Annotated in this window: 48 protein-coding genes and 2 pseudogenes; 24 read left to right on the top strand and 26 right to left on the bottom strand. The window is 51.5% G+C overall.

Annotated elements, in window-relative coordinates:
- Nucleotides 1–706: 706 nt before the first annotated feature.
- A complete protein-coding gene (locus tag UC14_RS10505) occupies nt 707–1,165 on the top strand; it encodes an acyltransferase (protein ID WP_112197658.1) in 459 nt (152 codons plus the stop codon).
- 55 nt (nt 1,166–1,220) lie between these two features.
- On the opposite strand, the gene UC14_RS10500 is transcribed toward UC14_RS10505, so the two are convergent.
- Nucleotides 1,221–3,620, bottom strand: coding sequence for a glucose/quinate/shikimate family membrane-bound PQQ-dependent dehydrogenase (locus tag UC14_RS10500; RefSeq protein WP_112197657.1), 2,400 nt, complete (start codon nt 3,618–3,620; stop codon nt 1,221–1,223).
- 178 nt (nt 3,621–3,798) lie between these two features.
- Nucleotides 3,799–5,952, bottom strand: a complete 2,154-nt coding sequence (gene pqqU, locus UC14_RS10495; protein ID WP_112197656.1) for a TonB-dependent receptor PqqU — start codon at nt 5,950–5,952, stop codon at nt 3,799–3,801.
- A 787-nt stretch (nt 5,953–6,739) separates the two neighbouring features.
- Here pqqU and UC14_RS10490 point away from each other — a divergent pair.
- Nucleotides 6,740–7,498 (top strand): alpha/beta hydrolase, encoded by a 759-nt coding sequence (locus UC14_RS10490; RefSeq protein WP_112151465.1) that lies wholly within the window; start codon nt 6,740–6,742, stop codon nt 7,496–7,498.
- A gap of 20 nt (nt 7,499–7,518) precedes the next feature.
- On the opposite strand, the gene UC14_RS10485 is transcribed toward UC14_RS10490, so the two are convergent.
- From UC14_RS10485 to rhaS (UC14_RS10470), 4 genes are all read right to left on the bottom strand, one after another.
- Nucleotides 7,519–8,595 (bottom strand): hypothetical protein, encoded by a 1,077-nt coding sequence (locus tag UC14_RS10485; protein WP_112197655.1) that lies wholly within the window; start codon nt 8,593–8,595, stop codon nt 7,519–7,521.
- 141 nt (nt 8,596–8,736) lie between these two features.
- Nucleotides 8,737–9,318 carry an LUD domain-containing protein gene (locus tag UC14_RS10480; protein ID WP_013578032.1) on the bottom strand — a complete coding sequence of 194 codons (582 nt, stop codon included), beginning with the start codon at nt 9,316–9,318 and terminating at the stop codon, nt 8,737–8,739.
- Between the two features lie 71 nt (nt 9,319–9,389).
- Complete coding sequence (gene aldA / locus UC14_RS10475; RefSeq protein ID WP_037032738.1) at nt 9,390–10,829, bottom strand: aldehyde dehydrogenase; 1,440 nt, start codon at nt 10,827–10,829, stop codon at nt 9,390–9,392.
- 195 nt (nt 10,830–11,024) lie between these two features.
- Nucleotides 11,025–11,849, bottom strand: a complete 825-nt coding sequence (gene rhaS / locus UC14_RS10470; protein WP_013578030.1) for an HTH-type transcriptional activator RhaS — start codon at nt 11,847–11,849, stop codon at nt 11,025–11,027.
- A gap of 401 nt (nt 11,850–12,250) precedes the next feature.
- On the opposite strand from rhaS (UC14_RS10470), the gene rhaS (UC14_RS10465) reads away from it, so the two are divergent.
- The 4 genes from rhaS (UC14_RS10465) to UC14_RS10450 all read left to right on the top strand — a co-directional run bounded on the left by rhaS (UC14_RS10465) (nt 12,251) and on the right by UC14_RS10450 (nt 16,855).
- Complete coding sequence (gene rhaS, locus UC14_RS10465; RefSeq protein WP_112197654.1) at nt 12,251–13,243, top strand: rhamnose ABC transporter substrate-binding protein; 993 nt, start codon at nt 12,251–12,253, stop codon at nt 13,241–13,243.
- Nucleotides 13,244–13,311: 68 nt separating this feature from the next.
- Nucleotides 13,312–14,826 carry a sugar ABC transporter ATP-binding protein gene (locus tag UC14_RS10460; RefSeq protein WP_037032735.1) on the top strand — a complete coding sequence of 505 codons (1,515 nt, stop codon included), beginning with the start codon at nt 13,312–13,314 and terminating at the stop codon, nt 14,824–14,826.
- Nucleotides 14,823–15,836: an ABC transporter permease gene (locus tag UC14_RS10455; RefSeq protein WP_013578027.1), complete on the top strand. Its 1,014-nt coding sequence runs from the start codon at nt 14,823–14,825 to the stop codon at nt 15,834–15,836. Before UC14_RS10460 ends, UC14_RS10455 begins: the two co-directional genes overlap by 4 nt.
- A 56-nt stretch (nt 15,837–15,892) precedes the next feature.
- Nucleotides 15,893–16,855 (top strand): ABC transporter permease, encoded by a 963-nt coding sequence (locus UC14_RS10450; protein WP_099049221.1) that lies wholly within the window; start codon nt 15,893–15,895, stop codon nt 16,853–16,855.
- A gap of 55 nt (nt 16,856–16,910) precedes the next feature.
- On the opposite strand, the pseudogene UC14_RS10445 reads toward UC14_RS10450, so the two are convergent.
- Nucleotides 16,911–17,681, bottom strand: a pseudogene (locus UC14_RS10445) (Fic family protein); the annotation flags it as partial.
- Between the two features lie 156 nt (nt 17,682–17,837).
- Between UC14_RS10445 and UC14_RS10440 the strand changes: the two are divergent.
- Complete coding sequence (locus tag UC14_RS10440; RefSeq protein WP_112197652.1) at nt 17,838–18,761, top strand: ketopantoate reductase family protein; 924 nt, start codon at nt 17,838–17,840, stop codon at nt 18,759–18,761.
- Nucleotides 18,762–18,942: 181 nt separating this feature from the next.
- Nucleotides 18,943–19,426 (top strand): annotated as a pseudogene (locus UC14_RS10435) (Hcp family type VI secretion system effector).
- A gap of 22 nt (nt 19,427–19,448) precedes the next feature.
- Here UC14_RS10435 and UC14_RS10430 read toward each other — a convergent pair.
- The 5 genes from UC14_RS10430 to UC14_RS10410 all read right to left on the bottom strand — a co-directional run bounded on the left by UC14_RS10430 (nt 19,449) and on the right by UC14_RS10410 (nt 22,988).
- On the bottom strand, nt 19,449–19,793 hold the full coding sequence (locus tag UC14_RS10430) for a DUF1493 family protein (protein ID WP_037032727.1): 345 nt from the start codon (nt 19,791–19,793) through the stop codon (nt 19,449–19,451).
- A complete protein-coding gene (locus UC14_RS10425) occupies nt 19,778–20,242 on the bottom strand; it encodes an STM2901 family protein (protein WP_013578021.1) in 465 nt (154 codons plus the stop codon). Before UC14_RS10425 ends, UC14_RS10430 begins: the two co-directional genes overlap by 16 nt.
- A 162-nt stretch (nt 20,243–20,404) precedes the next feature.
- Complete coding sequence (locus tag UC14_RS10420; RefSeq protein WP_037032725.1) at nt 20,405–20,938, bottom strand: cytochrome b; 534 nt, start codon at nt 20,936–20,938, stop codon at nt 20,405–20,407.
- Nucleotides 20,939–21,150: 212 nt separating this feature from the next.
- Nucleotides 21,151–21,558, bottom strand: coding sequence for an H-NS family nucleoid-associated regulatory protein (locus UC14_RS10415; RefSeq protein WP_013578019.1), 408 nt, complete (start codon nt 21,556–21,558; stop codon nt 21,151–21,153).
- A 545-nt stretch (nt 21,559–22,103) separates the two neighbouring features.
- Nucleotides 22,104–22,988, bottom strand: a complete 885-nt coding sequence (locus tag UC14_RS10410; RefSeq protein ID WP_112197651.1) for a LysR family transcriptional regulator — start codon at nt 22,986–22,988, stop codon at nt 22,104–22,106.
- Between the two features lie 100 nt (nt 22,989–23,088).
- On the opposite strand from UC14_RS10410, the gene UC14_RS10405 reads away from it, so the two are divergent.
- The gene (locus UC14_RS10405; protein WP_112197650.1) at nt 23,089–24,474 is read left to right on the top strand and encodes an aldehyde dehydrogenase family protein; all 1,386 of its coding nucleotides are present in this window, start codon (nt 23,089–23,091) and stop codon (nt 24,472–24,474) included.
- 128 nt (nt 24,475–24,602) lie between these two features.
- Here UC14_RS10405 and UC14_RS10400 read toward each other — a convergent pair whose 3' ends face one another.
- On the bottom strand, nt 24,603–25,880 hold the full coding sequence (locus tag UC14_RS10400; protein WP_013578016.1) for a PTS ascorbate transporter subunit IIC: 1,278 nt from the start codon (nt 25,878–25,880) through the stop codon (nt 24,603–24,605).
- 278 nt (nt 25,881–26,158) lie between these two features.
- On the opposite strand from UC14_RS10400, the gene UC14_RS10395 reads away from it, so the two are divergent.
- The 3 genes from UC14_RS10395 to UC14_RS10385 all read left to right on the top strand — a co-directional run bounded on the left by UC14_RS10395 (nt 26,159) and on the right by UC14_RS10385 (nt 27,345).
- Nucleotides 26,159–26,380, top strand: coding sequence for a helix-turn-helix domain-containing protein (locus tag UC14_RS10395; RefSeq protein ID WP_071823648.1), 222 nt, complete (start codon nt 26,159–26,161; stop codon nt 26,378–26,380).
- Between the two features lie 143 nt (nt 26,381–26,523).
- Complete coding sequence (locus UC14_RS10390) at nt 26,524–26,829, top strand: DUF1471 domain-containing protein (protein ID WP_013578014.1); 306 nt, start codon at nt 26,524–26,526, stop codon at nt 26,827–26,829.
- Between the two features lie 213 nt (nt 26,830–27,042).
- Nucleotides 27,043–27,345, top strand: a complete 303-nt coding sequence (locus tag UC14_RS10385) for a TM2 domain-containing protein (RefSeq protein WP_013578013.1) — start codon at nt 27,043–27,045, stop codon at nt 27,343–27,345.
- A 124-nt stretch (nt 27,346–27,469) separates the two neighbouring features.
- Here UC14_RS10385 and fabV read toward each other — a convergent pair whose 3' ends face one another.
- From fabV to UC14_RS10355, 5 genes are all read right to left on the bottom strand, one after another.
- Nucleotides 27,470–28,666 (bottom strand): enoyl-ACP reductase FabV, encoded by a 1,197-nt coding sequence (gene fabV / locus UC14_RS10380; RefSeq protein ID WP_013578012.1) that lies wholly within the window; start codon nt 28,664–28,666, stop codon nt 27,470–27,472.
- 197 nt (nt 28,667–28,863) lie between these two features.
- Nucleotides 28,864–29,745, bottom strand: a complete 882-nt coding sequence (locus UC14_RS10370) for a 4Fe-4S binding protein (protein WP_013578010.1) — start codon at nt 29,743–29,745, stop codon at nt 28,864–28,866.
- Nucleotides 29,745–30,590, bottom strand: a complete 846-nt coding sequence (locus tag UC14_RS10365) for a DmsC/YnfH family molybdoenzyme membrane anchor subunit (RefSeq protein ID WP_014416627.1) — start codon at nt 30,588–30,590, stop codon at nt 29,745–29,747. The genes UC14_RS10370 and UC14_RS10365 overlap by 1 nt, the downstream gene beginning before the upstream one ends.
- Before the next feature lie 2 nt (nt 30,591–30,592).
- The gene (locus tag UC14_RS10360; protein WP_014416626.1) at nt 30,593–31,213 is read right to left on the bottom strand and encodes a DMSO/selenate family reductase complex B subunit; all 621 of its coding nucleotides are present in this window, start codon (nt 31,211–31,213) and stop codon (nt 30,593–30,595) included.
- Nucleotides 31,210–33,585: a DMSO/selenate family reductase complex A subunit gene (locus tag UC14_RS10355; RefSeq protein ID WP_112197649.1), complete on the bottom strand. Its 2,376-nt coding sequence runs from the start codon at nt 33,583–33,585 to the stop codon at nt 31,210–31,212. Before UC14_RS10355 ends, UC14_RS10360 begins: the two co-directional genes overlap by 4 nt.
- 348 nt (nt 33,586–33,933) lie before the next feature.
- On the opposite strand from UC14_RS10355, the gene UC14_RS10350 reads away from it, so the two are divergent.
- Entirely contained in the window at nt 33,934–35,391 is a 1,458-nt protein-coding gene (locus tag UC14_RS10350) for a sugar porter family MFS transporter (RefSeq protein ID WP_112197648.1), read from the top strand.
- 175 nt (nt 35,392–35,566) lie between these two features.
- Nucleotides 35,567–36,241: a GntR family transcriptional regulator gene (locus UC14_RS10345; RefSeq protein WP_041689163.1), complete on the top strand. Its 675-nt coding sequence runs from the start codon at nt 35,567–35,569 to the stop codon at nt 36,239–36,241.
- Nucleotides 36,242–36,396: 155 nt separating this feature from the next.
- Here UC14_RS10345 and UC14_RS10340 read toward each other — a convergent pair whose 3' ends face one another.
- The 8 genes from UC14_RS10340 to UC14_RS10305 all read right to left on the bottom strand — a co-directional run bounded on the left by UC14_RS10340 (nt 36,397) and on the right by UC14_RS10305 (nt 45,800).
- The gene (locus UC14_RS10340; RefSeq protein WP_112197647.1) at nt 36,397–37,521 is read right to left on the bottom strand and encodes a GGDEF domain-containing protein; all 1,125 of its coding nucleotides are present in this window, start codon (nt 37,519–37,521) and stop codon (nt 36,397–36,399) included.
- A 272-nt stretch (nt 37,522–37,793) separates the two neighbouring features.
- Nucleotides 37,794–39,053, bottom strand: coding sequence for an aspartate aminotransferase family protein (locus tag UC14_RS10335; protein WP_112197646.1), 1,260 nt, complete (start codon nt 39,051–39,053; stop codon nt 37,794–37,796).
- 11 nt (nt 39,054–39,064) lie between these two features.
- On the bottom strand, nt 39,065–40,114 hold the full coding sequence (locus UC14_RS10330) for a phosphotransferase (RefSeq protein ID WP_014416621.1): 1,050 nt from the start codon (nt 40,112–40,114) through the stop codon (nt 39,065–39,067).
- Nucleotides 40,107–40,850, bottom strand: coding sequence for an SDR family NAD(P)-dependent oxidoreductase (locus tag UC14_RS10325; protein ID WP_014416620.1), 744 nt, complete (start codon nt 40,848–40,850; stop codon nt 40,107–40,109). The genes UC14_RS10330 and UC14_RS10325 overlap by 8 nt, the downstream gene beginning before the upstream one ends.
- 88 nt (nt 40,851–40,938) lie before the next feature.
- Nucleotides 40,939–41,766 carry an ABC transporter permease gene (locus UC14_RS10320; RefSeq protein WP_014416619.1) on the bottom strand — a complete coding sequence of 276 codons (828 nt, stop codon included), beginning with the start codon at nt 41,764–41,766 and terminating at the stop codon, nt 40,939–40,941.
- Between the two features lie 23 nt (nt 41,767–41,789).
- On the bottom strand, nt 41,790–43,055 hold the full coding sequence (locus tag UC14_RS10315) for an ABC transporter permease (RefSeq protein ID WP_037032715.1): 1,266 nt from the start codon (nt 43,053–43,055) through the stop codon (nt 41,790–41,792).
- Nucleotides 43,056–43,225: 170 nt separating this feature from the next.
- Nucleotides 43,226–44,254, bottom strand: a complete 1,029-nt coding sequence (locus tag UC14_RS10310) for an ABC transporter substrate-binding protein (protein WP_037032714.1) — start codon at nt 44,252–44,254, stop codon at nt 43,226–43,228.
- Nucleotides 44,255–44,531: 277 nt separating this feature from the next.
- Nucleotides 44,532–45,800 carry a 4-aminobutyrate--2-oxoglutarate transaminase gene (locus UC14_RS10305; RefSeq protein ID WP_112197645.1) on the bottom strand — a complete coding sequence of 423 codons (1,269 nt, stop codon included), beginning with the start codon at nt 45,798–45,800 and terminating at the stop codon, nt 44,532–44,534.
- 146 nt (nt 45,801–45,946) lie between these two features.
- Between UC14_RS10305 and UC14_RS10300 the strand changes: the two genes are divergently transcribed.
- The 10 genes from UC14_RS10300 to UC14_RS10260 all read left to right on the top strand — a co-directional run.
- A complete protein-coding gene (locus UC14_RS10300) occupies nt 45,947–47,503 on the top strand; it encodes a PLP-dependent aminotransferase family protein (RefSeq protein WP_112197644.1) in 1,557 nt (518 codons plus the stop codon).
- Nucleotides 47,504–47,753: 250 nt separating this feature from the next.
- Nucleotides 47,754–48,839 carry an ABC transporter ATP-binding protein gene (locus tag UC14_RS10295; RefSeq protein ID WP_013577995.1) on the top strand — a complete coding sequence of 362 codons (1,086 nt, stop codon included), beginning with the start codon at nt 47,754–47,756 and terminating at the stop codon, nt 48,837–48,839.
- A gap of 1,418 nt (nt 48,840–50,257) precedes the next feature.
- The gene (gene parA / locus UC14_RS10290) at nt 50,258–50,884 is read left to right on the top strand and encodes a ParA family partition ATPase (protein ID WP_013577994.1); all 627 of its coding nucleotides are present in this window, start codon (nt 50,258–50,260) and stop codon (nt 50,882–50,884) included.
- On the top strand, nt 50,881–51,090 hold the full coding sequence (locus UC14_RS10285) for a plasmid partition protein ParG (protein ID WP_013577993.1): 210 nt from the start codon (nt 50,881–50,883) through the stop codon (nt 51,088–51,090). Before parA ends, UC14_RS10285 begins: the two co-directional genes overlap by 4 nt.
- A 600-nt stretch (nt 51,091–51,690) precedes the next feature.
- Nucleotides 51,691–51,900 (top strand): hypothetical protein, encoded by a 210-nt coding sequence (locus UC14_RS26705; RefSeq protein ID WP_157962090.1) that lies wholly within the window; start codon nt 51,691–51,693, stop codon nt 51,898–51,900.
- Between the two features lie 565 nt (nt 51,901–52,465).
- On the top strand, nt 52,466–53,452 hold the full coding sequence (locus UC14_RS10280; protein WP_013577992.1) for a replication initiation protein: 987 nt from the start codon (nt 52,466–52,468) through the stop codon (nt 53,450–53,452).
- Between the two features lie 391 nt (nt 53,453–53,843).
- The gene (locus tag UC14_RS10275) at nt 53,844–55,463 is read left to right on the top strand and encodes an ABC transporter substrate-binding protein (protein WP_223510035.1); all 1,620 of its coding nucleotides are present in this window, start codon (nt 53,844–53,846) and stop codon (nt 55,461–55,463) included.
- Nucleotides 55,464–55,514: 51 nt separating this feature from the next.
- On the top strand, nt 55,515–56,474 hold the full coding sequence (locus tag UC14_RS10270) for an ABC transporter permease (RefSeq protein WP_014416615.1): 960 nt from the start codon (nt 55,515–55,517) through the stop codon (nt 56,472–56,474).
- The gene (gene opp4C, locus UC14_RS10265; protein WP_013577989.1) at nt 56,474–57,421 is read left to right on the top strand and encodes an oligopeptide ABC transporter permease; all 948 of its coding nucleotides are present in this window, start codon (nt 56,474–56,476) and stop codon (nt 57,419–57,421) included. Before UC14_RS10270 ends, opp4C begins: the two co-directional genes overlap by 1 nt.
- The coding region (locus UC14_RS10260) for an ATP-binding cassette domain-containing protein (protein ID WP_157962088.1) at nt 57,418–57,671 on the top strand (254 nt) is incomplete at its 3' end. The genes opp4C and UC14_RS10260, both read left to right, overlap by 4 nt.

Genomic DNA, 57,671 nt, shown 5'->3' with positions numbered 1-57,671 from the left:
CAGGTGGATGGAAAATTTTTTTGGAGTCTGAAAAATGGAGTGAGTACGGGAATTTTGGCGAAGCCAGCATAGCGACAACGAATTACATTACGGGGTATTACGGCCAGACAGCGCCCACTGAAAGCCTGCAGGCACTGTTTTCCATAACTTCGCAGATGGCATTTTTATTGTTTGAGTTCCCTTCACGGTGAGCGATTTCTCAGCCCACGCAATCCCTTTTATTGTACGAATACGTTTTTTCAGTCATCCCCTGCGTATAGTCATATTCCACCCGCAAACCATATTTCTGCACCATCGCGGTGGTACAAAAGAACCGGATGAAACGTGCTCTGCTCTGCGTTTCAAGCTGATATCTGTCAGCCGGATATTTTCTATTGCGTAGGTGTAGTTAAGTGTCTGACCATCTATTCTCGCATCTTGCACAACGGTATAAAAATCCAGTCTGAACGGGTACACGCCTTTCGCATGTTCTCTGTCGATTTGCTGACTGAAATTATGCCAGGCTTCCTCAGGCGAATCGGTCATGAGGTTTTTAACCCCGAGGCCAAGACCGGATGTGATTACCGCACACAGAAAGGGCAGTATCATGACTTTTCGTCCGCTCATATCCTGCAATTGCATTCCCGAGTGATACCAGAAAGTACCGATTACTCCGCCAGAAAAATTCAGCGATATTGTTCGTTTAACCTCGGACAGGAGAATTAAAATGCCTCATACCCCACGCGACGTGCAAATCCGCAATGTTAACACCGGGAAAAATGTCGTGATTTACGAACCCGCTAATGTGTATGACTGTATTCTCGGTGATGACGTTTTTGTCGGGCCCTTTGTGGAAATTCAGGCCAACACCAGCATCGGACAGGGGACAAAAATCCAGTCGCATACCTTTATTTGTGAATATGTCACTGTCGGGGAAAACTGCTTTATCGGCCACGGAGTGATGTTTGCGAACGATATGTTTGAGGCAGGAAAACCCGATCCCGACCGGGATTCATGGGCCAGGATCCGCGTGGGTAACGATGTGGCTGTTGGCAGCGGTGCGACCATTCTGGGCGTCACAATCTGCGATGGCGCAGTGATTGGTGCGGGAAGCGTAGTGACGAAAGACATCACTGTGAAAGGTGTTTACGCCGGAAATCCGGCGCGATGGCTACGGGCGTTGTAGCCATAAAAAAGGCCGCTTTCGCGGCCTTTCAGATTTCAGAGCTTATGACAGCTAATTATTTAGCGTCAGCGTCTGGCAGTGCGTAAGCGATGATGTAATCGCCCAGTTTGGTGCCGAACGAACCGTGACCGCCTGCTGCGATAACAACGTACTGTTTGCCATTCACAGAGTAAGTCATTGGGGTCGCCTGGCCACCTGCTGGCAGACGAGCTTCCCACAGTTTGTCACCGTTGCTCATATCAAATGCACGCAGGTAGTTATCTGCGGTCGCTGCGATGAAGAACACATTACCGGCGGTAGAAATCGGTGCGCCCAACATTGGCATACCCATTTTGAACGGCAGCGGTAATGGTGAGCTGTCACGCACGGTACCGATACGTTTTTTCCACACGATATCGTTGGTTTTCAGGTCAACGCCGGAGATGTAACCCCATGAAGGCTGTTTACAAGGGAAGCCCAGCGGAGACAGGAACGGGTTCAGCGTCACGCCAAATGGCACGCCGTACTGTGGCTGAATGCCTGTCTCAGTACCGGAACCGCCTTTATCGTTCTCATCTGGCTCTATAGGGTTGCCAGGACCACGTGGGATCAGTTTAGACACGAACGGCAGTGCGATCGGGTTAGCGATAGCCACCTGACGGTCGGTATCCACAGAAATACCGCCCCACTCGAACATACCGAGGTTACCCGGGAACACCAGCGTGCCCTGCTCGGATGGCGGTGTGAAGGTGCCTTCATAACGCAGTTTGTGGAAGATCACACGACACATCAGCTGGTCATAGATCGTTGCGCCCCACATGTCTTTACCGGTCAGTTTGGCTTCCGGACGGAAAGTCAGTTCGGAGAACGGCTGAGTCGGAGAAACGTGGTCGCCTTTCGCTGCGCCTTGCGGAACAGGTTTTTCAGGTGCGTCAACAATCAGCTTACCGTCACGGCGATCCAGCACGAAGATGTTACCGGTTTTGGTCGGTACATAAATCGCAGGAACTTTGTTGCCGCTCTTGTCAGTGATATCAGCCAGCGTTGGCTGCGCCGGAACGTCCATATCCCACAGGTCGTGATGAACGGTCTGATAGAACCAGGCCAGTTTACCGGTGGTCGCATTCAGCGCCAGCAGGCCGCTCGCATAACGTTCCATTTCCGGAGTACGGTTGCCGCCCCAGATATCTGGTGTCGCTACGCCGATTGGCAGGTAGACCAGATCCAGTTTGTCATCATAAGCCGCAGGCGCCCATGAGTTCGGGGAGTTTGGCGTGAAGTGCTGACCATCTTCAGGGATTTTGTTTGGCTCAGCCGCACCCGGATCGAAGGCCCACAGCAGTTTGCCGGTTTCCACATCAAAGCCACGGATCACGCCGGAAGGCTCGCGGTTTGAGTAGTTATCGGTAACCGCACCCGCCACGATGATCACAGATTTAGTGATGATTGGCGGTGACGTTGGCTCGTAGTGGCCTGGCGTTGCGTAAGGCATGTTGCCTTGCAGGTTCAGCTCACCGTTGTTACCGAATGCCGGGCAACGTGCGCCGGTTTCAGCGTCCAGCGCAAACAGACGGCCATCGTTGACCGGCAGAATGATACGACGTGAACAGACAGCAGGCGCTGCGCCATTAGCCGCATCACCTTGTGCAGCAGGTGTGGTCTCATGATAAGACACACCGCGACAGGTCACGTGCTGGAAGGTCGGGTTAGAATTGAGCTGCGGATCGAACTTCCACTTCTCTTTACCGGTCGCGGCATCCAGAGCAAACAGCTTCTGGTGCGGCGTACACAGGTAAAGCATGTCGCCGATTTTGATTGGCGTCACTTCGTCAGTGATTTCGCCCGGATCGTTCGGGGTCTTCAGGTCACCGGTACGGAAAGTCCAGGCCACGTCGAGCTTGCTGACGTTTTTATCGTTGATCTGGTTCAGTGGCGAGTAACGGGTACCGCCCTGAGTACGGCCATAGGCCGGCCAGTCACTGGCAGGAACGCCGGAATCGGTTGCTGCCGGTGCAGCATCGGCAGCTTTAAGGGTGCCGTTGATTTCCTGCGGATCGTTGAAGACGGAGTACGCCAGCACAATCACGGTGAACAGCAGGGAAACGGCCAGAGCGCCGCGTGCGAAAGCATTTTTCGCCAGCATCTGGTTATACACAACCGGCAGCAGGATCCACAGGCCCAGGAAGAAGGTGACGTCTAAACGCGGCGTCAGTGCCCAGAAGTCTGTGCCTACTTCCCACACCGCCCACACCGTGGTGCCGAACAGGAAGATTGCGTACAGCAGTAATGCAGAAGAGCGACGGCGATACAGCAACCACGCGGTAACCAGCGAGATAACACCGGCAATAATGTAATAAAGAGAACCACCTAATTTTGCCAGCCAGATACCGCCGACAAGAAGATAAATCCCGCTTAACGCGGCGAACAAAGCGGTAATTATGACGACGATGCGTGATAACGAGGCTTTCGTTTCCATAGTTGATGACCTTACTGATTTTTTATAATCGTCGATTCAGGCATGAGCCGAATCTTCAAGAACATCCGGTTCTCACCGGGTGTCATTCCTTGCATGTGCTGCCCCGCTTCAAAAAGTGCAGGTAACGGGCAGCACCGCGTGGTTCATTGTTCTGCTGACTGAACGTACTGACTAAAAGTTATTCGAAACTATAAGAAAGCGTAGCGCCGCCACCGTAGTTTCTGCCAGGTGCCGGTTCGAAATAACGGCCATTGCCTTCATTAACAATCACAGAACCGACATAATTTCTGTCGAACAGGTTGTCGACGCGGGTAAACAAATCGAGCGTCACTTTGTTCCAGTTGAAGCGGTAACCCGCATTCACGCTGGCCACGGTATAAGCGGGGGCCTGTTCACTGTTTTCGTCGTTTACTTCAATGTCGCTCATGTATCGCACATCGGCGCCCGCGTGCCAGCCGTCAACCGGCGCCCACTCAAGAGAAGCGTAGCCCATGTTGCGCGCAATACCCGGCAGTCGGTTGCCTGCTGGTGTGCAATCACCCGCGCCACAGGTCTCGTTGCGGAAAGTAGCATCGAGCAGCGTCCAGGCCATTTTCACGCGCCAGTTTTCTTCAATCTGCTGATCTAACGACAGTTCCAGACCGCGACGGCGTGTCTTACCGGCGTTGGTGTAGCTTGACCGCCCGCCGACACTTTGTGCCACAATCAGCTCGTCATCGGTATCGGTCTGGAAGACGGCAGCGGTCACTAAACCGTTGCCCACGCGCCATTTGCTGCCCAGTTCCACGGTGTTACTGGTGGAAGGTTCCAGTCCCAGATTCAGGCCAGATTTACCGTCGGTGCGGTAAGAAAGCTCGTTAATGGTCGGCGTTTCGAAACCGCGCCCGGCCGAAATATAAGTGTTCAGTGCAGGCGTCACGGCATAGTTCAGGGACGCCATCGGCAGCAGTTTGTGATAACGGCGCGAACCGCTGTCATCAGGGTTGCTGCCGGTAATGTAATAATCCTGCGAGTCGAAACTCACGGTGCTGTAACGCGCACCGGCATCCAGCGTCCAGCGCGATGTCAGGTTCCACGTGGTTTGCAGATAGGGATCGAGGTTCCACATCACGTTCTTTTCGTTACGGCGTTCGTCGCCTTTCACGCCCAGATCGCCTTCATCATTGAAGTTTTCATAACCGAAACGACGCTCGGTCATGGTTTCATAATCCAGCCCGCCGGTGACGGAAAACGGCACGGAACCTATCTGATCGTCATGTTTCCAGCGGGTATCCACACCGGAATACTTACGTTCCAGAACAATCACCCCGCCCGCGTTCAGCGGATTTTTCTGCGATGCCGCCGGAATGGTCTGGTATTGCGTCGTGTGGCGTTCGCCGTGATAAGTCATCAGGCTGAACTCGTCGTTTTCGCCCATCTGACGCTGATAGCGTAACCCGACTTGTGTCTGATCCAGACTCTTACGGGCGTTGTACTGATCGGCGCGTTTGGCCTGCTTCGGGTCATCATGCCATTCAGATTCTGTCAGGCCACCCGGATCGTTGGCATCCACGGACACGCTGTTAAACATCAGCGTCAGGGTACTGTCATCATCAATACGCACGCCCAGTTTGCCGTTGCCGAGATTTTTCTGCGTACCGCTATGGTCACGGTAGCCGTCAGTGGTGAAACGGGAACCGGAAATCAGGTAATTCACATCACCGGCATGGGTGCCGTCGCCGGTTGCGCCGCTGGCTTTGACGCTGTTACGAAACGAACCGTAGCTGCCGAAATAAGTGCCCGCTTCCAGTCTGGCAGGCTGTGAACCGGTTTGGGTATCGACGTTCACCACGCCGCCGGAGGCGTTGCCGTACAGCGCTGAGAACGGCCCGCGGAGCACTTCAACACGCTCTACCGAGTTCAGATCGATATTGGAGGTCTGTCCCTGCCCGTCCGGCATGGTGGCAGGAATACCATCAACGTAAATACGCACACCGCGCACGCCATACATGGAACGGCTGCCGAATCCGCGAACGGAAAGTTGCAGATCCTGCGCATAGTTCTGGCGGTTCTGAACCTGTAAACCGGGGACGCTGCCAAGGCTTTCAGACAGATTGACCTGCGCTTTGCTGTTTCTGAAATCCCCGCCATCAATCACGCTGACTGCCGCCGGGGTATCGAGTTCGGATAATTTACCGGTGCTTTCACGCTTGATGACCATCATTGTTGATGAGCCGGCGGTGTCACCCGCATCATCTTTCGGCGACGCTGTCGAAGACTGGGCGTAACTGACTGATACCGGGTTAAAAAATGACAAAAACGTGATGATAAAAGCAGAGGTTTTGGCGTTCACTTTATGAGTTCTTTTGTTTTACGTTAAAAGGTTGAGTCAAAAAATACGACGCATCTCTCAATTCTGGACATAAGAAGTAGACATAAATTGACCAATCTGATTGAGAGCCGTGAAGGGGCTCACTATAGATTTTTTCTTCCTGTTAGTACATACGCAACTTTACAAATATAACTTTTTAACAAAATACCGCACGCAGTGTACATCTGACGCCATTTTCAAATTCTATCTCCGCGCAAAATACAGGGTTTTATTCGTCTGATACCGTTTATATTCCGACACAAAATAAACATCCGCTTTCATTCGAAAAATCATCCAACGATCTCCCGGTATTTATCCGCGCCTCAGTGGTAACGATTACACAATATACAACCAACTGATAATTAGGTGATTTACCGGAAAACAAAAATGCACCTGATGCGTATTTATCAGAGAATATTCTCAGCTGGCTAATTCCTTTTTGTCTTTCGAAATCCAGACGAAGGCGCAGACCTCAGAATAAATATAGACCACTATTTCAAGACAGCGGCATATTCATCGCTGTTTTTTCAGACGATAAGTTCCGTGTAATGAAACCGTGGCGTCTTTACAAAAGATATAAAATGGAGAATTCTCACGGCGCTTAAAATACCCGCAAATAAACCCGGGGAAACGTTTTCACCGCATCCTGCGGGTCAGCGGCTTTATGACTTTTTTGTCATCCGCAGGTCACTCCTCTGTCAGAGCGCCACACGCAAAGTGGCATCACACACTGAGTTTCATTTCTGATCACAGTAAAAGAGGTCGTGCCATGCGTTTACGTGTAGTTTCAACATTGTTGTTTGCCGCCACTGCGGCGTTCGGTTCCCAGGCAGCCACCGCTGCGCCAGTGAAAAATATCGTGCTGGTTCACGGCGCATTTGTTGGCGGCTCTGGCTGGCGTCCGGTGTATGACATTCTGACCCGCGATGGCTATAAAGTGACACTGGTACAGGAACCACTGACGTCGTTTGCCGAAGACGTTGCAGCCACTAAACGTATTCTGGACAGGCAAAACGGCCCTGCCATTTTGGTCGGCCACAGTTATGGCGGCGCGATTATTACTGAAGCAGGCAACGATCCGCACGTAGCGGGGCTGGTGTATATCGCGGCGCATGCGCTGGACAACGGGGAAACCGAAGCGATTAACGGTAAGAAATTCCCGAACTCAGCGCATCCGTTTGTGAAAACGCCGGACGGTTTCCTGTACATCAATCCGGCCAATTTCCCGTCTGATTTCGCCGCAGACCTGCCACGTAAACAGGCTGAATTTGAAGCGCAGGCCCAGATGCTGACATCCGCCAGCGTATTTACTGCGAACATTCCTGATCCGGCCTGGAAAGTGAAACCGAGCTGGTACATGGTGGCGAAGGCCGACAAGATCATTAACCCTGATTTAGAACGCATGTACGCCAAACGCGCACACAGCCACACCGTGGAAATCGCAGGCGCCAGCCATTCCGTTTATGAATCACATCCAAAAGAAGTGGCCGCACTGATTGAGCAGGCGGCAATGGGGGCAGTGAAGTAAAGGCAGGCAACGCCCCCCGGTTACGCCCTGCGGGTAAACGCAATCATCAGGGAAAGGGCATAGACGACGCTGCCCAGAAATACAGCGGGGGCGAGACTGTCAAACAGATGTCCGGGTTGGGCATCTGAGTACAATACCAGCGCGACGACGGAAATCCCCATCATGGCGCCGGGTATGTGGATCCAGCGGGTCAGGCGTTCTTTTTGCTTTTTGTAGGCAGCAAATTCCTGATTTGTTCTTTCCAGCGCATTACTGAGCCGTTCGCAGTCTTCTTCGTTATCACACAAGCGTTCGGCCAGGCGGCTGTTTTCATCTTCCAGCTCGGCCATCTGCTTCTTCAGTTTTGCCTTTTCGTTCTTCGCGTTCTGCCCTTCATACTCTTCGAGTTTCAGGCTGGCCCGTAGCTGCGTGATTTTACGGTTCGCCTCGGCCGTCAGTTCTTTCTGCTGTCCGAGCAGGGCGTAATTCCCGTCAGCACGGCGGTTGGCGGCATGGCGTTTATCTTCTTCCTCACGCACCCGGCGTTCCGACTCGGTTTCCAGCCGGGTTAAACGCTGTTGCAGCGCATCACGCGCCGCCGCCATCGCGGTCATCTGACTGCCGGTATACGCAATCAGGCTGTTGGCGGCATCGAGTTCTGCGGAGTTTGAATGGCCGTCTGCACGCTGGCGCGAACGCAACAATGCCAGTTCATCGGCGTGCTGCTTTTTCTGTATGTCAGATTGTCGAAGCAGTTCGCTGATGCGGGTGTTAAGACGCAACAACTCCCCTTTCATCCGCTCAGCGTCTTCTGTATTGCCTTTGCCTGTTTGGTTACGCGCAACGGCCAGTTCATTCTTCAGGCTGCACACCTGTTTTTCCAGTGAGGCGAGCTTTTCGAGCGTGACGGCGGTGTCTTTATAAACAGTTTTTACTTTTGCCTTATCTGTCTCGGCGCGGCTGAAACTGATGCCTCTGAGCGCGCTTTCCACTTCGCGGGCGATGGTTGTTTTATCCATGGCTTTCATCCGGTTGCACGCACTGGCCAGGAAAGTGGCTGCTTCGTTGCTGTTACCGGTTCCAAATGCTTGTTTGATAAGGCTCTGTATCACGCTCATGGTTGCCGCACTCACTTGCCGTAAAAAGTCAGGGCACGCCCGTTGTGCACCCGTTTACTGATTGTATCAGATAGGATTTATTTTATTTACAGGAGTTATTTTAAGCGGGGTGAGTACAGCAGGATCCGTGGGTTTTCGGACTTAAAGCGCGATCACCCGCAGGCTTTGGACGCCTTTGGCACCCAGCATCAGCGCACTTTCGCTGTCAGCGATCGCCGCCGGGCCGGTGACCATAATCGCGTAACGGGCATTAAAAGGCTGCGGCTGACGGTGGGCGAGATGCAGATGTTCGATGATGTGGTTAACGTCGAGCAGCACGACCAGGTTTTTAGCCATCGCGCTGAGGGTGTTCACACAAAGTTGCGGATCACTGAGAAAGACTGCGCCGGTTTCTGCGACACCAAAACAGGCACGGACCACGCCGACATCAACATCTTTCAGCGATGCCGCCTGAGTACGGGCGTCGAGACTCCTCTCTGCGATAATCTCCGGCGTGGCGGAGCAAAACAGCGAGTCTGCCGGATATAACCCGCGCAGATAGGCATTCAGCGTGGTGTAGCCATTTTGCGGTGCCCGCAGGAACCGGTCATCCCAGATACCGCCCATCAGGGTCAGCGCACGGCCAAATTCTTGCTGCGGATGGGATTTTTCAGCCGGTGGCGGGAACAGCGTTTGCATGAATTTATGCTGACGAATGCCGGTCAGGAAATCGTTGCGGCTCATGGGGTTTCCTTGTCAGGTGAAAGTCAGCAAAACCGGAGTCAGGTTCCCCTGCTCCGGCCACAGTGTGTTAATTAATGGAACTGCAGGTACGCGACATGCGTTTGCAGATATTCCTGCAAGCCATGTTTACCGTCGGCACCACCGACGCCCGACTTACGCCAGCCCGCATGGAAGCCCTGCATGGCTTCGAAGTTTTCACGGTTGATGTAAGTCTCGCCGAATTTCAGCTGTTTCAGCGCTTTCATCGCCGTATTTATATTGCTGGTGTAAATCGATGACGTCAGGCCATATTCGCTGTCGTTTGCCATGGCAATCGCCTCATCCAGCGTTTTGAACGTGGCGACCGGCAGCACCGGACCAAACACTTCTTCATGCATGATCGGCATGTCCTGCTTCACATCCACCAGCACCGTCGGCTGATAGAAGAAACCTTTGTCGCCATGACGTTTGCCGCCCAGCAGCACTTTTGCGCCCTGTGACACGGCTTTCGCCACTTTATCTTCCACACGCTGCAATGCCGCCGCGCTGATCAGCGGTCCCATATCCAGCTCTTTTTGCTCGGCGGTATTGCCGAACGTCACTTTTTTCATCGCTTCGCTGATGCGCGAAATGAATTCGTCGTATACGCCTTCCTGCACGTAAACACGCTCCGCGCAGTTACACACCTGCCCGGTATTGATGACGCGCGAGCTCACGATGGCTTTCACCGCCAGATCCAAATCGGCGTCATTCATCACGATGGCTGGTGCTTTACCGCCCAGTTCCAGTGAGACTTTAGTGACGTTCTGTGCCGCCGCAGTCATGGTGGCGATACCTGCAGCCACGCTCCCGGTCAGACTGACCATGCCGACTTTAGGATTCGCCGCCAGTTCCTGCCCGACGGTCGGGCCGTAGCCGGTGACAATATTCAGCACACCTTTTGGCAGGCCGATTTTGTGAATAATTTCCGCGAAAATCACCGCATTGTTTGGCGTGATTTCACTCGGTTTGATGACGATGGTATTGCCGGTGATCAGCGCCGGGGCGGCTTTACGGGCGATCAGGAAGAACGGGAAGTTCCACGGCAGAATACCGGTGGTCACGCCGATGGCTTTGCGGAACACAAAGATGTTTTCATTTGGCCGGTCACTCTGAATGATTTCGCCTTCGTAACGGCGTGCCCATTCCGCCATGTAATCAAGGTAGTCGGCGGTGAACAGTACTTCGGTTTGCGCCAGGCCGTAAGTTTTGCCGCCTTCCGCGATAATGGTTTCCGTCAGTTCAGCCTCGCGCTCACGAATACCGTCGGCGATTTTATGCAGCCACACGCCGCGCTCTACCGCAGGTAACGCTTCCCAGCCCGGCTGCGCCGCTTCTGCTGCATCAATGGCTTTTCTGGCGTCTTCTGCTGAGCCTTCAGGGATCTGCGAAATCACCTGTTCTGTCGCCGGGTTCACAACGTCGATCCACTTACCGCCGGTGTTTTCAACGAACTCGCCGTTGATGTACATACGTTTCTGAACTGTGCTCATGTAAGGGTCTCCAAAATACGGATAGAGTTGATGAACGAGTTGTTAATAAAAAAGTTCTTTTTTGTGAAGTTTTAACAGCCTGTTCTATCCGTCTGGTTTTTACCTTTCCGTGATTGCCACTTAATTTTAAGAAATGGCAAAAATGTCATGGTCGGACGGCCCGACATAACAATTTTGCAAAATACAGGGTTCCGCTTACTGATACTGACGAACACTTCTGGGTGCATAGCCAAATTCACGTTTAAACAATGTGGAGAAGTAATTGCTGTCGCAGAAACCACAGTTGTGGGCAATCTCGGTGATCGGGCTGTCGCTGAAACGCAGCATGTTGCGCGCATTGAGCAGACGCAGGCGGTTGAGGTAATTGAGCGGCGTGCAGCCGGTTTGTTGTTTCATCTGACGATGCAAGGTACGCAGCGACATCGAGAACTGCGCGGCCAGTGCCGGCCAGTCGATTTCCTCATCATAATGCTCATTCATCCAGTCCAGAACATTGTTCAGATCACCGCCCTGCCCGCGATATCCGACATCACGGCTGCCTTTGCGCAGCAATAATAAGAGCTGCATAAAATATAATTCCTGCTGAGCCTGAGATTCCGGCGATTGCGTGGCGGGTTGTCGCGCCAGCAAATTAATCAGCGTTTTGGCCTGCACAATCTGAGTCGGGCTGATGCGCCAGTGCGCCGGATACACCCCGTCCACTTCCTGCGGCAATAAATCACCGACGCCATTAAGGAAACGAAACGCGTTCGGGCTGCGATACAGCACGTTGGTCAGATGCAGGTTTTCGGTATCTTCATAAAGATGATGGTCGCTGTGACGCACAAAACAGACGCTCCCCGCGCTGAGGATCAGCGGCTGGTCATTAAAAACGTGCGTGCCGGTACCTTGCTCGACCAGGACAATTTCATTGAAATCCTGATGATGATGTTCAGGAAAAGTTTCCTGCGGATAACGGGGTTCAATGGCGACCGGGAAATCTCCTGAGGGGAAATACTCACTACTGCGTAACACGGTCATTTCCGACTCCTTATTAACACTATCGTAATATCTTAGTCGTCGCCGGGGCAGCCATCGGGCTGAAACTGTGATCCGCCAGCCGCTTTTGAACAAAACATTTCCCGCCTGATGAAATCCGGTGCAATCCGGCGTACTGCGTAGCTTTATGCCTTATTTCAGTGCGGTCTTCTGAAACCGGTAATGTGTGTTTTTCTGACCGTTTAGCCTGCCTGAAATAAGATTGTTATCAAATTGTGAGGTTGTTCGCTCAAACCTTTGCGTCTTTGCCATAGTTCGCACTGAACTGGCACTCGCGGAAAGGTGAGGCTGTCAGCAACCTCCTAGAGTCGTGATCATGCGCCTGGCGCGTCGGCAACTTTTTGGTCGTTAAACTTTATGCGGACTTATGCGGAGTACAAAAAATGAAATTAAAACACGTACTGAGCCTTACCCTGATGGCGAGCAGCATCCTGCTGGCAGGCGCGGCATCGGCAGAAGTGAAGATCGCCCTGGTAGCAAAATCGTTGGGTAATGGTTTTTTTGAAGCAGCAAACGTTGGCGCACAGCAGGCAGCTAAAGAACTGGGCGATGTGAAAGTGATTTATACCGGCCCGACCACCACTACCGCCGAGGCGCAAATAGAAGTGCTCAATGGCCTGATCGCCCAGGGCGTCGATGCCATTGCTGTCTCCGCCAATGACCCGGATGCGCTGGTGCCGGTGCTGAAAAAAGCCATGCAACGTGGCATTAAAGTCGTGTCGTGGGATTCCGGTGTCGCCAAAGAGGGCCGCCAGATCCACCTTAATCCGTCTAACAACGCGCTGATTGGCGAAACCAACGTCAAACTGGCCGCCGATGCGCTGAAAGCCCTGAACGTAGAAAAAGGCGATGTAGCCATCCTGAGCGCCACGCCAACCTCCACCAACCAGAATCTGTGGATTGCGGAAATGAAAAAAGTGCTGCCGAAATACCCTTCGGTGAATCTGGTGACGGTCGCTTATGGCGATGATCTGTCAGATAAAAGCTACCGCGAAACCATTGGCCTGCTGAAATCCTATCCGGACCTGAAAGTGATTATTTCCCCTTCTTCCGTGGGTATCGTGGCGGCCGCACAGGCAGTGAAAGATCAGGGCAAAATCGGCAAGGTGTATGTAACGGGACTGGGGCTGCCGTCTGAAATGGCGGGCGCAATAAAATCGGGCGCAACCAAAAGTTTTGCTATCTGGAACCCGATTGATCTGGGTTACGCCGCCACTTATCTGGCTGATGATTTGGTGAAAGGCACCGCCACTAAAACCGAAGCCAGCATGGGCCGTTTAGGCAAAGTGAAACTCGATGCAGACGGCAGCGGCGCAATGGCTGAACCGTTTGTCTACGACGCCAGCAACATCGATAAATTCTCTAAAATCTTCTGATCCTGAATGCGGCTGACCGGGTTACCGTTCAGCCGTTTTGTTGTACTTAGCCAGACAGGGGAAACTCCATGAGTGATTCAGCGACACCGTTGTTGTCATTGAAGGGCATCAGCAAAGTCTTTCCGGGTGTCAGGGCGTTAAATAACGTTCATGTGGATTTGTATCCGGGAAAAGTAACCGCCCTGATTGGCGAAAACGGCGCGGGGAAATCGACGCTGGTGAAAGTCATGACCGGCATTTATCAGCCGGAAGAAGGCGAGTTGCACTATAAAGCCATTCCGATAAAACTGCCGAATCCGGAATCCGCACACAAAATCGGCATCACCGCCATTCATCAGGAAACCGTGCTGTTTGACGAGCTTTCCGTGACCGAGAATATCTTCGTCGGTCACTATCTTTACCGCGGCATTTTTAAACGTCTGAACTGGCCGGCGATGCATCAGCAGGCACGCGATATTCTGACGCGTCTGGAAGTAAACATTGATCCGCATGCCATTCTGAAAGAGTTAAGCATTGCGCAGCGCCATATGGTGGCCATCGCCCGTGCGCTGTCGTTTGATGCGCAGGTGGTCATTCTCGACGAACCCACCGCCGCCCTGTCTCAGCATGAAATCGTTGAGTTTTATCAGATTGTCGAACGCCTGAAACAGGAGGGTAAAGCGATTCTGTTTATCTCGCACAAATTCGACGAGATCTTCTCCATTTCCGATTATTACACCGTTTTGCGCGACGGCAGCTATGTCGGATCCGGCAAAATCAGCGACATCAGTGAACAGCAGATGGTGACCATGATGGTAGGACGTGAAGTCAGTCAGGCTTACCCGAAAGTGAACTGCGAACCGGGCGACACGGTACTGGAAGTGCAAAACCTCAGCCATCCGACCGAATTCGCAGGCATTAACTTCTCACTGCGCAAAGGCGAAATCCTCGGTTTTTACGGGCTGGTCGGTGCGGGAAGAACCGAACTGATGCAGGCGTTATTTGGCGTCACGCAACCGAACGGCGGCAAAATTCTGATCAACGGCAAAGAACACCATTTTTCCCGCCCTTCTCAGGCCATCCGCGCGGGGATTGTGTATGTGCCGGAAGAGCGCCAGAAACAAGGCGCGATTATTGATTTGCCCATCAGCCAGAACATCAGCCTGCCGCAGCTCAGCCAGCTTAATCCGCGCGGCGTGCTCAACGACAAAAAAGAGTGGGCGCTGGCCGATGATTACGCCAGACGGTTGCAGGTGAAAGCGTCAAGCTGGAAACAGGCCGTCGGCACGCTGTCGGGCGGAAATCAGCAGAAAGTGGTGATCGCCAAATGGCTGGCGACCAAACCGGACATCATCATTCTCGATGAACCGACCAAAGGCATTGATATCGGCTCGAAAGCGGCAGTGCATCAGTTTATGTCTGAACTGGTCGGGCGCGGGCTGGCAGTGATTATGGTGTCTTCCGAATTACCGGAAGTCATGGGCATGGCCGATCGCATCATTGTGATGCATGAAGGACTGATGGTCGCCGAATTCAACGCCGGTGAAGCCAGCGCAGAAATGATTGTCAGTGCCGCCAGCGGCGCGGGCGAGGAGGCAGCATGATCAGAAACCTGCTGAAATATCGCGAGCTGCTGCTGGCGGTGGTGATAGTGCTGATGGTGCTGGGCGTCGGCGTGCGCTCGCCGGAGTTTATCGGTGCCGGAAACCTGCTGGAGATGTTTAACGATACCTCGATTCTGATCATCCTGGCGCTCGGCCAGATGATGGTGTTGCTGACCAAAGGTATCGATTTGTCGATGGCCGCCAATCTGGCGCTGACCGGCATGATCGTCGCGCTGATTAACTTCCATCACCCCGATATTCCGGTGTGGTCACTGGTATTACTGGCCACTGTACTCGGGCTGGTGATGGGCGCGATTAATGGCCTCCTGGTATGGAAAGTCGGTATTCCGCCGATTGTGGTGACGCTCGGCACCATGAGCATTTATCGCGGCATTATCTTCCTGCTCTCAAACGGCGGCTGGATCAATGCCCATCAGATGAGCCCGGAATTCCTCAGTCTGCCACGCGCCACCTTTATTGGTCTGCCGCTGCTTGGCTGGTGTGCGATTGCCGCACTCATTCTGGTGGCGTATTTCCTGCGTTACAGCCGGACCGGACGCGCACTTTACACGGCTGGCGGCAACGCCACGGCGGCGTATTACACCGGCATCAACGCAGGCAAAATGCAGTTCGTCAGCTTCTGCCTTTCCGGCGCGCTGGCGGGTTTCTGCGGCTATCTGTGGATCTCACGCTTCGCCGTGGCTTACGTGGACGTCGCCAACGGCTTTGAATTACAAATTGTTGCAGCCTGCGTCATTGGCGGGATCAGCACCATGGGCGGCATCGGCTCGGTGGTCGGTTGCCTGCTGGGCGCGCTGTTCCTCGGCGTCATCAACAATGCCCTGCCGGTGATTGAAGTGTCGCCGTTCTGGCAGATGGCGATTTCTGGCGGCGTGATTGTGATTGCCGTCATCCTCAACGAACGCGCCAACAAACGTAAAGGACGGCTGATTCTGCGCCACTCTCCCGCCGTCCAGCCTGTGCGAACTGAAACCGGGGTAAGATCATGAACAAGACCTTAACGTCGCGCAACACGCCGCACTCCGCTGCCGGAGAAAACACCACCATGGCTGTCACGCCGTTTTTCCGCCGCCTGATGTGCTGGGAAGGATTTTTACTGCTGGTGACGCTGCTGGTATTTGTGGTGAATGCGTTCGCCTCGCCGTATTTCCTCAATATATGGAACCTGTCGGACGCAACGTTTAACTTCACCGAAAAAGCCATCATTGTGCTGCCGATGGCGATGCTGATTATCGCCCGGGAAATCGATTTGTCGGTCGCTTCAACCATGGCGCTGAGTTCCACCATTATGGGATTCTGCGCGCAGGCCGGTTTGCCAACACCGGCGCTGGTCGGTGTCGGATTGAGCGTCGGCCTGTTGTGCGGGCTGATTAACGGCCTGCTGGTCACCCGGCTGAATCTGTCGTCTATCGTGATTACCATCGGCACCATGAGTTTGTTCCGTGGCATCACCTACGTGCTGCTCGGCGATCAGTCGCTGAATAAATATCCCGCCAGTTTCGCGTGGTTTGGTCAGGGCTATGTCTGGGGGCCCTTGTCGTTTGAATTCGCGCTGTTCCTGGTGCTGGGCGCGGTGTTTTATTTCCTGCTGCACAAAACTAACTTTGGACGCCGCACCTATGCCATCGGCAACAATCCGGTCGCCGCGTGGTACTCCGGGATTAACGTGAAACGCCATAATCTGACGCTGTTCGTGCTGGTCGGCGTAATGTCCGGACTGGCGGCGGTACTGCTGACGTCACGGCTTGGCAGCACGCGGCCAACACTGGCTCTCGGCTGGGAACTGAGCGTGATTACCATGGCCGTGCTCGGCGGTGTCAGCGTGCTCGGTGGTTCCGGCAGCATGACCGGCGTAATTATTGCCGCGTTTCTGATGGGGCTGCTGACTTTCGGCCTCAGTCTGCTGAATGTGCCGGGCATCGTGATGTCGGTGATTGTCGGTGCGATGTTGATCGTGGTGATTTCACTGCCGGTGCTGTACCGCAAGGTTCTGGCGCGGGGGAAATAGCGGTGTAACTCCCCCGTCTTCGGGCGGGGGGTGTCGAATGAGTCATTGACGTTCAGTGTGAGGATTGCGTTTCAATGCCTTCACGTAATGCTTCCGCCAGTTTATCGAGCATAAAACTGATAAATGCCGTGCAGTCACTGGCACGATCGCATTCGCCAAGAATGCGGTAGTAATCCTGCTGCTGATTATGGATCAGCGTTTCTACCGGCAGCCAGGCGAGCTCTGAACGCCACTGGCTGAGGATCAGCGTCTGCCATAAGCGCCCCATCCTGCCGTTACCGTCAGCAAACGGGTGAATAAATTCAAACTCATAATGGAAAATCGAACTGGCGATGAGCGGGTGGATATCCGTTTCCTTCAGCCAGTTCAGCAAATCTGATATCAGACGCGGGAGTTGCCCGGCCGGTGGTGCCATATGAATCAGCCGATTGTCACGATACACACCCACATTGCCGCTGCGCAGGTGGCCGGGCGCATCCACCAGTCCGAGCATCAGCGTCTGGTGAGCTTTCAGAACATCCTCAAGACGATGACTTTTCAATGCCGGTAACTGTTCGTACGTCAGAATGGCGTTACGCACTTCCTGAATATCTTTTTGCGGCGCCAGCACGCGTTTGCCTTCCATAATGGCGGTCACCTGCGGTGTCGACAGGCTGTTGTGTTCGATAGCGAGTGAAGCCTGAATCGTGCGGATACGGTTTTCTTTTCGCAGCAGCACAGATGACTGTTCAGCATGCGCAGCCCAACGCCCCAGCAATTCCCCGACGTCCACAACCCGGTTGAGGATCTGCGGTGTGATACTGTACGGAGGCTGATAACCTGCCATTCAGTGCTCCTTGTTGAAATAGTGATGGGGCATAGTATCACGCGGCAAAATCTTCAAAAATCCCTCATTCATCATGGCTCTTGATCCCTGCCGCCCTCCTCCCGTAGTTTAAACAAACACAGGGTTTCTGAATGTCTTGATAAAAAAGGATAACGCATGAGAATTTTAGTGGTGGGAGCTGGCGCGACCGGCGGATATTTTGGTGCGCGGCTGGCGCAGGCCGGGCAGGATGTGACGTTTCTTTTACGTGAAAAACGCGCGCTTGTGGTTGAGCAAAACGGGCTGACGATTCACAGTCCGCACGGTGATTTCCATTTCCAGCCCAATGTCTTACAGGCATCGCAGCTGACCGGGCCTTATGACCTGATTTTGCTGACTGTAAAAAGTTTCGGGCTGGAAGCGGCAATGAAAGATATCGCACCGGTTGTCGGTGAAAACACCATGGTGATGCCGGTACTTAACGGGATGAAACATATGGAGACGCTGAGCCTGCGTTTTGGTGAGCATGCGTTAATCGGTGGTTTGTGCAAAATCAACGCGACGCTGGATACTGACGGACATATTCACCAGATGACGCCAATGCATCAGATTATTTACGGTGAACTCTCCGGCGAAAAAACTGAACGCATCCTGAAAGTCGATCAGGCATTCCAGAGTGCGGATATCGAGGCGGTGCTTTCTGAAACCATTATCAGTGATTTGTGGGAGAAATGGCTGCTGCTTTCAAGCTTCGGCGCCATCACCTGCACCATGCGCGGCAATATCGGCCAAGTGGCTTCTGCGCCGGGCGGGACGGAGTTTGCGAATGCCATTGTCACCGAGGCGCTGACCACCATGAAAGCCTTTGGCTACGCGGAACGCGCCGCTTCCGTGGCAAAAGTCAGGGACGCTGTCACTGATAAAAACTCGCCGCAAACCTCTTCCATGTACCGCGATATGATGCAGGGTTACCCCATCGAAGCTGAGCAGATTATTGGCGATCTGGTAGAACGTGCTACGCGTGTGGGGATTACTATTCCGCTGTTACAGGCGGCGTATACGCATTTGTGTGTTTATCAGAAGAACGGCGTAAAACAGTAAAGTTTTTGCGCCTGTTTATGCAAGTTAAAATGCTGAACGGGCGCATTCAACATTCATCCCAATGATAACCCGCCATGAATAATAAACATCTGAAAATCAGTCTATTACAACAGTCGCTAATTGTGCCTGGCTGAACAAAGGAATAATTTGAAGCCTCACTTTTAAAAAGGAATTTTCGGAAATGGCAATCCCGGCATATTTATGGCTTAAAGACGACGGCGGTGCACTGATTAAAGGCGGTGTGGATGTCAAACATCGGGAATACAGTATCGAGGTTCGAGGTTTTCACCACAACTTAATGATTCCCACTGATAACGCTACGGGCAAAGTGACGGGTACACGTTATGCACTCACCATTGCTTGTGGTTAAAGAGTTCGATTCGTCCAGCCCATACATCTACAAGGCAGTGGCAACGGGTCAATGCCTTGCTTCAGCTGAAATCAAATGGTATCGGATAAATGATGCTGGTCAGGAAGTGGAGTATTTCAACATGCTGTTGGAAAAGGTGCGTATCGTTTCGATTACACCAGCAATGGCCGCAGCCAGCAATCCGAATGAAAATCATATGGAAACTGTTGAGTTGCGTTACGAGAAAATCACCTGGAAGCATAATGATGGGAACATTATCTTTGCTGACTCGTGGAATGATCGCCAAACCGCATGATTAAAAAAGGGGCTAAAGCCCCTTAATCATAAAGCCATTTACCCGCCTTAGCCGATTCTGCGAACATTCTTACAGTTAAGGGCTTTCTGGTCTTTTCTATGTCCTTACGCTTAACCTTAAACCAGCGAGTGAAAAACGGAAGGTTTTCCCAGGGAAAGTAGAAGGACCAATTTACGACTGACAGGTCCACTTTAAAGGTTTTTTCATAAGCTTCGAGGGCATATACGAAATCATCACCTGGAGCAAAATCTTGTAGCTCGGTATCAAACTCAAGCGGAACCTCTCTTTTCAAATCGAAATCGTAGTAGCCAGGTATTTCCTCGCGGAACATTGATAAGACTTTTTCTTCCATTAAAAGTATGTCCATGCAATACGATCTTCTGGACGGGCTATTAAATTATATTTTGATCTGGTTTCGGCGGCCACCTGCTGGATTAATATGACCGCCATTGCATATCCAACAAAGGGGACATATCTATCTATCAGTGCAGCCCATTTTGTGGTTTTTCGCATAGTCAAGGTATTGAACGACTTACCAACCGGCGTCCACGCTTTAAGGCCAAAGGGCAGTTTCGCTTGCTTTAAAAGGGCCCTCGATAGCTTTGACGCCACGCTTGTTCCCGGTATTGCAGTTACCATCTTGCCCGGAACCGGAATGTAAGGCTGCCCTGTAATAATGAGAACTGTAGCCGTAGTATCTAACCCGAGGTGATTTGATAAGCTTTCAATAAAAATTAGACCAAATAACTCTTGATTACTCAGATTGGCGTGGCCGTGATAAAAGTACGTTCCGTTTAGCTCTTCAATAGTATCCATTTCAATATCCTTTTGATTAGAAGGGCTTTAGGATACTGCCGCATTTATTAGCAGGCAATATGCCCCCTCGCACTGGATATCATCATTGTTCCTTCCGTCACGTTAATCGCTCCGTTGATACCAGAAACTGGCAACGGTTTCTCAGACCCACGCACCCGCGGGCTATTTTCGCGAAGGTAACATCCGGATTAGCGTGTTATCGCGCCGGCGATAGTGATGCCAGAGGGCAGCCAGAGCATGTAATCCGATAAGATAATACCCGGCGTTCGCGAGCCATTCATGCAGCGTTTTAAACTGTTTCTGTAAAGGGAGATCCGGAAAAACACTTTTAGGCATAAGGATGTTAAACATCGTCCAGTCATGGCCGCCATAATAACGTGACAAGATGCCCAGCACCGGCAAGCTTAAAAACATCAGATATATAAGTACATGAGCCGAACCTGACAAATAATGCTGCCAGCGCGACAACACGGGTTTAACCGGCGGCGTGACATACATTGCGCGAACAAACAGACGCATACACATCAGGAATAATACGCAAAATCCCAGGCTGTAATGCGTAAGGGCTAATAACTCCCTCGCTGGCGTGCCTTTTGCAAACCACCCTTTTATATCCATCGTGGCATAGGTCAGTACGACTAACACAAACACCAGCCAGTGGAGCATAATTTGAACGAAAGAATATCGGGTACGCATAGAAGTTCCGGTAAACGAAGAGACGTTAACCTTACTTATGCAGACTTAAGCTTACCTTAAGAACAATGACGGAGAGTAATGAAAAGGAAAAAATCCCCAGAAACGCGAGAATTTTTAAAAGGGGGAACAGCAGAATAAAAACTGGCGGTGAAGTACGTTTTTCTGCCCGGCTAAAAAGCGGGGCAGAAAAGCGCAGCACATCAGCCGTGAGGTCAGCGCGCGATCAGGAAGCTTTCAAGTGTCGCGCCGCCATCCAGCGCTGCTTTAATGGCAGAAGGTGTGCGACCCTGACCCGTCCAGGTTTTTTTAGAACCGTCAGTGTCTGTGTACTCATAAATGGCCGGACGTGGCTTACGTTTGGCTTTAGTGGTTTCTTTCGCGCTCTGGTGGCCCAACAGGTCATCAATCGCGATGCCATCGTTTGCCAACATTTCGCGGTATTTCAGTAATTTTTCGTCGCGCTCTTGTTGCTGCGCACTGCGCGCTTTGGCATTTTCGCGAGTTTCTTCAACAATGGCAGTCAGTTTCTCAAGAATTTCTTCCAGAGTACTCAAAGGCATTTCGCGAGCCTGAGCCCGAAGTGTACGGATATTATTCAAAACGTTTAATGCGTTGTCCATGATGTGCTCACTTTAGATATGTGCCATTAAATTAGTGACTCTGATTCTACACAAACCAATATTGATATCAATTGCGTCAGGATAATATTACAACCTATTACACAATTCCTGCGTGAGCCTCTTTGGTTTATTGCGTTTTAATGCGTTAGTTTTATAAGTAATTATTGACTCTGGGTTAATAAATTTTCAGCGCACAAATCACCTGCAGAACTTCAAAATAAGCAGGAAAACATTATTAAGCTAAATTTACCTCTCTTTATAAGAGTATCAGTGCGTGAATAACATATGTTGCTATTATGTACAAATCGGGCCAGTTCTTTTCTTTTGATGCGGATCTCACGCTTACTCTTATTCATTTCGCTAAAAATTTTCCTGCCGGAAATCGACGAAAAGCATCTTCTGCACAAAAAATTTAAAGCGGTTTACGCAGCATCGCTTTAAAATGTGACTCACGTCACACATGATGTTTATTTACCCTATGTTTAAGACCATTTTTATTGTTTGCGCCGCGTGTGTGGCGCTGAAGCTCGCACTGGACTGGCAGATTATTTTGCAGGTGGCGGAAGGTTAACCGTTAACTGAGAGGCCAGAGCCGCAAATTCTGTCAGATTGCGGGTTAATGCGCCGCGCCGCCATATCAGCCACGTTGTCAAAAAACGATAATTGTCGGCCAGCGGCCAGATGCTCACCGTGCTGCTGCCCGGCATACTTTCCAGCATACTGCGCGGCATCAGCGCCAGCCCGCCGCCGGCTATCACACAAGCCAGCATGCCGTGATAAGACTCCATTTCGTAGATTTTCCCCGGCGCAGCGCCATCATCCGCATACCAGCTTTCGAAATGGCGACGATAAGAGCAGTTCGACCGGAACGCATACAGAATCTCCCCGTTAACCTCCTGCCCACGAGTCACAGGCGCGTGATGTAAGGGGGCGACAATCACCATTTCTTCTTTATACACTGGCACGCCATCCAGAACCGGATGCAGCACAGGGCCGTCGACAAACGTCGCTTCCAGCGCCCCTTCCAGCAATTTATCCAGCAATTCCCCTGAAGGGCCAGTGCTCAGCGCCAGTTCAACCTTGCTGAATTGCTGGTGATAGCGCGCCAGTAAAGTGGGGATCCGCACCGCTGCAGTGCTTTCCAGCGCGCCCAACGCAAATATCCCCTGCGGTTCTGTGCCCGCCACGGACACCCGCGCTTCTTCGACTAAATCGAGAATACGGTTGTTGTAACTGAGAAAGTTTCGCCCTGCTGGCGAAAGGCGCAGACGCTGATTCTCGCGGATGAATAATTCGACGCCCAGTTCCGCCTCAAGCTGTTTAATGCGTGTTGTCAGATTCGACGGGACACGATGCACCCGCTGGGCGGCGGCGCTGATACTTCCGGTTTCAGCAACGGCGCGAAACATCTCGAGCTGTGACAGATTCATAGTCTTTCTCAAAAAGTGAACGGTTTACTTATTTTTATTCATTTTTATTCATCTTCGCAAGTCTCTATGCTGAACGGACTGGATAAATGAGGAGCACATAATGACAACGCCCGACACACACGCAATTTCGCTCAACCCGTTCAACGGCCAGCGTATCGCAGAGTATCCTTTCGACACCGCACTGACTCTTGAGATGGCAGTCACACAAGGCAGCGCGGCCTATAAGCAGTGGCGCAAAACGGATATCGCTCAGCGCGCATCCCATCTGCATAATCTGGCGACAGAACTTCGCGAAGCCAGTGAAGATATCTCCCGCATGATCAGCCGCGAAATGGGTAAACCCATTAAACAGGCGCGCGCTGAAGTGGAGAAATCCGCAAGCCTGTGCGAATGGTATGCCCTGCAGGGCCCGGCGATGCTCGCACCTGAACCCACCATGGTCGATAACGGCGAAGCGCATATTCATTACCGCCCTTCCGGTATGATCCTGGCGGTTATGCCGTGGAATTTCCCGGTCTGGCAGATCCTGCGCGGCGCGGTACCTGCGTTACTGGCGGGAAATACGTTCCTGCTTAAACCTGCCCCTAACGTGATGGGCACGACCCGTCTGGTGAAACAGGCTGCGCTGAAAGCCGGTTTTCCGGCAGGGGCCTTTGGCGTAATTAATGTCGGGAATGCAGATGTTGCCGGGCTGATTGCTGATCCGCGCATTGTTGCCGTCACGGTAACCGGCAGCGTGCGTGCCGGTGGTGCTATTGCGGAGCTGGCAGGTAAATCACTGAAGAAATGTGTGCTGGAGCTGGGCGGCTCTGATCCATTTATCGTGCTCAATGACGCCAACCTCGATGAAGCGGTGAAGGCGGCTGTCACGGGCCGCTATCAGAATACCGGACAGGTTTGCGCCGCCGCGAAACGTATGATTGTTGAAGAAGGTGTGCTGGAAGCCTTTACCGAGAAATTTGTGGCCGCCACGCGGGCACTGGTCATCGGCGACCCGCAGGACGACGACACCTACATCGGCCCGATGGCACGCTACGACCTGCGCGATGAGCTGGACAGGCAGGTTCAGGAAACGCTGTCAGAAGGCGCAACGCTGTTGCTCGGTGGTGAGAAAATTGCTGGCGAAGGTAACTTCTATGCCCCCACTATTCTGAGCAACGTGACGCCACAAATGACCGCATTCCGTCAGGAGTTATTTGGCCCGGTCGCAGCGATTACGGTTGCACGCGATGCTGAGCATGCGGTCGAACTGGCGAATGACAGTGATTTTGGTCTGAGCGCGACGATTTATACCGCCGACCTGGCACGGGCAGAACAGATGACTGGCGAGCTGGAAACCGGCGGCGTATTTATTAACGGCTACAGTGCGTCAGACCCGCGCGTAGCGTTCGGTGGCGTGAAAAAAAGCGGCTATGGTCGTGAGCTTTCACACTTCGGTTTACGCGAGTTCTGTAACGTGCAGACCGTGTGGAGCAACCGTAAATAACCGTTAACCGGTGGAGGTTTAAACTAATCACAGGATTTTATAATCCTGTGATTATTGTTTTTTTGCCAGCCTGTGAGGCCGGGCATCAATCGCCGTGACGGCCTGCTGATAACGAGACGCCTTTGTGGTTACTTAAACAGCCCCATCAGATGGTCCAGAATCAGCGAAGAGAGGGTGAAATCAGGGTCAGCAAATGTGACACCCTGCGCACCAAGATGTGAGAATAATGGCAACGTCAGTGCAGGTAACACACATAACAGCAGTCCGTTGATACCACTGGCAATAATCGCGCCACGGAAACCGCCGGTGGCGTTACCGAAGATGGCCGCCGCGCCTCCCGTAATAAAGCTCGCCATAATGCCCGGAACAATAATGGGCAATCCGACAAACGGGAAAATGAGAATACAGGCCAGTTCCACAGAGAAGCTCACCAGAAAACCAATCAACGTGGCATTTGGCGCTTTAGTGAAAAGCACCATGACATCCACCGCCGGGACCGCGCCAGGTGCGAAAACTCGTGAGAATCCTTTAAACGCCGGTACGATTTCCGCCGTAAATAAATTGACGCCTGCTTTGGCGAGATACAGACCGCAAGCAAACACAGCCGACTGCTCAAGAATAAAAATAATCGTATTCTTATCTGCCGCACCGGCGCCATACACAAGCGTCATCGCCGTTTTGATCTGCGGTTGCGTAGCGAATACACAGGATATCAGCAGAAGAACCAGCATCGTTAAAAGCGTGGCGATATTGGGTTCACGCAGGAAATCAAACTTGTTACTGATTTTGAGATGTTCTGTATCGGTCTTTTTATTACCGAACCATTTTCCCATATATGAACCGATGATATATGAAGATATGGCTGCGTGAGAAATGGCATATTCGTCAGAACCGATGATTTCACGGCTAAATCTGTTCAGGAAAAACGGAGAAGCGGCCATATAAAGACCGATGAAAATCGACGAGATGATAATAATGGGATAATAGCTATAACCCAGTTGCATCAGCACTGCTGTTAATGCAAAGGACATAAACAGGACAAGATGCAGCGAGAGATAGATAAATTTCAGACGCGTAAAGCGGGCCAGAAGGATATTAATCACCATAGAGAACAATAGAATTATCGCTGCCGTTGAACCAATCTGATCGATGGTTGCTGCCATAATGGCTTCATTACTCGGCACCACACCAACAATGTTAAAGGCGTTAGAAAACAAAGTGCTAAAAGCCGTTAACACTTTCATTAAGATTGAGCCACCGACCTTTATCATGGTAAATCCGATAAAAGAAAGTGCCGTTCCGGTGATGATTCTTGATACCGATGCTTTTTGAAAAACCAATCCCAGAAATGCGATAATCGCAATGATAACAGCCGGTGTTTTAACCAAACTCAGAAATATTTCCATCTTCCCCTCTTTCATTGAATTTATATTGATTGAAAGTTGCGGCCTTTTTATAAGAAACTTTATCGTTACATTTTTTCAACATTCCTCATTCATCCTTGCTCAGACGTCATTCGAAATTTGTTTTTATGAAACAATGTTTCTTTTTATTTGGCACGGTGTTTTATATAGAGTTCGTGAAAGGGATGATGTGAAGTGACTCGCAATTAGTGGAGCAGAAGGCATTTTTTAATGTGTTTTGGAATAGACATAACAAGAGGACACCGGTCTGGCGAAGCGCAATGCTGGCCGCCGCTTCCCGCGCCGTGGGTCTGAATCCTTCGACGCTATCCAGCGCACTCTCCGGACCGTGGACGAAAGGTGAAATGCGCATACTGCAGACAGGGCGTGAAATGTGCCCCTTCTTGCACTCATTTCAAAAATACATGACCTGTAACCAGGTGAAAATATCCTCTGTTACTTTCGTGTTAATTGTGGCGGGAGGTTGCTTAACAAAGAATTAGCAATTAAAGCTAAAGGTCATTACATGAAAAGGTATTTATTAACCTCACGCCCGTTAAATATCTCAGATGCGTCATCACAACGATCGATTAACGGTGCGGCTTAATATCCGATTTAGAAAAATGACCTGATGAGGAGTAAATCCATGAAAGGCTTAGTGAATGATGTCTTATCCATATTCTCACCCAAAGCGGTTAAGCCTGTTTTGGTCCGCTCAGGGTTATCACATCGCGAGATCGCCTCGCTGCAAGCTGTCGGCGTGAGCACGGTGTCCTGGGCTACCTCCATGGAAGAACTCAACAATGCATTTGTTAAAAAAGCACTGGATGCAGGCGCTGTCGGCTACCACATTACCCATGTGGAATCGCACAAACCGGGTAAAGAGCAGCAACACGTTATGGCTGCCACCGCGACCTTTTACCATATCAATCACAAAGTGGCCTATGGCTGATGTGCCGAGCAGAGTGTCATGAAATAAGAACGCCGCAGGCTTTAGGGTTTGCGGCGTTATTTATTGATGAGAAAGCATATTGAAGACCATTCACTGGCCGCGCGGTACACGGGTGGAGCGCCGCCCCATCAGCCTGGAGCATCATCATTCTCTTTTTCTTAATGATAATTACGGGTAAGATTAGTCCGAATAATAACATGTAAGGAAATAGAAATGGGATCTATGGTTTTTTGTAGAGGATGCGGAAAGGAGATCCACGAGTCGGCTAAATCATGCCCTCATTGTGGCGCCACTCAAAGTATTAATCCTCAGGGGACTAAAAGCAGGGTTGCTGCAGCGTTGTTAGCTTTCTTCCTGGGTGGTTTTGGTGTTCATAAGTTCTATCTGGGTAAAATCGGGCAAGGGTTCTTATACCTCATCTTCTGCTGGACGTTTATTCCTTCAATAATTGCATTCATTGAATTCATTATTTATCTGTGCGATTCAGATGAAAACTTCGCCAAAAAATACGGTTGAGTTTAGCTATCTGATTATAAAAGCCGCTTTCAAAGTGGCTTTTTGAAATCTACTAAACATTAAAAAACCCACACCCACCTTTCGGCAGATGCGGGTTCGCATAATCTCTTTACGCTAAATCAGATTACATCTGGATCAGATGTTTGATTTTCACGTCAGGATTGGTGTCGGCAGCATAATCAACACCGTTCAGGCCAAAGCCGAACAGACGCATAAATTCGCTTTTGTAGCCTGCAAAATCAGTCAGTTCCGCGATGTTATCGTTGGTAACTTCATTCCACAGTTTACCCACTTCAGCCTGCACTTCTGGCGCGATCTCTTTCAGGTCAGCGCGCAGACGGCCTTCGTTGTCGACCAGCGGCTCAGCGCCGTACAGGCTGTCTTTGTACAGACCGTAAACCTGCTCGATACAACCTTCGTGAGTGCCCTTCTCTTTCATCACTTTGAACAACAGTGAAAGGTACAGTGGCATCACAGGAATAGCAGAACTCGCCTGCGTCACAACGGCTTTCAGTACGGAAACGCGTGCGTCGCCGCCCTGCTCTGCCAGTGTGCTGCGGATATCCAGAACACGTTTGTCCAGATCCTTCTTGGCTTCACCGATAGAACCGTTCCAGTAAATGTCCTGCGTCACTTCTTCACCCAGATAGGTGAATGCGGTAGTTTTCGCGCCTTCAGCCAGCACACCGGCAGCCTTCAGATCGTCGATCCACATCTGCCAGTCTTCGCCACCCATCACTGCCACGGTGCCCGCGATTTCTTCAGGCGTTGCCGGTTCCAGCGTGGTTTCGTTGATGGTTTCTTTGTCGGTGTTGATGCCGCGAATAGTGACTTGCTTACCGATTGGTTTCAGGGTGGAGTTGAACACTTCACCGGTTTTAGGATGGGTGCGACGTGGCGCAGCCAGGCTGTAAACCACCAGATCAACCTGACCTAAATCTTGTTTGATCAGCTCAATGGTCTTTTGCTTCACTTCGTCAGAGAACGCATCGCCGTTGATGCTTTTTGCGTACAGACCTTTGGCATCGGCAAATTCTTCGAATGCGGCTGAGTTGTACCAGCCCGCAGTGGCGGTTTTGGATTCGTCGCCCGGACGTTCGAAGAAGATACCCAGCGTTGCTGCGTCAGAACCGAAAGCAGCTGAGATGCGGGCAGCGAGGCCGTAACCGGTAGAAGCACCGATCACCAGGACTTTTTTAGGACCGCCTGCGATTTTGCCTTGCGCGGTAACGTAGTCGATTTGTTCTTTAACGTTCGCCTTGCAACCTTCCGGATGGGCAGTAACACAGATAAAGCCACGGATGCGTGGTTTGATAATCATATAGACCTCATTGCAACTGTCTCAGTAAATTGGCCGATAGAATATAGGTTTGCGCCGTTTCAGGCAAAACCTGACGCTTCTTCGCCGTGTAAACAGAGTTCTCTGACCCGAAAACAGGCTCGTTTTCGGCAGAAAGCATAAAATTTGAGCCAAAAATTATCTCTGTAGTGTAACGCAGTCCCGCCGGGATGTTCATTTCAGGCCTCACGCATTCCAAAAGCATGGCGGCGGCATACCGCACATTCATTATCCTGCGCAGACCAGGCGGGAAATATGCAGCCACACACCCGGCATTGTGCTTGTTCAAGCCTGGAAACGGTTAACGTACTTTCACTGTTTTCACGCGCGGATACGGAGATAGCGCCATCAAAGCACACCGCCTCGCAGTTGCCACAACCGGTACATTTCACAGGATCCAGCGTTAATGCCAGATTATCCAGGCGGATGGCTTGTTCGGGACAGACACGGCTACAGGCGCCGCAGAGTACGCAACGGTGTTTATCGAGATCAACGTGATATTCACTGATCTGTGTAAAACGGGCGCGCCTGAACCGACGCCCGACAGGTACGTTACCGGCAGAAGCGCCTTCGTTTTTAAGATGCAACCACCGGCGGCGTGAACCGTTCATCGTTTGCCGGGACGGTGGCACAATATTCCACAGCGGTTCCTGCATTCGTTTCAGGCGAACATTCAGCGTGGCGATGGCCTTAAACCAGCCAGCCGCGCTTTCCGCTTTCATCTCAACAAAACGGATGCCGTATTCGCTGTGCCACATCAGCAATTCTTCAGTACAGGGCGCAACGCGAGTCAGCGGCATCACCAGCCGGTCAGCGCGATAATGCCTTTGCGGCGGTGCAATGCCCTCCGGCGCACCGGTGGGGCAGTTAAAAAGACAATAACCGCAGCCGATACAGGCCTGCGGATCCATCTCTATCATGCCTTCTTCATTGAGCGTAACGGCCCCTGTCGGGCAAACATCTGCACAGGCCACGCAGCGGCTATTTTTCACCGTATTGCGCACGCATGCCCGTCCGGCGCACATCATGCGCGGACTGGCATGAAGCGAAAACACACGCATCAGTGAATGCTGAAGAAGTTAAAACGCAGCATGATTTCTGCCAGTAACACCGCCGTCCCGCCCGTCACCAGCAGTAAGCGGCCAATACGGTGCGTTTGCAGGCTGCACGCCGTGATAATCGTGCCTACAGTCAGTATCACCCACGCCATCAACCGCAACGTGCCGGACTGAGCGAAAGCCACCAGCGGCTGATGCGGGAACGTCACCGCATCGCGGCTCACACCGTTCAGATACTCAAGATACACCGGCTGTTCCAGCAGGCGCGCCAGCGTAACGACGATCAGCGCGCCACCGCAGATAACCGAGATCCTCCTCGCCTGTTTCCAGGGCAGCCACGGGCAGCGGGAAAGCCGCCACAGCGCGGTGATGGCCCCCAGACTCAGCGCGGTTGCGTAAAACATCACGTAAGTATTGATGTGCATCCAGGTCGCGACAGACGCATGGACGTAAATCGCGCTCATGCAGAAGAGATCAATCAGGCCCAAAAGAGAAGCGAGCAGCATAAGAGAAGTCGCGACGCGTTTTGCTACCAGCCCAATCAGCGTGGTCAACCCCAGAATACCGAGATAAAGACTGGCGAAAACGATTTCCCGGCTCAGCCAGGAACTGCTGATATGACTCAGCGCATGAAAGGCATTCAGCGGATAGCCCAGATGCGCGGTTGAAGCGACAAGGCCCAGCGCACCGGCGACAAAAGCCAGCAACATGGCAGGTACTGCAACGCGCCATTTTTCCTGCGTATTCAGGCTGTCAGCGGCATACATCAGGATAAATGTGGTGAAAAGCGTGCTGCCTACGGAAAGCTGGATCAGCAACGTAAAGACGATCAGTGGCCATTCCTGCATGATTATTGACTCCCTTTTTCTGCACCCTGGTGCGGTTTGATGACCAGATTGGGGTGAGTGAGCGCTGAATCTGGCAATCCCTGAACATCACAGAGGCTGCCGTATTTCGTCCGTAATTCATCGATCGGACCAAATTTGATCGCACCTAACGGACAGGTTGAGACGCATACCGGCTGCTGACCGCTTGCCTGCAAATCGACACAGAAATCACATTTCGACATCTGACCGGTCTGCGTATTCAGTTGAGGAGCACCGTACGGGCAAGACCACGCACAGTATCCGCAACCGACGCATTTATCGGTATTCACCCGCACAATGCCGTCACCAGGACGTTTATGCATGGCCGTGGTCGGGCAATTTTTAGTACAAACCGGGTCTTTGCAGTGATTGCAGGAAATAGACAGCGTATAGGCGTACACGTTGTTGATCATTCCGCCCATGCCTGTGGGGATGAAACCGCCCCCTTTGATTTCATAGATACGGCGAAAACGCCTGCCCACTTCAAGATTGTTTTTATCTTTGCAGGCGACCTGACAGGCTTTACAGCCGGAACAACGTGAGGAATCGATAAAGAAGCCGAGCTGGCGGCCGCTGACCGGTGGATAATCAATAAACTGGCTCATGCCTTAACAACCTCCACAAGCATGGTTTGATGGGAATTCCCTTTCGCCAGCGCGGTAATACGCGCCGAACTGAGTACGTTGGCGCAACCGCCGTGATCGACACCGCTGGCATCCGGCTGCCACCAGGCACCAGCCTGCATCGCCACCACACCGGGCATAATCCGCTGAGTCACTTCCGCCGGAATTTGCGTCACACCACGGTCATTGTGAATACGTACGCTGTCGCCCTGCGCGATACCGCGCCGTTGGGCATCCAGCGGATTGATCCACAGTTTTTGTGTCTGCACTTCCTGCAACCACGGGTTGGCATACTGCGTCGAGTTCGCCCGGTTTTTGCCTTTCCAGGTAATCAGCTGCAACGGGAATCGCGCCGAAAGTGCATCCTCCGGCCCTTCGTGAGCGGGCACATAGTGCGATAACGCCGGGATTTCCGGGTGATTCATGTCATAAAGCCTGCGCGAGAAAATCTCGATTTTGCCGGAAGGTGTCTGGAAAGGATGGTTTTTCGGGTCGCGGATATTATCTTCAAACGCCACATGCGGCGCGCTTTTGAAAAGATGTCGGCGGGTGACCTGCAATTGTTCAAAGGTCGGCAGTTCCTCCTGCGGCATCGCCTGACGGGTTTTCTCCCAGATGTGGACAATCCATTCTTTCTCCGTACGCCCCTGACTGAATTCCTGTTCGACGCCCAGTTTTGCTGCCACCTCGCGTAACCAGTCGTAATCCGACCGGCTTTCAAATGGGGGTTCAATCAGTTTTTCAGACAACATCAGATAATTGCCGGTGCCCCAGGTTTCACCGATATTCCAGCGTTCCATAAAGCTGGTTTCCGGCAGCAGCAGATCGACATATTTAGCGCTTGGCGTGAGGTAAAGATCGCTGGCAACAATGAATTCAATTTTCGATTCATCTTCGAGCACCTTTACGGCCTGATGGATATCCGGGTTCTGGTTAGCCAGATAATTACCCGCGAGAGAGAAAAGAATGCGGATATTGCTGTCGAGTTTTTCCCCGCCGGTCAGCCCGTCCTTTGGTGTGACAAGGCTCGCGTCATCGGCTGCCTGTACCCAGTTCATCACCGAGATTTTTTGTTTCACCGGATTGTCCGGCATCTCCGGCCCCGTGGTGAATTTACGGTTGCCAATGCCGCCGTAACCGCCCGCCCAGCCACCTTTGACCCCGACATTGCCGGTAAGGGTGGCCAGCAGCGTCGAGCCGCGCGCGGTACGTTCGCCACAATTATGCCGCTGTGGCCCCCAGCCCTGGATCAGTGCGGCAGGTTTGGTTGTTGCATACTCTCTGGCCAGCCGGCGGATGGTCTGAGCCGGAACATGGGTGATCACTTCTGCCCATTCTGGCGTTTTTTTCACGCCATCTTTAGCACCTGTCAGATACGCCATCAGCGATTCGTTCGGCGGCACGCCTTCCGGCATTGAGCTTTCATCAAATCCGAGCGTATAGCGCTCAATGAAGGCTTTATCGTGCAGATTTTCGCTGACGATGACGTACATCATCGCATCCATAAGCGCGTTATCTGTTGAAGGACGCAGCGGGATCCATTCATCCGCCAGCGAAGAAGCGGTATCTGAATAGCGCGGATCTACCACAATGAAGCGCGTGCCGTTTTGCTTCATCTGCTGAAAATAGTGATTGGTGTGACCAAAAATGGTTTCAGTCGGATTATGCCCCCACAGGATCACCAGCGGCGTATCTGCCAGTGTATCCAGCGTGTTACCGCTCGCCGCCGTGCCGTAGGTGTAGGGCGTCGCCGCCGCCGTATTTCCCATACTGACAGAATGGTAGGAACTGAGATGACCGCCGGTCAGATTCAATAACCGGCGGGCCATAGTATCGCCGGAGAATGCGCCGCCGCTGACTGCGGTCCCGACATGCACGTAGCGCGATGACGGGCCGTATTTTGCAGTAATACGTTGCAGATTTTCAGCAATAAGCGTCGTCGCCTCATCCCAGCTTATCCGGACAAATTTGCCTTCACCGCGTTTGCCAACGCGCTTCATCGGATATTTCAGACGATCAGGATGATAGACAAACTTCCGGTAACTCCGTCCACGGACACAGGCACGCATCACCGGCATGGCAGGGTCAAGTTCTGCATCAGGCCGCGTGGTAATTTGAATAACTGCGCCGTCCTGAACATGCGCCCGGATATCACATTTTCCACCGCAGTCAAACGTACTACATGTCGCCACCACGTTGACCGGAGATGGCGCTAATCCTGAAGGGGTAACAGAAGATTTATCGACGGCATGACTGAATTTGAATCCGGCCAGAGGAAGCGCAGCCACCATGCTGCTGACCTTGACGAAATCACGCCGGGTAATATTTGAAATTATGTCACATTTATTTTTCATAACATTGGCTCAAAAAGGAAAAGATCTTCCCACGCTTAACTCAAATTATTCCTTGTGGGATATCAAACCAATGCGCGCTGTGACTCACTTTTAGGTAAGAATAGAGGCCTCATCATCGTTTGATGGAGCCTGACATTTTTGATGTTTATTTGTTAAGCATTACTAATCACTTTTACGAATATCTCGCCACAAAAAAGTAATATTTCCCCCGTTAAATTCAGCGCCACCAGCCTTCGTTTCCCTTCATTTTTCCCGTTTCCTTTCAATATCCGGATTATGCGTTAGATTTATAATGTGTGACATGAGTCACACAAAAACCATAAGAAAAGTAATGATTAGGGAGCATCTGTGAGTGAGAAAATAAACAGTGGCGGTCGGGATGAGGCGGCGAAAGCCTCGCAACCGACCGAACCGCTGGTGAAAGTAATTGCCTTTATTGCCACCCTGGGTGGCTTACTTTTTGGCTACGATACCGGGGTGATTGCCGGTGCTTTGCTGTTCATGAAGCACGATCTGCATCTGACATCGTTAACAACCGGGATGGTCACCAGCTTCCTGATACTGGGTTCGGCTGTGGGTGCAGTCTGTGCTGGTCGCGTGGCTGACCGTTTCGGGCGTAAGAAAGTCATTCTGGTGATGGCACTGATCTTTATGGCCGGTTCGCTCGGTTGTGCCATGGCGCCCAACGTCGTGATAATGATTATCTGCCGGTTTATTCTGGGGCTGGCAGTCGGTGGCGCGGCAGCGATTGTGCCCATCTATATCGCGGAAATCGTCCCCTCTCATCGCCGCTGGCAGTTCGTTACATTACAGGAACTGATGATCGTCTCCGGCCAGCTGATTGCGTATACCAGTAATGCGGCCATCAACGAAGTGTGGGGTGGCGAAACCACCTGGCGCTGGATGCTGGGTGTCGCCTGCGTTCCGGCCGTGGTGCTGTGGGTCGGGATGCTTTTCCTGCCTGATACTCCGCGCTGGTATGCCATGCACGGCCGCTATCGCGAAGCGCGTGACGTGCTGGAGCGTACCCGTAAGGCAGGCAGAGTAGAGAAAGAGCTGAGCGAGATCCGCAGTTCCATGAGTTCCAAAAGCGAGAAGCATTCCCGCCGCCAGAAGACTATCTCCGTGTGGATGAAACGTCTGGTGTTTCTGGGGATTGGTATCGCCATGCTGCAACAACTCTCCGGCGTGAATACCATTATGTTCTACGCACCGACCATGTTGCAGGCCACGGGGTTAAGCACTAATGCGTCTCTGATGGCGACTATCGCCAACGGGGTCATCTCAGTGATCATGACGTTTGTGGGCATCATGCTGCTCAGCCGTTTCGGGCGCCGTCCGCTGCTGCTGACCGGTCAGATCGGCTGTACCCTGACGCTGCTTGCCATCGGATTAGTCACCTGGCTGATGCCGGAAACTGTCAACGGTCATCCCGATGCGGTTCGCAGCTATCTGGTACTTGGCGGTATGCTGATTTTCCTGTGCTTCCAGCAGGGCGCGTTGTCGCCTGTTACCTGGCTGCTGCTGTCGGAAATGTTCCCGATGCGCATCCGCGGCATGGCTAACGGCGTATCGGTATTTGCCATGCAGATGACCAACTTCTCCATCGCCTTTATGTTCCCGATCATGCTGGAGTCTATCGGGCTGACGATGTCATTCTTCTGCTTTGCCGCCATCGGTGTCGCAGGCGGAATATTTGCCATTATCTTTGCGCCTGAAACGCAGGGTAAAACGTTAGAACAGATTGAGAAACACTTTAAAAAGCACTTGCAGGATGACCCTGCTCCGCAGGAAGCAGGAAGTTAAGCTGGTCATGTAATAACCCTGCCTGGTCAGCATGATATCTGGCCAGGCAGTCGCTTCAAAAGAAAGAAAAGGCTGCCCCCGCCATCCTCACATTTGATGCATCATGTTGTATAATCGTTTTCCACGGCCTCTTCCCAACTCCGGGTATGCGCACTCTCATTGCTACGGTGAACTTTTGAATTATCCCATCAACTCAATTAATCACGCCTATCTGGGCAGCAGCGTTTACGCCACCTTGCGCGAGGCACTGATTACCGGCCGCCTGAAACCTAATGATCGTTTACGTATCCGCGAACTGGCCGAACAGGTGGGTACCAGTGTCACGCCGGTGCGGGATGCGATTTTACAGCTGGCCAAAGAACAGGCGCTGGAAATGCGTACCCCGAAAGACATCCGCGTACCGCAGCTCGATGAACAGCAATATCAGGAAATTCGCACCTTACGGCTGGAACTGGAAGGTCTCGGGGCGGAGAAAGCAGCGCAATCGGTAACGGAATATGAGTTGCAACGGATTACGCAGAATATTAAAGATAACCGCAAAGCCATCAGCAGCGAAGATTTGCCCGAAGCACTGCGCCTCAACAGCGAGTTCCATCTGATGCTCTCACAAAGTGCGCGGATGCCCCTTTTAAGCAATTTCATCGACAGTTTATGGATGCGCACCGGCCCGCTGATTGCACAGGCTTATGCTCATTTCTCACAACGTATGGCCATTGAACATCACGAAGAGATTTTGATTGCACTGCGTAAAGGCGACGGCGCAACCGCCAGGCGTGCCATTCAGGAAGACATTCTCGACGGCAGCCAGAAGATGGTCGAGTTTCTGAGCGTAAGTCGCAAAGTCCTGTAGCGTGCGTGCTAACGTATGCGCTGAGAAAAAAGGGTATTCAGGGGGTCTGAGATTATCTCGCGGACTCTTTTTAATGTATTAAGTGAAATCGCATTTATTTGACACATAGAAGAAAACATCAGCCAGTAGTAACTGGCATACTGTAACAACAGAAATTACCTGAGGATATCATTTTCAAAAACAACTTCATTTCTCTGACGCTTTGCCAGATAGAGATTCGTATCGGCTTTAGAAATGATTTCTTGTAATGTTGCATTCTGTTTCTCACACTGAGAGATACCGATACTTACTGATAAAGATAAATCATCAAGTTTTAAACTCTTCACTGAATGACGGATCCTGTTTGCGATTAATAATGCATCTGCAGGTGTGGTATCTTTAAGTATAACGATAAATTCATCGCCTCCCACCCTGCCAACAAAGTCAGTTCCACGTAAGCTCTTAAGTATTGTTTCAGCAATCAGAGAAATAGCCGTATCACCTTTGGCATGGCCATAGGTGTTATTCACGTCTCTTAAATGATCAAGGTCGATCACTAAAACACTAAAAGGCGCATTATTTTTCTTGGATTTTTCTAATTCGTAACTTGCTTTCGCGTAAAATGCCTCCCTTCGTAAACATCCTGTTAATCCATCTTTAGATGCATATTCATTGAGGACCCGGAGATATCCTCCTGCTATTAATGACAGTAAATAGCTAATAACCATCGATAAAATGATAATAATTAATGCAGGCCAGACGTTCGAAAAATTCATTATAGATTTCGAGAAAGCGGGTTTTCCCAGAATGGAGTATTTACGTATTTTAACCCCGACTAAACTGTAGCCTTTATCATGCAAGGGTAAAATAGAAATGATGGTATTCTCATCAGCAAACCTTCCGATAGCAAATCCACGATTAGCACACACTTTATTTAATACAACGGGAATATTATGAGGCTGTATTTTTTTGACTGAAGTTAAAAACTCTCGGATTTTGGCGTTACATTCTTGCGGATTTCCTGACTTAGAGAACAGTAAAGTCTTAACTTGCACCTCAGTGTATTGTGAAGGATTCCTGATATAGTTTCCTGCTGAGATATCTCCTTGCAAATTATCTGAATCATAAAAGCTGCCCATATTTTGAATGTTATTAATATTGCCTTTCCACTCCTGAACATCCTGGCTGTACAATAAAGGGAAAATAATAAGTGAAGAGACCACACCACCAAATAAAACAAATGAAACAGGTTTTGTAAGTAACGGGAGTAATACTACCCACTTCCAACTTGAATAAATCATTCTTTACTCCCTGAGTAACCATCACATTCTTAATACATTCAAGTAATTTATAATTCCCTCATGTGATTTTAAAATACCACTCACCAGGTCTTCAACAAAGATCTTTTTGATAAAGAGTTAACTCTGTTTTTGTTATGAATTGACTAAGATTTTTAAATCGCTACATTCAAGACCCGACATTCAGTACCTCATCAGCTAAAGGCGCATACATTACGCGGATAGCCGATGTTCCTGAATTCTATAGCACATTCGGTTTCGCAAATGTGCGTTCATTATCCCGGCATCTCCGCCAGCACGCTTGCCAGTGTTTGCAGCAACAGCGTCGCGTGTTCCGGCTGGAAGACCAGCGGCGGGCGAATTTTCAGGACATTCGCCGCCGGTCCCGTAGCACTAATCAAAACCTGTTTCTGGCGCATTTCATTGACGATAAATGCCGCCAGTTCCGGCGCAGGCGTATTGCGCTGATCGCTCACCAGTTCCACACCGATAAACAAACCGTCGCCGCGTACATCGCCGATGACCGGATAACGTTGCGCCAGTTTTTGTAGCCCTTCACGCAAGATTGCGCCGGTCATCTGCGCATTCTGCTGCAACTCTTCACGACGTAAAATCTGTAAAACGGCATGCGCGGCGCGGCAGGAAACCGGGTTACCGCCGAAAGTATTGAAATAGCGCTGACGGCGGCCAAATTCCGCAAACAGTTCCGGTCTGCCGACCAGCCCGGCGACCGGATGACCGTTACCCATCGGTTTGCCCAGACTGACCAGGTCAGGCGTCACGCCGTAGCGGGCGAAGCCCCAGCGCTGGCTGCCGGTACGGCCAAAACCGGGCTGCACTTCGTCTGCGATAAATAATCCACCTGCCGCACGCACCAGCCCGACGGCGCGCTGCATGTCCAGCGGGTCCGGGCTGAATACACCATCACTGGAGAAAATCGTGTCCACTAACAACGCCGCCGGTTTCACGCCCGCGTGTTTCATTTCTTCCAGCGCGCGCTCCACGCCCGCAGAGAATACGCCGGGATGGCGGAACGTGTCCGGCGCATCAGTCAGCCAGACATTTTTGCCTTGCTCAAACCCGTCACCAAGCGAGGGGGAAAGTTCTGCCAGCGCGCTGGTCACACCGTGATACGCCCAGCTCGTCACAATAACGCCCTGCCCGCCGGTAATTTGTCGTGCGACACGCAGCGCCAGATCGTTGGCTTCGCTGCCGGTGCAGGTCATGGTCAGGTTGCGCAGCTCAGGAGGAAACTCGGTCAGGAAATCTTCAGCAAATTCGACAATCGCATCATTCAGATAACGCGTGTGTGTATTGAGTTGCGCGGCCTGCGTGGTGATGGCTTCAACCACCGCCGGATGGCAATGACCGGCAGACGCAACATTATTGTAAGCATCCAGATAGCGCCGTCCTTCGCTGTCATATAACCAGACGCCTTCGCCGCGCACCACATGCAGCGGTTCCTGATAAAACAGCCGGTAACCGCCGCCAAGAAATTGCTGACGACCTTCTAAAACCTGTTTCGGAGTGAGCATATAACGGCCTCTTATTTCTGTTCAAACGCGCATGACTGACGAAATATCAGGTCAGTCTGCGAAAACGGCAGCGCCATCAGACGCGATAAACTTCCCCATGCATGCGCCTGATTACGCAAAATATAATCACGGTTTTGCGGATACAGCACCGCACGATGCTGGGCAATCAGCAGACTCAGCGCCAGTCGTGACGCCACCAGTTCCGGTAAAACATCCAGCTCGGCACCGGTGAGTTGCAAACGCGCGGTATACGCAGCAATCATCGGACGGCAATAGAGGAAAAGATCGTCGCCGTCGCTGTCGAGCTGATAAGCCAGGGCGGTAGCCAGTTCGTTAATCAGGGGCGCGTGAAGGGCGTCACCGAAATCAATAATGCCCGCGAGACGCTGCGGATCAGCGCTGTTTACCAGAACGTTATGGGCATTCAGGTCATTGTGGATCACTTGTCTGCGCAACCGCTGGCTGGCCGGAACCACTTTTTGCCGGTGGGTTTCCAGCACGCGGGTAATGGTGCGGCGCTGCTCAGGGTCAGTGAGTTGCGTTAACCAGCCCTCGAGGCGTGACATGTCGCTGATGTCCCACAGCAGATCACGCTGTGCGCCGGGATGGTTAAAATCGCTCAGCGCGATATCCAGCCGTGCCAGCGTGTCGCCAATTTCCCGCATCAGCACCGCTGAACGCGACACCTGATATTGCGCGATACCGGGCAGATAACTGACGGCACGCAGTGTCAGCATTTGTCCGTCAACCGTCACCTGCGGCGTAAGTTCACCGTGGCGACTTTCCTGCAACCGTGGCACCGGCAACTGGCTGTCGCGTATCGCCAGATGGCTGAGAATGGCGGTCTGGAAAGCCACTTCTGCGGGCACTTCCGCCGGATTAACAAACCGCAACATGTAAGCGTGGCCAGGCCCCGTGGTCAGGCAAAAATTGCTGTCGCGTTCGCCGCCCAGCACCTCCGCTTTGCCTTCCAGCCCGTAAACCTGCGCAGCAATATTTTCTGCCTGCGACCTGCTGACACGCGGTACCTCCGTGGTGAGCAATGACGGCGCTTCAGACATGCTGACCGCCGTTCACATGGATTTCAGCGCCGTTCACGTAAGAAGCGCCCGATGTGCACAGGAAATGGATCAGTGAAGCGACTTCTTCAGCCTTACCCAGTCGCTGCAACGGCACGCTGCGCTCGACAATTTCCTGCGTGCCCGGCGAGAGGATCGCGGTATCAATTTCCCCCGGCGCAATGGCATTTACCCGTATGCCGTGCGGGCCGAATTCGTGTGCCATTTCGCGGGTCAGCGTCGAAAGCGCCGCTTTAGAACAGGCATAGGCCACACCGGCAAACGGATGCACTTTGCTGCCCGCAATCGAGGTTACGTTGATAATGCTGCCCTGCGCGGTTTTCAGTTCATCAAATAATCCGGTTGCCAGAATGGCGGTTGAAAACAGGTTGACGTTAAACACCTGCAACCAGGTGGCGTAATCACTGTCGAGCACACCGAGACGGCCACCGGTGGGGGTTTTCGGTGAAATACCCGCGTTATCGACCAGCGCATCCAGCCGCCCGCCGAGGCGTTCTTTGATCATCGGCAGGGCTTTCTGCACGCTGTCGATGTCTTCCAGATCCAGGTGAATATGATTGAGAAATCCCTCTGCCCACGGACATTCATCCACCCAGTTCTGCCGCGATGCGGTGAAAATCCGCCACCCCGCAGCATAGAAATGTTTGACTGTCGCGTGACCAATGCCACGGCTTGCGCCGGTCAGCAAAAGCGTTTTTTTCTGAGTTGTGTCAGTCATGAGAAATGGCTCCCGTTACTTTTGATATTTGATGCATCAGGAATAATCAAAAAAAGAGAACCTGTAAAGTCCTCTGATGAATTTAACGTCAGTGTGTTGTCGGCGAATGACGCAGGCGTTCGCCACGGCGGCGCAGCAGTTCCATCACCAGCAGCAAAATCAGCGATGCACCGACCATCAGCGACGCCGCCGCCGCAATGGTCGGGTCGAGGTTTTCACGAATACCGGCAAACATCTGGATAGGCAGCGTGCGCTGACGCGGGCTGGCAAGAAATAACGTCACCACCACTTCGTCGAATGACGCCGCAAACGCAAACAGCGCTCCTGAGAAAACACCCGGCGCAATCAGCGGCAGCGTAACTTTACGGAATACGGTCCACGGCGACGCGCCGAGGCTGGCGGCGGCGCGGGATAAATTACGGTCGTAATTTTTGAGTATCGCCACTACCGTGATCACCACAAACGGCACGCCAAGTAATGCATGTGCCAGCACCAGCCCGAGATAACTGTTGAGCAGCGATACGCGGGCAAAGAAGAAGAACATGCCAACGGCGATAATCACTACCGGCGCGATCATCGGCGAAATCAGAATGGCCATCACCAGTGATTTACCGCGAAATTCACCGCGCACCAGCCCGACCGCAGCCAGAACGCCGAGAAGAGTGGCGAGCAAAGTCGCCAGTGGCGCAATCAGCAGGCTGTTACCCAGTGAACTCAGCCATTCATTGGAATGGAAAAACGTCTGATACCAGCGCAGCGAAAACCCTGTCAGCGGATAGCTGAGAAACGAACCGGCGTTAAATGACAGCGGCACGATGATCAGCACCGGCACAATCAGAAACAGCAGGACCGCCGCACTGTAGAAATTAAAACACCAGCGCCATAACCGCAGGATTAACGCCCCTTTTTGTCTCATTGCGTGTTTCATCTTCGGGCTCCTTAATGCGCTGCAATTTCAGCTTTAGTGCGCGTAACGCGGATGTAAACGATGTACAGCAGCACCACAATCACCAGCAACTGACTGCCCAGCGCTGCGGCCATGCCCCAGTTCATGGTCGTATTGGTAAAGAACGCCACGAAATAACTGACCATCTGATCGCCCGGACCGCCCAGCAACGCAGGCGTGATGTAGTAACCAATCGCCATCATAAACACCAGCAATGCACCGGCAGTGACACCCGCGTAAGTTTGCGGCACGTATACCCGCCAGAAAGCGGAGAAAGGATGCGCACCCAATGAAATCGCGGCGCGAACATAATTAGGCGAAATGCCTTTCATCACCGCATATAAAGGAAGGACGATAAACGGCAGCATGATGTGCGTCATCGAGATATAAACGCCGAGGCGGTTGAACACCATCACCAGCGGGTGATCGATAATGCCGGTGGAAAGTAACGCCCGGTTAATCAGGCCGCCCGATTGCAACAGCACAATCCAGCTGGCCGTGCGGACAATCAACGACGTCCAGAACGGGAGTAACACCAGAATCATCAGCAAATTCGCGCGTCCGGAAGGCTGTTTTGCCAGCCAGTACGCCAGCGGATAACCCAGCACGACGCAGCAAATCGTCACCACCAGCGCCATCCACAATGTGCGCAGCAGCACGTTGACGTACAGCGCCTGATCCGGTGGCAGTGCGACAATTTTGCCGGTATCCACGTCTACCTTCCGGTCGAACGCCGACAATAAATAGAGAGAAGTCACCGGACCCGAAGCACGTTGCAGCGTCTGCCAGGTGCTGAGTTCACCCCACAGCGGCATGCTCTGGATTAACGGTTCACGGATCGCGCCCCCTCCCGCGGGTACTTGACGTAATGTGCCAGTGATCAGGCTGCGGTAACGGTTATCTTCGTAGCTTAAACGCTTGGCAATGGTTGCCATCTGACCGCTGCTGCGGGCATGACGCAAATCGGTGACCAGTGCAGTAAACGTCGCTTCATCCGGCACGGTTTTGCCGTCCCAGTGTGCAAGCTGCGCCACAGTTTCCGGCAGGGTTGCGCCCAGTTCCGGATTAGTCACACTCTTGCCCAGAATGGACGCAATCGGGAACAGAAAACTGACAATAACAAACAGCAACAGCGGCGCGATCAGCAATAAAGAACGACGCGTATACGCCGCTTCCACTTTACGCAGACGCTGACGCAATGTTGGCCCTTCTGCTGATCCCTCCGTCACCGGTGTGGTCAACATTTCGGTTTGACTCATGTTTTTCTCCCGCTGCGAGGTTTTTATGCTTTTATCGGGCTCACAGCCCAAACTCATTCGAGTTGCAGCAAGGCGGCGAACGAGACGGATCCCCGGGAGCATACTTGAGTATGTGACCGGGGTTCACGAGTGAAGCCAGCGCAGGTGCAGCTTGAAGGATGAAGGGCCGACTACTTAGAAGACCAGGCGTTGAACCGTTGCTCGAGATCTTCACCATGCTCAATCCAGAAGTTAGTATCTACCTGCAAAGCGCCTGCCAGGTTTTTCTCAGCGGTTGGCAGATTCTGAGCATATTTCGCGTCTATCATGCCGGTGACCGACTTCTCGGTCGGGCCGTAGGGGATGGTTTCGGCAAAGACTTTCTGGTTTTCAGGTTTGTTGGCGAAGGCTATAAACTGTTCGGCCAGATCTTTGTGTTTGGAACCTTTGACAATGGCCCAGCTGTCGAGGTCGTAGAGACTGTTGTCCCAGACCATTTTGAAATCGTGGCCTTCACCTTGCGCGGCGCTGACGCGGCCATTATACGCAGAGGTCATGACCACATCGCCGGACACCAGCCATTGCAACGGCTGTGCACCGGATTCCCACCACTGAATGTTCGGTTTGATCTGGTCAAGTTTTTTGAAAGCACGTTCAACGCCCGCAGGGGTTGCCAGGACTTTGTAAATATCTTCACGTTTCACACCGTCTGCCAGTAAGGCGATTTCCAGCGTGAATTTGGCGCTCTTGCGCAGTGCGCGTTTGCCCGGAAAATCTTTCACGTCCCAGAAGTCGGCCCAGCTGGTTGGCGCTTTTTTCAGTTTACTGGCGTCATAAGTCAGCACGGTTGACCACAGGAAGATGCCCGCACCACATTCGGTGACCGCGCCCGGCACGTACTGCGTTTTGTCGCCCAGCTTGTTCCAGTCCAGCGGTTCGAACAGCCCTTCATCACAGCCGCGGATAAGCTCCGGGCTTTCCACTTCCACGACGTCCCAGCCAACCTGTTTGGTTTCAACCATGGCACGGATGCGCGCCATTTCGCCATTGTATTCTCCTGGCTCAATCGTGCCTTTTCCTGCTGCCGCAAAAGGTTTGTAAAATGCTTTGTCCTGGGCGTCCTTATTCAGGCCACCAAAAGAAATCACGGTCAGGGATTCCGCCTGAGCCTGAAACACCAACCCTGCAAGAAGCGTGGTAAGGGCTATTTTCTTGAACATGCTGTGACTCCTGGGTTAACGAAAAAGTAAGGAAAAACGCTAAGAGAACGGCAGTGTTAAAAATATGATGCATCATATTTTATAATAAAGCATAAACCATGCCATTCCGGTTGAGTCCATCCGCCACGCACAGAACGGCGGGCGGACAGGGATTGAAGAGGCGTTATGTAATTTTTTTATGCCTCATGACACTCAGTTTCTTATTATTGGCACTGCTTTCGTGCATCTGTGCACTCTGTCTGAACGGCTAATCACTCAGCCCGATGCACAGGTTTCCTCAGTCAGTCAGCACACGGGACAAAATTGCCAGGGCTTCTTTAAACTGCACATCAGGAATGGTCAGCGGATAAAGGAAACGGATCACGTTGCCATGCACACCGCAACTGAGCATCAGCAATCCGGCGTCCAGCGCTTTGCGCAGATACTGTTTGGTCAGTTCAGAAGAAGGTTTTCCGGTCACCGGATCGTTAAATTCGGCCGCCACCATTGAACCACGCGCACGGACATCCACCAGTGCCGCACAATTCGCTTTGGCTTTCCCGAGTACTTCAGTCAGCTCTGCACCCAGACGATTTGCGCGCTCGCACAATTTTTCTTCTTCGATGATATCCAGCACTGCCAGCGCAGAGGCCACGGCCAGCGGATTACCCGCGTAAGTACCGCCAAGGCCGCCCGGCTCCGGTGCGTCCATCAGCCCGGCGCGCCCGGTTACGCCCGAGATCGGCAAACCGCCGCCGAGGCTTTTCGCCATCGTGACGATGTCCGGTTTGGCATCGGGATAGTATTCTGACGCGAACATTTTACCGGTACGCGCAAAGCCGCTCTGTACTTCGTCGGCAATCATCACGATGCCGTGACGGTCACAGATTTCGCGCAGCCCTTTCACGAAATCTTCCGGCGCGATATTGAAACCGCCCTCGCCTTGTACCGGCTCATACAGGATCGCAGCAATTTGCTGCGGCGCGATATCGCTGCGAAAAATACGTTCAATACTGTCGAGTGCCATTTCAGTGGTGACACCGTGAACGGCGTTGGGATATTGGGCGTGGAAGACCGAGGCCGGGAACGGCCCGAAGCCCATTTTGTAAGGCACTACTTTGCCGGTCAACGCCATGGTCAGCAGCGTGCGGCCATGAAATGCACCGGAGAAAGTGATGATGCCCGGGCGACCGGTGGCGGAGCGGGCAATTTTCACCGCGTTTTCGACAGCTTCCGCGCCGGTACTGAAGAAAGTGGTTTTCGCTTTGCCGCTCACCGGAGAAATCGCGTTGATGCGTTCAGCCAGATTCACAAAGCTGGCATAAGGCACAATCTGGTAGGAAGTGTGTGTGAACAGGTCGAGCTGGTTGCGGATGGCTTCAACGATTTTCGGGTGACGATGCCCGGTGTTCAGAACCGCAATCCCGGCAGTGAAATCGATGTATTCCCGCCCGTGTTCATCCCACAGCGTGGCATTTTCTGCTTTTGCCGCATAGAAATCACACATGACACCTACACCACGCGGCGTCGCTTCTTTACGGCGTTTTTCCAGTTCACTGTGACTCATCTTTCGCTCCTGCCTTCAGGTTGATGTTTTATAGATTGCCGGTTGCGAGATGAACAATTTGTCGAATTAGCAATCTGTACTTGTTTTTTATCCCGCCAGCGGCTCTATAATCCAGAACCAGTTTCATTTATTTTGAGGATCCACTTTTGCGCTCATTGCTTTCTGACCTCATTTTGCAACGTCTCACTGAGCTTTCAGATGCCTGGCCCGGCACGCTGAACAAGCGGGTTTATCAGGCATTACAACAGGCTATATTTGATGGCAGTATTGCGCCTGGCAGCCGCTTGCCCGCCTCAAGAGACCTTGCCAAAGAACTGGATATTTCGCGCAATACGGTGCTGGCTGCCTACGAGCAGTTACAGGCCGAAGGCTACATTCAGACCCGCACCGGAAGCGGAACCTTCGTTCCCGCAGATTTACCGAAAGACGGCGTGATCGCCGATAAAACACCTCTGCGCTGCGCACCGGTTCGCAGCCACGTGTCACTTTCCAAGCGCGGTTCTCAACTGCTGACGCGTACCGGCGTTGCCTCGCATCAGTGGGGCGCGTTTATGCCCGGGGTTCCGGACGTCACAAAATTTCCGCATGACATCTGGCGTAAGTTGCAGAACCGTCTGAGCCGTCGTCTGCCGCCCGAATTCCTCACCTACTCCCGCCATGGTGGCTGCCCGCAACTGCAACATGCGCTGGCAGATTATTTGCGTATAGCGCGTTCTGTTGACTGCACGGCAGATCAGATCCTGATCACCGCCGGCACCCACCAGGCGCTGGATTTGCTGGCGAAAATGCTCTGTGACCCGGGCGATGTTGCCTGGATTGAGGAACCGAGCTACTGGGGAATACGCAATGTGCTGACCATCAACGGCGTGGATATTCAGCCGGTGCCGGTGGATGAAAACGGGCTGAACCCGCCCGACAGCCCGCCACAGGACCGCGCACCTAAGCTGATATGCGTGACACCGTCACATCACTATCCGCTCGGTTCAGTGATGAGCCTGGCCCGACGGCAAAAAATTCTTGCCATCGCCAGCCAGCAAGGTAGCTGGGTAGTGGAAGATGATTACGACAGCGAATTTCGCTATTCGGGCAGTCCGATCCCCGCGTTGCAGGGACTGAGCAGCGATGCGCCGGTGATTTACATCGGTACGTTCAGTAAGACATTGTATCCGGCAATGCGGATAAGTTATGTCGTCCTGCCGCGCCCGCTGGCATCGCGCCTCAAAATTGCGCACTCCGAGTTGTACCGTGCCGGTAACGGACTGACGCAACTTACGCTTGCGGAATTTATTCGCGAAGGGCATTACGCCGCCCACATCCGCCGGATGCGATTGCTTTACGGCAGACGACGTAATGCCCTGATACGGCTTATCGGACAGGAACTCGGTCCGGAATTCCTGTGTGAAAACAGCAACGCCGGTTTGCATCTGATTTTGTCACTGCCTGATTCGATTGATGATGTGGCGCTGAGCGCAGAGCTGGAGCAGAAAAAAATTCTCACTCGGCCGCTGTCGGCATATTACCTGCGCCCTGCCCCGCGGCGCGGGCTTTTGCTCGGTTACGGTTGCGTTCCTGAAGAAGAAATTGAAACGGCTTTCAGGCACATCGTGGAGTGTTTGCGACACAGGCTGCAAGCCGGTGGTGCAATCCCGGGGGCTGACAATAGGGTGCTGGCCCTGCAAGGTGATTTGCCTGATCCTGCGTAAAACACAGATCTTACTGCTAGCAATAAACTCTTTTGAAATAAAAATAACAATAAGATTCATAAGCCTGCGAGATTTCTCTCAGGCTTATTTTTTGTGTTATTTTGTCAAAAAATGCTTGTTAGCGTCAGAAGCGGATGGTAAAGATTTTTAATAACGCCAGACAAACAATCCTTCTGAGGATGTTTTATGCACAAATTGTGCCGTGTCGCGTCATCCCATTTTCGATAATTTTATTTGCGGAGTGCCTGTGATGAGAACGTATGTCAGCTTCAAAAATATCAAAAAGAGTTACGACGGGGACAAGCTGGTAGTCAAAAACCTCAACCTTGATGTGCACGAAGGAGAATTTCTGACACTGTTGGGCCCTTCCGGTTCCGGCAAAACCACCAGTCTGATGATGCTTGCAGGTTTTGAAACGCCTACCCAGGGTGAAATCTTATTACGCGATAAACCTCTGCATAATTTGCCACCACATCAGCGAGATATCGGCATGGTGTTCCAGAACTATGCGCTTTTCCCTCACATGACCGTGGCGGAAAATCTGGCATTTCCACTGACCATTCGACGGCTTAATAAATCTGATATCAAAGAGAAAGTTGACCGCATTCTGGACATGGTCAAACTCAAATCTCTGGCTGACCGCTACCCTGCCCAAATGTCGGGCGGTCAGCAGCAACGTGTTGCGCTAGCCCGCGCACTGGTGTTTGAACCTAAGCTGGTGCTGATGGACGAACCCCTTGGTGCGCTGGATAAACAATTGCGCGAACATATGCAGATGGAAATTAAGCAACTTCATAAAATGTTGGATCTGACGATTGTTTATGTAACGCATGACCAGAGCGAAGCAATGACGATGTCTGACCGTGTTGCGGTGTTCAATGATGGTGTGATCCAGCAGATGGACAGCCCGAATGTGATTTATGAAAAACCGGATAATGCATTCGTGGCTCAGTTCATCGGCGAGAATAACAGCCTGCTGGCCACCAACAATGCTGCCGAAGGCGACTATTACCGCGCATCACTCGATGACGGCACTCAACTGCGTGCAGTAAAAATTCGCCCAAGCTCGCCGGGCAAAAAGATTTTGCTCTCTATTCGCCCTGAGCGTATTCACGTAAATAATCCGCAACCCGGAATGGAACAGGTGAAGGCAAGAATTCAGCAATTCATTTATCTGGGTGATCACGTACGCATGATGACGGAAGTGGCCGGTCAGGATAATTTCATGGTCAAACTTTCTGCAGCAGCCATGAAACCGGAGTGGCAACCCGGCGCTGAAGTGCTACTTTCCTGGCAACCTGAACATCTCCGGGCACTTGATGTTGTCACGCATTAATCACCTGATCATGTGATTGTATGATTGTATGATTGTATGATTGTATGATTGTTGAATCCTAAGATTCTTTATCTTGGGATTCAATGATTACCAGATATCAGGATTCACCATACCTATATTCTTCTATCTCCTCATCTTGCACTCTCAGAATCCTAAAATCCCTGCATCTTCGAATCCGGTGATTTGCTATTACCACTATCTTTTAATCCCAATATCTCTGAATCATTTGTACAGGTGAATGACCAATAATAATCTCAGGATTGTATAATCTCAGAATAACCAGAATCACAGGATTCTATCGAGACACTAACCACATGGTATCCTGCAATCGAAGATCCACCACAGAATCCTGTAATCATACAATCCTCAATGGGAATCTCAGGATTATGTAATCCTTTAATATAATCTTGTAATCACAGAATCATAACATTAAATAAAATCACTATAACTGACTTAACTGCATGTAAAACATAAACTAATCATTAAATCCTGTAATCCTACCTGCGATTTTAATCCTGAAATCCTGTAATCACATAAGCATCCTGGCATTCCAGGATTCTCTCAATTACCTCTCATGATAGCCAGGCAGCAGTGTGTTTAATTAATGTAATCCTGAAATCCTATAATCTTAACGAGGATTCTATTATCCTGTAATTATAGAATACACGGAGGCTGGTACAGGATAATCTGAGCCCGTCTTTCATCCTAAGATAGCAGCCTTACAAGATTTAGAGATTCCAGGATTCAAAGATATTTAGCCGCTGGTTCATGATAATCACAGGATTCCAATACTTCCAGGATTAAGAGATTATGTCCGGTTGAATGAAATCCTGAGACTGGAAAAATCCTGTAATCAAACAATCCTGCCACTCCTGAAATCACGAAATCCGAAGATGGTGAGATGGTGAGATGGTGAGATGGTGAGATGGTGAGATGGTGAGATTTTATAGCAGGATGTTCATATGTCTGGCGTAAAACTGTATGTACTTAAGACATGCAAAACTCATAAGGAATCATTGCATCCTGAAATCCTAAGATTTAAAAATCCTAAAATCCGGAGATGTACATTGATGACTCTGCTTTTGCCCGACTTGCTTTGACATCCCAACTGCGTTCCAACCGGAATCACTGAATCATATAATCACAGGCTTTAATCATCCTGGAATCACAAGATTGACTACTTATTGGCTCCACGCATCATAATCTCATAATCTTGAGATTTCATAATCACAAGATATTATAATTCGATAATCCTAAAATATTGAAATCCCCGGATGCAAACTTTATAGTAGCAGCACAATCCTGTGATTCATGGATTTAAAAATCTCAGAATCCTATGATTATAAAGTTTATGAATCCTGAAATCTTATGATTTTAGAATCATGTTATCTTCACTGAACGCTTCATCAGAGGTTGTCATGGCAGCGAAAATTATTTCTTTCCTGAACGGGAAGGGCGGAGTAGGGAAAACCACGACGTCTATAAACATAGCAACCTGTCTTGCCCGGCAAGGGCACAAGGTCGTAATGGTGGATACCGACCCGCAGGGGAGTATCAGCAACTGGTATGACGAAAGCAAATGCCTGTTCGATCTTGCAGAAGCGGCTTCAGAAAAAGAAGTCTATACCGTCCGTAAGCAACTGAAAGAATACGATTACGTGGTGATCGATGGTGCGGCTGCAATATCAGCTATTTCTTCCGCGGCGGTAATGGTGAGTGACCTAGTACTCATCCCCGTGACACCGTCACCTTTAGATTTTGCTGCCTGTGGCGCTATTCTGGCCGTCGTGGAAGCTCGCGAAAACTTGCAGCCGGTGATTGCCCGTTTTCTTATCACCAAAAAAGTCGCGTCAGCTAAAATGCTTGAAGTGTTGAAAGAATCCATTGCCGATACCGGCGTTCCCGCATTGCGTACTGGTACGACCCAGCGCCAGGTTTACATCCGCACAATGATGGATGGCGGCACCGTTTTCGATACGACAGACGGAAACGCGAAAGGTGAAATTGAAATTATGACCAAAGAAATTACGGAGTTGCTGAAATGAAAATGAAACTTGGCCAGCACAGACAACTGACGACTGCACTGGAAGCGGTATCTAAACCACCCGCATCAGTGAAGAAATTGCAGACCAATATCGATGAAGAGCTACATCGCCGCTTTAAAACCAGTTGCTTCCTGCAAGATCGCGAAATGAAAGACGTCCTGACAGAGCTGATCGAAGCCTGGCTCATCACCAACGAACGGTCATAATGTGCTGATTACTGGCTGGATCGGGTCTCCCAAGGCCCGTTTCTGATGACATCTTGCCTGAGAACATTGCTCTGTCTGCCTTCAACGCTAACTTATCCCTTCTTGAATTATCTACTCCGGGGTGATCAGATCCCAAGATCAAATAATGTTTTGTTTATTTTTTAAGTTTAGATCTTTCTCTTTAGAGACGGTTTTTACTATTCATTATCAATAGGTTACTACACGTATTGTGGAGGTATTTCCTGCTTCAGGTGGAGATCCTTCCTGTTGGATGTGGATCCTTTTCATGCCAAATGTAGAGTCTTTTTCTGTGGATAATTTCTTTACGGATCAATCTATTATCTATGTGGAATGATTTTCTGTGGATATCTCGGTTACCCGCCAGCCAACAGCCACAGTAAGCTTAACATCTGCCTAACCGACTGTCACAACAGGCGTTTCTCATAAGTGGAAGGATTTCCTGATCCCATAGCTAACATTAATATGTGGAACAATTTCCTGTGACAGCGTCACGTTATGTCACGTACTCCGATAACGGATCCCAAATACCTGCAGACAGGGCAGACCCATTCTCTTTGAGGCGGTCAGGGAAGGGGATATGTGGAAGCTTTTCCTGATCCTGAACCTCCCTATGTGGAAACATTATCTGATCCCTTGAAAGCATCTTCTCATCGCTACTGCATAATAATTGTTATAAATCAGGATATTAAAATAAATGTGACAACGTCACGTCTCTATATGTGGAATGTTTTCCTGATCAAAGATGATGATATTCACGATGCTTACCCGGCGAAAAACCACATTGCATGACTTTAGGTGGAGAAATTTCCTGATCCCGTCCCGGTCTGTATGTGGAAACATTTTCTGTGAGCGCCATCGGGCTTCTTATGTGGAGTAATTTCCTGCTGACGCGATCATTGCCTCTTAATGTGGAGACATTTTCTGATCCCCATGCTGGCTATACGTGGAAAGTTTTCCTGTGCATCAGCTCAGGGTGAGAAACCCTGGACCGGAACGAAGTGAGAAGGGGATCACAAAGGTAAATTTGATGGTTTTATGTGCATGGGCGCTTCAAATGTGGAATGATTTTCTGATCGCGGTTAGGGTCTGGTTGCGCATTGCTGATAAAATTCAGCGAAGGTTATCACCCGCATATGTGGAATAATTTCCTGTAAAAAAACCGACGATCCAACGTATTAGAAAAAGGATCCCTGGAAGCGCTGAAAACAATATGTGGAGATTTTTCCTGATCAGGTTTTTCGGATCCTTATTTAAAGTACTGATTTTAAGGGGATAAATAACCCTTGTTTTTACTTTACGTCGGTATTTTTTATGTGGAATAATTTACCTACTTTCCACTTATGGATCCTGCTACATGGAACTGAATAAACTCACCGTAGTTCAGGGGAATGATCTTCTTGAAGGCGCTTACAGCGTCACTCTGGATGAAATGCGCCTGCTAAATCTGGCGCTGGCACAAATTGATAGCAGGAAACCTCAGCCAGATACGCTTTATCGACTTTTCCCTCAGGACTATCAGCGGATCTACGGGGTAAACCCGACCAGCAGCCACCGCCAGTTGCGCGAAGCCGCTGAAAGCCTGATGAAAAAGCCGGTCACCATCTACAAACCGGACGTAAAAACCGGCAAGGTTCGCACTGTACAACTCTCCTGGTTTTCACGTCTTGAGTATGTGAGCAGTGACGATCACAGCGCAGTGGTTCTGCGATTCGGACAGGATGTTGCCCCGTATCTTTATGAACTTAAAGAGTCTTTTACCAAATTGAATTTTGCCAACATCGCAAAACTTGATACGCCGTTCTCCGTAAGGCTGTATGGCTGGCTCATCAAAGCTAAGAACCTCTACGGACGTCGCAGCGGTAAAGCCATAGAAGTGACGCTGGATCTCAACTGGATGCGCGAGAAGGCCGGTTTGGCGGGCAAATACGAGGACTATCGTGACTTCCGTCAGAAACTCCTTGAGCCGACGATCAACCGGATCAACGCCAATACCGATATTTCGGTGGTCTGGGAGCCAGTAAAGCAGGGCAGAACCGTGGTATCCATCAAGTTTGCCTATGTGGATGAATCTGCACCGGAAGCCAGCAAACCGCTGCGCCCGCGCTTACCGCGACGTCCGCGAGCTGTCGCCGGATCGGCGCTGGAAGGCGAGTGGGCGCGCCGTTGCATCACGATCTTCGAAGAATATCTCGACAAACTAAGCGCTTACGATGTGGATGAGAAGGCTACCTTGCCGGACCTGCGTAAGCTTTCGGGATGGTATAAGCTGATCGGCGAGAAGAGTAAGCATAAAGCGATCCTGGCAGAAGTCAGTTCGCGTAGCAAAAAAGTCGCTGCCTGATTCCCCTTAAGCAGAAATAAAAATAAACGGCGTATCTTTCACGAGATACGCCGTTTTTCTTTTGTCCAAAATGCAAGCATTCACCGCACATATCCTTCTGAATAAGGCTTAATGGGTTAGTAAGCGCTTACTGGGTGATATCAGGAAATCTTTCCACATTAGCCGTTTTGGCGACTTTTTCTGCGTACTGTTTAAAAGCTATAAGCCATATTTTTTCGTTGTTAGACAAGGGTAAACGGCACCCTTACTCTTTGTCATGTTTTGTAAACCGTTTGCACACTTATGATGAGGATGTCTTTTGGCTACGTTATTACGCTCTGCATTCGCGCCAGCCGCACAACGCGCGCACCGTACTGCTTCTTTCAAAATCGCATTACTGGCCAGCGCCGTGATGCTGTCTTCTTTTGCATTCGCTGATGATGTATTAAAGGAAGGCATCACACCGGCAACAGATGTCAGCCAGATTCCTGCGGCTGCAAAACTGCGCACTGATACAGTGATCGCCGGGATCTCCGAACCTCAGGGGATTTTTAACCCGTATTTCTTCGTCAACGGCTGGGATGAAAATGTCACTAACGTGATTTTCGCCCGTCTGATTGACTGGGACAGCCAGGGCAAGCTGGTTCCCGGCTTGGCGCAAAGCTGGACCGTCAGCCCGGATGGCAAAACCTATACCATCAAACTACGTCCTGACCTGAAATTCAGTGACGGTTCACCACTGACTGCAGAAGACGTCGCGTTCACGCTGACGGTGTTGTATGACCCGAAATACGATGGTGATACCGATATCACGCTGGCACACATTGCCGGTGGTGATGAATATAAGCAGGGCAAGGCGGACAGCATCAATGGTCTGAAAGTGATTGACCCGTTGACGTTGCAGGTCACCACCACTCAGCCGGGAGCCACCACGTTGCAAAAAATCGGCGGGCCGGTGCTGTCGAAAGCGTATTACGGCAAAGGCTATCAGCGGGGAAATCTCGATTACCTGCGCACGCTGCATGGCAAACCGCTCGGTAATGGCCCGTATGTGTACGATAAGTACATCCCGGGGCAGGAGATCCGTTTCCACGCCAACACCAATTATTATCGCGGCGTACCGCCGACTCCGCGCTTTATCTATCGCGTGACCAATCCGTCGACTAACTTCCAGTTATTCCAGACCGGCGATACTGATTACGATGCCTTCACTTCCCGACCGGATGACATCGAGCAGCTGAAAATGCTCGGCTTTGCCAACATCAACCTGTATGGATCCAGCGATTACAGCAAAATTGAATTTAACGTTCACCGCCCTGCGTTGCAGGATGTGAAAGTGCGTCAGGCACTGATCTACGGGCTGGATCGCCAGAAACTGATCGACGTGGTTTATCAGGGTTACGGCTCTGTGGCGATTGAGCCGATCGCGCCTATCTCCTGGGCGTACAACACTGATGGCGTGAATCCCTATAAATTCGATCCGGCGCAGGCCAATAAATTGCTGGATGAAGCAGGGTGGAAAGTTGGCGGTGATGGTATTCGTGTGAAAGACGGTAAACGTCTCGAACTGACGCTGCTGGTCAGCAAAAAAGTGCTGAACGATGCGCTGATCCCGATCGCAAAAGAAGACTATCAGAAAATTGGCGTATTGCTGAAACCGCAGGTTGTGGACTTCAACGCCCTGATGTCACAGCGTAAAGCGGGTAATTACGATCTGGCCTCGTTCAGCACCAGCACGCTTAACGATCCGCACGATGGCGTGTGGGATTATTACAGCACCGAGGCTACCGAATCCGGCTACAACAACCCTGAAGTCGATAAGCTGATCAACGAAGGGAACGCGACACTGGATATCGAAAAGCGTAAGCCGATTTACCACGAGCTGTACAAAGTGCTGGCAAACGATCCGCCGGCGATCCTGCTCGGTAACCGCAAAATTCTTTCAGCCAGCAGCGCCCGCGTGACCGGTTTTAAACCGGACATCTACAACGGCCTGACCGGCAGTCTGCCGGATGTCAAAATTGTCAAATAATCAGAAATAACGCCGCTGCCGGGATCTTCCGGCAGCTTCAATGAGAAAGTCATGAGAAATTTCATTCTGCGTCGTTTACTTCAAACCATTCCGATGTTGTTCCTCGCTTCGCTGCTGATTTTCATGCTGTTTGCCAAAACGCCGGGTGATTTTATCGATGGTAATATTACGCTGACTGCACAACGCGCTGCTGAACTGAAAGCCTTATACGGCCTGGATCAACCGCTGCTCAGCCGCTATCTGCACTGGCTGGGGAATCTGTTGCGGGGGGATCTGGGTTTTTCGTTGCAATATCAGATCCCGGTCAGCCAGTTGCTGAATCAGTACATCTGGAATTCCTTCCTGCTTGCGACCATTGCGATGGTGTTGTACTGGGGGATCGCGCTGGCAGTTGGCATTGTCTCGGCGATGAAGCCTTATTCCCTGTTCGATCATGTGGTGAGTGTGATCATTTTCGCCGCGATGTCCTTCCCGACGTTTTTCCTCTGTCTTCTGCTGATCAAATGGTTTGCCGTTGATTTGCACTGGCTGCCGGTGGGTGGGATGACTAACACCGGCAGTGATGCGACCGGCTGGGCGTGGGTGATGCAGGTGGCCGCGCATCTGGTGTTGCCGGTCGTTGCGCTGGTGATGCTGCAGGCGGGCAGCCTGACGCGTTATTTTCGCGCCAGTATGCTGGACGTCGTGCGGATGGATTTCATCCGTACCGCGCGTGCCAAAGGGCTTCGTGAACGCACGGTTATCCTCAAACACGCGTTGAGAAACGCGCTGCTGCCAATTATTACGCTGCTCGGATTTGAGTTGCCGGGGCTGTTTTCCGGGGCGCTGATCACCGAAAAAGTTTTCAACTGGCCGGGTGCAGGGCACATTCATATTGATTCACTGGCAGCGCGTGATTACCCGGTACTGATGGGGTTCACGCTGTTTCTGGCGGTTTTGACCATTCTTGGCAATCTGATTGCCGACGTGTTGTATGCGTGGGCTGATCCGCGTATCCGTGTGAGGTCGTAATGTTTGGCTCTTTATTTTCAACCAACCGCCGTCTGCGCGAAGCGCAAATTCCGGTGCTGGCTCAGGTGACACCGTCACCCTGGCGACAGGCCTGGCGGGCGTTGCGCCAAAACCGGCTGGCAATGTTTTGCTTAGTTCTGCTGCTGGTTATGGCCGTCTGGTGCATAGCGGGTCCTTACTATTCTCCCTGGCGCGATGATGCCACTGATGCGCTGATGATCAACAAAGCGCCGAATGCAGAACACTGGCTGGGTACCGATTTTCTCGGGCGTGATGTCTATACGCGGCTGCTGCTGGCGGGGCGCATCTCGCTGATTATCGGCATGCTGACCATGTTGCTGTCTGTGACACTCGGGTATCTCATGGGCGCGGTGTCCGGCTATCTCGGTGGTGTGACTGATAAAATCATCATGCGTTTTGCTGATCTGGTGATGACTATTCCGAGCCTGCCGCTGCTGATCGTGATGGGCGCGATGCTTTCTGAACTGGATTTTTCGCCGGATTCCCGTGTGTACATGGTGATCGTGATGCTCAGTTTGCTGGAATGGCCGAAGCTGGCACGTCTGGTGCGCGGGCAAATTCTCTCCCTGCGTGAACGTGATTTCATGCTGGCGACACAGGTGCTCGGCTTGTCTTCACGCCGTCGGCTGTTCGGTCATTTACTGCCAAACACGGTGCCAATTCTGGTGGTGATGGCCACGATGGCCGTGGCGAACGCCATTCTCAGCGAGTCTGCACTCAGCTATCTGGGATTAGGCGTGGTGCCGCCGACGCCGTCTTGGGGAAATATGATGGATGCGGCGAACAGTCTGATCGACTTCCAGCGTCGCCCGTGGTTGTGGATGCCGCCTGGCGTGGCGATCTTTATTACGGTGATTGCGATTAACGTGCTGGGTGATGGGCTGCGTGACGCGCTCGATCCAAAACTGAAACGGAGCAAAAAATGACACAACCGTTGATCCGTTTTAATCAGCTTTCGCTGTCGTTCTCCAGCGATCAGGGCCGTGTGCGCGCGGTACAGGATGTCACCTTTGACGTTCAGGCAGGTCAAACTGTCGGTATTGTCGGGGAATCCGGCTGCGGGAAAAGTGTCACGGCGATGTCGCTGATGGGGCTGTTACCGCCACAGGCCGCACGTATTGATGGCGGTGAAATTCTGTTTCAGGGGCGTGACCTGCTTAAACTGCGGCCGTCACA

The sequence above is a fragment of the Rahnella sp. NRRL B-41462 genome, assembly GCF_003263525.1.
GTDB classification, from domain to species: Bacteria; Pseudomonadota; Gammaproteobacteria; order Enterobacterales; family Enterobacteriaceae; genus Rahnella; species Rahnella aceris.
The sequence above is the reverse complement of the archived record's forward strand: the minus strand, read 5'-3'. Positions and strand labels throughout refer to the sequence as shown.

Bases quoted from the DNA above. Each gene is read 5' to 3' on its own strand.
- UC14_RS10505 (WP_112197658.1), top strand. From the start codon at position 707: ATGCCTCATACCCCACGCGACGTGCAAATCCGCAATGTTAACACCGGG.
- UC14_RS10500 (WP_112197657.1), bottom strand. From the start codon at position 3,620: ATGGAAACGAAAGCCTCGTTATCACGCATCGTCGTCATAATTACCGCT.
- UC14_RS10490 (WP_112151465.1), top strand. From the start codon at position 6,740: ATGCGTTTACGTGTAGTTTCAACATTGTTGTTTGCCGCCACTGCGGCG.
- UC14_RS10485 (WP_112197655.1), bottom strand. From the start codon at position 8,595: ATGAGCGTGATACAGAGCCTTATCAAACAAGCATTTGGAACCGGTAAC.
- UC14_RS10480 (WP_013578032.1), bottom strand. From the start codon at position 9,318: ATGAGCCGCAACGATTTCCTGACCGGCATTCGTCAGCATAAATTCATG.
- aldA (WP_037032738.1), bottom strand. From the start codon at position 10,829: ATGAGCACAGTTCAGAAACGTATGTACATCAACGGCGAGTTCGTTGAA.
- rhaS (WP_013578030.1), bottom strand. From the start codon at position 11,849: ATGACCGTGTTACGCAGTAGTGAGTATTTCCCCTCAGGAGATTTCCCG.
- rhaS (WP_112197654.1), top strand. From the start codon at position 12,251: ATGAAATTAAAACACGTACTGAGCCTTACCCTGATGGCGAGCAGCATC.
- UC14_RS10460 (WP_037032735.1), top strand. From the start codon at position 13,312: ATGAGTGATTCAGCGACACCGTTGTTGTCATTGAAGGGCATCAGCAAA.
- UC14_RS10455 (WP_013578027.1), top strand. From the start codon at position 14,823: ATGATCAGAAACCTGCTGAAATATCGCGAGCTGCTGCTGGCGGTGGTG.
- UC14_RS10450 (WP_099049221.1), top strand. From the start codon at position 15,893: ATGGCTGTCACGCCGTTTTTCCGCCGCCTGATGTGCTGGGAAGGATTT.
- UC14_RS10440 (WP_112197652.1), top strand. From the start codon at position 17,838: ATGAGAATTTTAGTGGTGGGAGCTGGCGCGACCGGCGGATATTTTGGT.
- UC14_RS10430 (WP_037032727.1), bottom strand. From the start codon at position 19,793: ATGGACATACTTTTAATGGAAGAAAAAGTCTTATCAATGTTCCGCGAG.
- UC14_RS10425 (WP_013578021.1), bottom strand. From the start codon at position 20,242: ATGGATACTATTGAAGAGCTAAACGGAACGTACTTTTATCACGGCCAC.
- UC14_RS10420 (WP_037032725.1), bottom strand. From the start codon at position 20,938: ATGCGTACCCGATATTCTTTCGTTCAAATTATGCTCCACTGGCTGGTG.
- UC14_RS10415 (WP_013578019.1), bottom strand. From the start codon at position 21,558: ATGGACAACGCATTAAACGTTTTGAATAATATCCGTACACTTCGGGCT.
- UC14_RS10410 (WP_112197651.1), bottom strand. From the start codon at position 22,988: ATGAATCTGTCACAGCTCGAGATGTTTCGCGCCGTTGCTGAAACCGGA.
- UC14_RS10405 (WP_112197650.1), top strand. From the start codon at position 23,089: ATGACAACGCCCGACACACACGCAATTTCGCTCAACCCGTTCAACGGC.
- UC14_RS10400 (WP_013578016.1), bottom strand. From the start codon at position 25,880: ATGGAAATATTTCTGAGTTTGGTTAAAACACCGGCTGTTATCATTGCG.
- UC14_RS10395 (WP_071823648.1), top strand. From the start codon at position 26,159: ATGCTGGCCGCCGCTTCCCGCGCCGTGGGTCTGAATCCTTCGACGCTA.
- UC14_RS10390 (WP_013578014.1), top strand. From the start codon at position 26,524: ATGAAAGGCTTAGTGAATGATGTCTTATCCATATTCTCACCCAAAGCG.
- UC14_RS10385 (WP_013578013.1), top strand. From the start codon at position 27,043: ATGGGATCTATGGTTTTTTGTAGAGGATGCGGAAAGGAGATCCACGAG.
- fabV (WP_013578012.1), bottom strand. From the start codon at position 28,666: ATGATTATCAAACCACGCATCCGTGGCTTTATCTGTGTTACTGCCCAT.
- UC14_RS10370 (WP_013578010.1), bottom strand. From the start codon at position 29,745: ATGCGTGTGTTTTCGCTTCATGCCAGTCCGCGCATGATGTGCGCCGGA.
- UC14_RS10365 (WP_014416627.1), bottom strand. From the start codon at position 30,590: ATGCAGGAATGGCCACTGATCGTCTTTACGTTGCTGATCCAGCTTTCC.
- UC14_RS10360 (WP_014416626.1), bottom strand. From the start codon at position 31,213: ATGAGCCAGTTTATTGATTATCCACCGGTCAGCGGCCGCCAGCTCGGC.
- UC14_RS10355 (WP_112197649.1), bottom strand. From the start codon at position 33,585: ATGAAAAATAAATGTGACATAATTTCAAATATTACCCGGCGTGATTTC.
- UC14_RS10340 (WP_112197647.1), bottom strand. From the start codon at position 37,521: ATGATTTATTCAAGTTGGAAGTGGGTAGTATTACTCCCGTTACTTACA.
- UC14_RS10335 (WP_112197646.1), bottom strand. From the start codon at position 39,053: ATGCTCACTCCGAAACAGGTTTTAGAAGGTCGTCAGCAATTTCTTGGC.
- UC14_RS10330 (WP_014416621.1), bottom strand. From the start codon at position 40,114: ATGTCTGAAGCGCCGTCATTGCTCACCACGGAGGTACCGCGTGTCAGC.
- UC14_RS10325 (WP_014416620.1), bottom strand. From the start codon at position 40,850: ATGACTGACACAACTCAGAAAAAAACGCTTTTGCTGACCGGCGCAAGC.
- UC14_RS10320 (WP_014416619.1), bottom strand. From the start codon at position 41,766: ATGAGACAAAAAGGGGCGTTAATCCTGCGGTTATGGCGCTGGTGTTTT.
- UC14_RS10315 (WP_037032715.1), bottom strand. From the start codon at position 43,055: ATGAGTCAAACCGAAATGTTGACCACACCGGTGACGGAGGGATCAGCA.
- UC14_RS10310 (WP_037032714.1), bottom strand. From the start codon at position 44,254: ATGTTCAAGAAAATAGCCCTTACCACGCTTCTTGCAGGGTTGGTGTTT.
- UC14_RS10305 (WP_112197645.1), bottom strand. From the start codon at position 45,800: ATGAGTCACAGTGAACTGGAAAAACGCCGTAAAGAAGCGACGCCGCGT.
- UC14_RS10295 (WP_013577995.1), top strand. From the start codon at position 47,754: ATGAGAACGTATGTCAGCTTCAAAAATATCAAAAAGAGTTACGACGGG.
- parA (WP_013577994.1), top strand. From the start codon at position 50,258: ATGGCAGCGAAAATTATTTCTTTCCTGAACGGGAAGGGCGGAGTAGGG.
- UC14_RS10285 (WP_013577993.1), top strand. From the start codon at position 50,881: ATGAAAATGAAACTTGGCCAGCACAGACAACTGACGACTGCACTGGAA.
- UC14_RS10280 (WP_013577992.1), top strand. From the start codon at position 52,466: ATGGAACTGAATAAACTCACCGTAGTTCAGGGGAATGATCTTCTTGAA.
- UC14_RS10275 (WP_223510035.1), top strand. From the start codon at position 53,844: ATGCTGTCTTCTTTTGCATTCGCTGATGATGTATTAAAGGAAGGCATC.
- UC14_RS10270 (WP_014416615.1), top strand. From the start codon at position 55,515: ATGAGAAATTTCATTCTGCGTCGTTTACTTCAAACCATTCCGATGTTG.
- opp4C (WP_013577989.1), top strand. From the start codon at position 56,474: ATGTTTGGCTCTTTATTTTCAACCAACCGCCGTCTGCGCGAAGCGCAA.